Consider the following 53750-nt stretch of genomic DNA (forward strand, 5'->3'; position numbering starts at 1 on the left):
ACCAGAAGGTCGAAGGCCTGGTGCAGGGCGGGGGAGTTGGCCGCGGCGGCGAACGGGCCCTGCGCCATGCTGCTCACCCAGTGCACGGGGTCCTTCCAGGTGCCGGGGTCGTCCGGGTCGTACCCCGTCTCCTTCCACAGCAGCCGGGCGCAGCCCTCGGCGACGCGCGGCGGGAAGGCGCCCTCGATCCTCACGAACCCGTCCTCGAGGAACCGCTCCACCATCTCGTCGTCCATGGGGCCATGCTCGGGGACGCGCCGCTTCGGACGCATCAGGTTTTTCTGCCGCCGGGTTTGCCGTTTGCGCAACATCGTTGGCTGTTTCCGGGAGTCGAGGAGCACGCTGTGTACGCACCCGGACGAGAGGCGGACCACCATGGCACACGGCCACCACGACCACGAGAACGCCCAGCACGCTCATGACCACACCCACATGGACTTCGCCGAGATGATCCCCATGCTGGAGCAGGAGGCGGAGCTGTTCAGCCCGCTCTACACCGAGGCGGCGGGCTGGCTGCGGGACCAGCGGTCCGAGACCGGGCTGATCGTGGACGCGGGCAGCGGCCCCGGTGTCATCTCCTGTCTCCTCGCGGACACCTTCCCCGCGGCGCGGGTCGTGGCCGTGGACGAGGTGGAACCCCTGCTGGAGCGGGCCCGCGCCCGCGCCGACCGGCTCGGCGTCGGCGACCGCTTCAGCACCCTGCGGGCCGAACTCGGCGGCGGACTGGGTGACTTGGAGTACCCCGCGGACCTGCTGTGGGCGAGCAGGTCCCTGCATCACGTGGGCGACCAGCGCGCCGCGCTCACCGGTTTCGCACGGGCTCTCGCGCCCGGCGGCACCCTCGCCCTCATGGAGGGCGGCCTGCCCATGCGCTACGTCCCGCGCGAGATCGGCATCGGCCGCCCCGGCCTTCAGTCCCGCATCGACGCGGTCCACGAAGAGTGGTTCGGCCGGATGCGGGACGAGCTGCCCGGAGCGGTGGCCGAGACGGAGGACTGGCCCGCCCTGATGACCGCCGTCGGCCTGCGCCACACCGCGACCCGCACCTTCCTCGTCGACCTCCCCGCCCCGGTCTCGGACGAGACGCGCGCGTTCGTCGTCACCTCCCTCACCCACCGCCGCGACTTCCTCGCTCCCGGCCTCGACGCGGACGACCTCGTCACCCTCGACCGTCTCCTCGACCCGGACGACAAGGCGAGCGTGTACCACCGGCCGGACGTCTTCCTGCTGACGGCGCACACCGTGCACGTCGCGGTGAAGCCGGAGTAGTGCGCGTCCGGTCAGCATGTGCCGGGGCGCGCGTACACGGTGACCCGGGCACCCTGGACCCGGCGTGTGCCGCACTTCTCGAAGGACGTGGCCAGGACCCGCCGTTTGACGATCTCCCCCGGGGCCGCGTCGAGCGGCTGCCCCGCGGGATCGCTCACGGCGACGATACGGGTCGCCGTGAGCATGCGGGCGCGGACGGCCGGCGCCAGCACCTCGGTGCCGTACAGGGTGTGCGAGGCGGCCGGTGCGCGGTCGAGGGCCAGATCGCGCAGCCCGCTGAGGGATCCGGGGTCGGGCAGGGACCACACCCGGCGCCGCGCCGGCAGGTAGAGGACCCCGTCACCCGGCGCACCGGCCTCGGCGACGGCCCGGGCGATCGCGCCCACGTCGTCGACCCGGCTCTGCGGTGTACGCAGTTGCAGGGTGACGGGGAGCAGTGCGAGAACGGCGGCACCCGCACAGGTCAGCGCCGATGCGTGGGTCCGCCGGGCCCGGGTGAGCCGGTCCAGCGCCGCGCCGGTCAGCAGTGCGGTGCCGCTCTGGCCGTAGAGCACATAGCGGTCCACGTACAGGGGGGTGACCAGCGAGACCAGCAGAAGCAGCAGGGCGGGCAGGACGAGGAGCCCGAGCGCGAGGGCGGGCAGCCGGACGCCCCGGAGTACGCGCGAAGTGCGGTTCCGGCAGATCGCCGCGCAGGCCAGGGCGACGACGGCCGTTCCCGCGAACCCCGCGAGCGCTCCGGCGCCCGGTGTGCCGATCCACGACACCTGATCCGACTGCCGCGTACTCAGGACGGCGAGCGGCGCCACCGTGACGAGGACCAGCGCAGCCGCCCCGGCCCAGGCCCGGCGGGCGGCGCGCGGCACGGCGACCACGTGCGCGGTGAGCGCCAGTACGGCGAACTCGTGCAGCAGCCCGGCCGCCACCAGTACCGCGGCGTAGGCGACCCAGGTCCGGCCGTCCCGGCCCGCCACCGCCCGCACCAGCAGATACGTCGCCCATACGACCAGCGCGCACACGATCGCGTACGACCGGCCCTCCTGCGCGTACCGCTGGACCTGCGGCAGCAGCGCGAAGACGGATCCCGCGAGGAGACCGGCGCGGGGCCCGGCCAGCCGGTGTCCGAGGAGGGCCAGCGTTCCCGTCGCCGCGGCCGTGGCGAGGACCGACGGGAGCCGGAGCACCAGGAGCGGGTCGAGTCCGCCGGTGACCTCGAACAGCAGGTGCATGAGCAGGTAGTACAGGCCGTGTACGGCGTCGGCGTCAGCGAGTGTCGACCACAGGTCGGGCAGCGACCGGCGCGCCATGTCGTACGTCACCGCCTCGTCCCGCCACATGGTGCCGCCACGCCGTACGCCCCACAGCCCGAGGGCGAGCGAGAGCAGGGCGGGGGCGTACACCGTCAGTGGGGTACGCGGGGCGGGCGACGGCAACCGTGCGGGGGCGAGTGGCGGTCTGGAAGTGTGTGTGGCGGCGATGGCTGACTCCGGCGCGTGGGCGATGCCTCGCGGTCCCCTCCGACGGGGTCCCGAGGACGTGCACCGTCGAGTCCAGCCGCCGGACGATTGATGGGCAGCCCCGTCGCGGGGCACCTATCAATGCAGGTGGGAAGCGGTACCGACGGATCGGGTCGCCGCGGACGGGGGGAGACACCGGTGGGACGCCGAGAGAAGCCGTTGGATCCGGCGCAGGGCGCTGCGGCGCGGTTCGCCTTCGAGCTGCGGGGGCTCCGCGACGAGGCGGGCGCCCCGACCTACCGCGCGATGGCCCGTCGGGCGGGCTACTCGGGGCCCACACTGTCCGCCGCGGCGGCGGGCGAGAGACTGCCCACACTGCCGGTGCTCCTGGCGTACGTCAGCGCGTGCGGCGGGGACACCTCCGTGTGGGAGCGTCGCTGGCGCGCGGCGCTCGCGGACGAGGCGGGCACGCCCGCACCGGACGACGCCGAGGGCCCGTACCCGGGACTCGCCCGCTTCGAGCCCGCCGACCGGGACCGCTTCCACGGCCGCGACGACGTGATCGCCGAACTGCTGCGACTGGTCGCCCGCAGGCGGGTGTCGGCCGTCGTCGGCGCCTCGGGCAGCGGCAAGTCGTCCCTCTTACGGGCGGGGCTGATACCGGCGCTGCGCGCATCGGCCGGTACGAGGGAAGCGGAGCCGGCCGCCGCGGCGCGGACGCGCGCGTCGCTCCCCGGACGACGCAGGTCCCCCGTGACCGGATTCGGGACCACGGCCACCGAGCCCACTCCGTCCGCCGTCCCCTCCCCGCTGTCCGCCGAGCACGCTCCGGCCCCCGCCGCCATCCGCATCCTCACCCCCGGTGCCCACCCGGCCCGCACCCTCGGCGCACTGTTCGTCCCGCACGACGCGCCCGGCGACACCCTGCTCGTCATCGACCAGTTCGAGGAGCTCTTCGCGCTCTGCGCCGATCCCGGCGAACGGTCCCTGTTCATCGAGCGGTTGCTCACGGCGCTGGACCCGGACAGCGGACTGCGCGTGATCATCGGGGTCCGCGCCGACTTCTACGGACGGTGCGCCGAACACGGCCCGCTCGCCGAGGCGCTGCGGGACTCCACCCTGCTCGTCGGGCCGATGACCCCGCAGCGGCTGCGCGAGGCGGTCGTCCGCCCGGCCGCCGCGCGACGGGTCGTCGTCGAACGCGCCCTCACCGCGCGCATCGTGGCGGACGTGGCCGACGAGCCGGGCGGTCTGCCCCTGATGGCCCACGCGCTGCGCGAGATCTGGCGGCGCCGCAGCGCCCGTACCCTCTCGCTGGCCGCGTACGAGGCGATCGGCGGCGTCCAGGGCGCCGTCGCGCACACCGCGGAAGAGGTGTACGCGCGCTGCACCCCCGTCGAGGCGGCCGCGGTACGGGCGCTGTTGCTGCGCCTGGTGAATCCCGGTGACGGGGCCGAGGACACCCGGCGGCCCGTCCTTCGCGACGAACTCGGGGAGGCCGGCACCACGGCGCGGGTGCTCGAACAGCTGGTGAGGGCACGCCTGTTGACGGTCGACGGCGACACCGTCGACCTCGCGCACGAGGCCCTGATCAGTGCCTGGCCCCGGCTGCGCGGCTGGGTGGACGAGGACCGCGAACGGCTGCGGCTGCATCGCAGGCTCACCGAGGCGGCGCGCACCTGGCAGCAGCTGGACCGGGACGCCGGAGCCCTCTACCGGGGAGTGCGCCTGACGGCGGCGCGGGAGGAATTCGGCTCTGAAGAAGGCGAGTTGAGTCCGCTGGAACGGGACTTCCTGGCCGCGAGCGTGACGGCGTACGAGTCGGGTCGTCGTGCCGCCGCCCGCGCGGCCCGGCGTCTGCGGAGTCTGACCGTGGCCCTCGCCGTGCTGCTCTGTCTCGCCGTCGTCGCGGCTGCGACCGCCTGGCGACAGAGCGGGCTCAGCGCACGGCAAGGGGACGAGGCGCAGGCCCGTCGGGTAGCCGCCTTCGCGGACACGCTCCGGCCGACGGATCCGCGCACGGCTATGCGCCTCGCGCTCGCGGCCTGGCGCACCGCGGACCTGCCCGAGACCCGCGAGGCGGTCCGGACGGCCGCCGCCCAGAGCGACCAGGCCGCCTTCACCCCACCCGCACAGGTCCGCTCCCTCAACGCGCCGCACTGGCTCAGCGCGGACGGCCGGATCTACACAACGGTCGTACGGGACAAGGCCGTTCAGTGGGACGTACGCCGTCAGCGGCAACTGCGTGAGGTCGCGCTGCCCGGCCTTTCGGAGGGGATCACCGACGTCAGCGACGACGCGCGCTGGGTCGCGTACCGCGGCCGTGACGGCGTGACGGTCAGGAACGTGGCCGATGGCGAGAGCCACCGCGTCGCGCCGGGACCCTGGACGGACACCCACGGGGCGTTCGGGCCGAGCGGACGCACCTTCGTCGTACGGCGCGAGCGGCGGGGGGCCGGAGACGAGCGGGCCACGGTCGAGGTGTGGGACGTACGACGGGAGCGGGTCGTCTTCCGGTATCCAGGGGGCGATCCGGACGGACCGCTGCCGGTACTGAGCTCGAACGACCGGTTCCTGGCCTGGTGCACCCACGACGGTGAACAACTGCGCGTCTGGGACGTCGTCGAGCGGCGCCGGGTCCTGACCGATCCGCCCGCGCGGACGCAGCGGCTGCTGTGCCGGTCGGACGAGTTGACCTTCACCCTCGACAACCGCGCGTTGGCCGCGGGAACCGCGGACGGCGTCGTCACCTGGGATTTCCATGCCGACCGGGGGCGTCCCCTGCTGCCGATGCCCGGCGAGGGCGTCAACTCGGTGGAGTTCGACCCCACGGGCGCCTACGTCCTCAGCCGGGGTTCGTCCGGCCTGGCCCTGTGGCGTACGGACGGCCCGGCCCCGGCGGACGGCGGGCCGCGCCGACCGCTCATCACGTTCCCCGTCGAGACGACCGCCGTCACCGACTTCCGGCTCGACCCGCGCGAGGGTGTGTTGCGCTACCGCGAAGGCTCCCAGGCGGGAGTCGTACGCACCCTCTCGCTGCACGGGCTCATCAGCCCGGCGTGGCGGAGGAAGGCACGGACGGACGCCGCGTTCGACGCCGACGGGAAGCCGACCGAACCCGCGGTGCGGCCCGCGGTGCGTGCCGTCGCCGCGGACGGCACGGTGCACACCGCCGTCAGCACCCGCGACGGGATCCTCGTCACCCGCCAGGGCGCGCATCCCGTCTCCCACGTCGTCGGAAGTCGGAGCGAAGGCCCCGCCGCGATCGACCCGGCCGGGCGTACGGTCGTGACCGCCGAGGGAGTTCTGATCGACGTCGCGACGGGCCGTCGCAGGCAGGGACTCCAGGGCGAGGACCTCCTGCCGACCGCGGTCTTCAGCCCGGACGGACGCTACTTGGCCGCCGCCGACACCCAAGGGCGCCTCACTCTGTGGGACGCGGGCGGCCAGCACCGGATCGCCGTCCTGGCAGTCGCCGACTCCACCGTCGAGCGGCCCGCCCTGGCCTTCTCGGCCGACGGCTCGCTGCTGGCCGCGAGCCGGGACGACGGCTCGGTCCGAGTGTGGGAGACGGCGTCCCCGCGGCTGGCGGGAGCGACCCTGCCGACCGGTGACGGACCCGTCCTCGCGATCGGATTCACCCCGGGTGCGGGGGAGTTGCACATCGCGACAGCTCATCTGCCGCTGCGCTCGGCACAGTTGACGCCGGACCGTGCGGCGGCCGATGTGTGCGCCCGGGCGGGGGGCGGGGCGACTCGGGCCGAGTGGCGCAGGTATCTGCCCGACGTGCCCTACCGGCGGACGTGTTGAGGGAGGTCGGCGGTGCCGGCCTTGACTTCGAGGGCACTTCAAGTGATGTACTCCCGCTCGTTGTCGCACACATACGGGGGTATCCATGACCGACTCACCTGTCGCACTCATCACCGGTGGCGGAAGCGGCATCGGCGCCGCGGCCGCGCGGCGACTGCTCGACGCCGGCCACCGGGTCACGGTCACCGGCCGCGGTGCGGAGCGGCTGCGTGCCTTTGCCGAGGAACTCGGGAACCCGGAGGGCCTGTTGACGGTCGTCGGGAACGCGGCCGAGTACGACCAGGTGCGCGCCGCGGTCGAGCTGACGCTCAAGGAGTTCGGGCGACTCGACACCGTCGTCGCCAACGCGGGTTTCGCCACGCACGACACCGTCGCCGGAGGTGATCCGGCGGGCTGGTCCGAGATGGTGCTGACCAATGTGCTGGGTCCCGCGCTGCTGATCAGGGCCTCCATCGACGCCCTGAAGGAGACGCGGGGCCGGATCGTGCTGGTCGGGAGTGTGGCGGGCCACGTCCACGGCCCCGGCAACATCTACGGGGCCACCAAGTGGGCCGTGACCGGGCTCGCCGAGAACGCCCGCCGCGAGGTGACCGAGTTCGGTGTCGGCGTGACCCTGATCTCGCCGGGCCGGGTGGAGACCCCGTTCTGGGACAGCTACGGGAGTCTGCCACCCGGTCATCTGCTGACGGCGGACCAGCTCGCCGAGTCGATCGTCTGGGCGATCGGACAGCCGGCGGGCGTCGATGTGAACACCGTGGTGGTACGTCCGATCGGCCAGCCCAACTGACGTCGGACCTACGGGCGCCTCAGTTGTTCTGCAGGAACTGCTTCGCCAACGAGTCCCCGAGCGACACCGCCGCACTGTGACTCTCGATCGGCGACACCTGGGAGTTCTTGAACAGGATGTAGGTCACGCCGGAGTCGGCCCCGCCCGTGGCAGGGTCGGGGTCGATGCCGAGGGCCTTCGCCGTGGCGTACGACGCCTCGCCGATGATCTTCGTGGGCCCGGTGTCGCCGACCACCGCGTACTCGACCTTGTTGTTGTAGATCACGGCGACGACACCGCCGCCCTTGATGCCGTAACTCGTGTACTTCCAGATGCTGCTGGTGCTGGGCACGACCACATACGGCAGTGACTCGGCGCGCAGCGGCTTCCCGTCGGACTGGTGGAACGCCGTGTCGTCCTGGAACCAGGGGTCGGCGTCGCCGTTGCACTTGCCGGTGACCTGACCGTCGCAGTCGATGTCCATGTCGGCCTTCCAGAACACCGCGCCGTTCTTGCCGCACACGGGGATGGTGGCCGAGGTCTCGTCGTCGGTCTTGTACTTGCCGTTCGAAATCTGCGAGCAGGACGTCACCTTGGCGAGCAGGTCGGCCGCGCTGACCGAGCCCTCCTGGGCGGAACGGGGGGAGACGGAGCCCGACGCGCTGGCCGGGAGTGCCGCGGTGGCGAGGAGCGCGGCACCGGCGACGGCCGCGAGGGTCAGTGTTCGAGAGCGCACTGTGGGGGACCCTTCTGTTAGGAAAGTTTCCTTACCGGGTTGCCGTACAAGGTGGCCTTCTTGCATGACCGCGTCAAGCCCTCCGGCGGAGTTGGTCCGGTCCAGGGGTCGAAACCGCCGTGGAGGGTGTGGATGCGCGTCGACGCGTGCGGGGGACCACGCCGTCGGCCCGGACACGCGGTGCGTGTCCGGGCCGACGGCGTGGTCGGGGCAGCTCAGCCCATGGGGCCCGGGCTCAGCCCATGTCGAACGTCGCCGGGTCGGGACCCAGGCGACGGTCCTCGTTCAGCGCGCTGATCGCCGCGATGTCCTCGGTGTCGAGCGAGAAGTCGAAGACGTCGATGTTCTCCTTGATCCGGGACGGGGTCACGGACTTGGGGATCACGACGTTGCCCAGCTGGATGTGCCAGCGCAGCACGATCTGGGCCGGAGTGCGGTTGTGCTTCTGGGCGATGGCGACGATCGCCGGGATCTCCAGCAGGCCCTTGCCCGAGCCGAGCGGGGACCAGGCCTCGGTGGCGATGCCCTGCTGCGCGTGGTAGTCGCGGACCGCGTGCTGCTGGAGGTGTGGGTGCAGCTCGATCTGGTTGACGGCCGGGATGACGGACGTCGCCTCGATCAGCTGCTCCAGGTACTCCGGGTAGAAGTTGGAGACACCGATGGCCTTGATCCGGCCGTCCGTGTAGAGCTTCTCGAAGGCCTTGTACGTGTCGATGTACTTGCCCCGGGTCGGCAGCGGCCAGTGGATCAGATACAGGTCGAGGTAGTCCAGGCCGAGCTTCTCCAGGGAGGTGTCGAACGCGCGGAGCGTCGAGTCGTACCCCTGGTCGCTGTTCCAGAGCTTGGTGGTGACGAAGAGTTCCTCACGGGGGATGCCCGAGGTGGCGATGGCCTTGCCCGTGCCCTCCTCGTTGCCGTAGATCGCCGCGGTGTCGATGCTGCGGTATCCGGACTCCAGCGCCGTGGCGACGGCCTGCTCCGCCTCGTCGTCCGGGACCTGCCAGACACCGAAGCCCAGCTGCGGCATCTCGACGCCGTTGTTCAGGATGATCGGGGGGACCTTGCTCACGAGCTCTCGATCCTTAAGTCGTCGGGTGGTACTCCCATGGTCAACGATCACCGGCCGCTATGCATTCCTGACCGGCGGATTCGCTGTGGATTCCTGGCGAGGGCCGGAGATTGGCCGGAAATGGATCCGACCTTATCGGTCCGGACCATTGACCGAGTTCCGTCATCCGACCACTCTGTAGGGCGTCACTGAACGGGTTCATGAACCCGGTGCATGCATGTGAACACCAGCACCTGTCTGGGCTCTACACCCCCCACCCATCAGGAAAGCAGGTACGCGCACATGAACAAGAACGTCCTCGAAGGCCGCCGCGCGGAGCAGGTTGTTCGGGAAACATCGGAGGAAAGGGTCTGGGAGACCCCCGGGTATCTGGTCGTCGAGACCGCCCTGGAGGTCACCGCGTACGCCCTCGGTGACCGCCTGGGCCCGGTTGCCGAAGCGGCGACCGCCGGGCCGCACCTGGCGCGCACGGCCTAGCCCCACGGTTGTCGAACCATGACCGCGACACCGGTGTGCGACGACGGTGCCGCGGCCCCTTGGGGAACCGTCGAGTTCACCGAGCGGCTGCGTGCCGTCGCCGAGGACCGCTACCACGACCGTCATCCCTTCAACGTCCGTATGCACGAGGGCGAGTTGACCCCGGCCGAGCTGCGCCGCTGGATCATCAACCGCTTCCACTACCAACGCCACATCCCCGTCAAGGACGCCCTGATCCTGGCCAAGTTCGACGATCCCACACTGCGGCGGGTGTGGGTCCGCAGGATCCAGGACCACGACGGCACCGCCGTCGGACAGGGCGGCATCGAACGCTGGCTGCGGCTGGGCGAGGCCGCCGGCCTCGAACGGTCGGCGCTGTGGGACACCGCCCGGGTGCTGCCCGGCGTCCGGCTCGCGGTCGAGGGCTACGTCAATTTCTGCCGCCTGCGCCCCGCGCTCGACGCGGTCGCCGCCTCCCTCACGGAGCTGTCCGCACCGGGGCTGATGCGCACGCGGATCGCCGCGTTCGAGCGGTACTACCCCTGGATCGAGGCAGCGGGGCTCGCGTATTTCCGTACCCGCGTCGGGCAGGGCAGCCGTGACAGCGAGGAGGCGCTCGCCCTGGTCCAGGGCTGGGCCCGCACCCGTGAACAGCAGGAACGGGCCGTGGCGGCGCTGACGTTCAAGTGCGAGGTGCTGTGGGCGCTCCTGGACGCGGTGGACCGGGCGAGCGACTCCGTGCCGACGGGTACGTCGGACGGGGTGCCGGCGGGTACCGGTCGGGGCGACCCAGCCGCCGCACCGGGCCTGCCGCGCACACCGGGTCGCGGCCATCGGGGTGGGCCGGGGAGAGGTTCGGATCAACTGCCGGGTGCCTCGGGCGGGGCGGCGGGGGATGCCTTGCCCGTCGTGTCCGAGGGCGCGTCGGGGGATGCCTCGGCCCTCGCGTCTGGGCGTGTGCCGGGAGATGCCTTGCCGTCCGTGCCCGAGGGTGCGTCGGGAGATGCCTCGCTCTTCGTGTCCGGGGGTGTGCCGGGGGATGCCTCGGGCTTCGGGGTCGAGTGTGTACCGGGGGATGGCTTGTCCTTGGTGTCTGAGGGTGTGCCTAGAGGTGCCTCGCCTCTTGTGTCTGAGCATGCGTCGGGAGATGCCTCGCTCTTCGTGTCCGGGGGTGTGCCGGGGGATGCCTCGGGCTTCGGGGTCGAGCGCGTACCAGGGGATGTGTTGCCCTTGGTGTCTGAGGGTGTGCCCGGAGAGTCCAAGCCCCTTGTGTCTGAGCATGCGCTGGGGAATGCCTCGCCTCTTGGGTCTGAGCATGCGCCGGGAGATGCATCGCCCCTCGTGTCTGAGTCAGCGTCAGGGGAGGTCTCGCCCGGATTCGTCCCGCCGGGTCTGTCGGATTCGGTGGCGAGTCCGCGTGCGCGCGGGCCCGCGCAGCGGCGTCCCCGCGCCGCGCGGGACGTCGTCGGCGGCGACGTGGCTTCCGGGGCTTCGGACGTGGCGGCGCAGGCAGGGACCACGAGTGCGTCGATGCCGACGAAGGCCCCGGCCCGCCACCTCGGTGCACCCGTGCAGACGGACACCCCGGTGGTGCCTGGCCCCGCAGGGGGCCCGCTGTGACCTGGCGTCCCGTTCTCGCCCGCTCCGTGATGCTCCGTCATGATCCCGTCCGCGACACCGACTTACTGCTCATGCCCGAACGCGTGGTCGTCCTGCGCGGCCACGCCGGGAGTGTCGTTCGGCTCTGCGACGGCAGGCGCGAGGTGCCCGAGATCGTCACCGCGCTCGCCGAACGCTTCCCCGGCGCGCCGGTCGCCGACGAAGTACCCCGATTCCTCTCGGCGTTGCACGAGGAGGGCTGGCTGCGATGACCGCGACCGTCGATCCCCCCTGGGCCCTGCTGGCCGAACTCACCCACGGCTGCCCGCTGCGCTGCGCGTATTGCTCCAACCCCGTCGAACTGATCAGTCGGTCAAGAGAGCTGACCGCCGAACATTGGACCGACGTCTTTCGTCAAGCCGCTGACCTGGGCGTTGTCCAGACCCACCTGTCCGGCGGCGAACCCCTCCTCAGGCGCGATCTCACCCGGATCGTCGTCGCCGCCGACACCGCGGGCCTCTACACCCAGCTCGTCACCAGCGGTGTGGGCCTGCACGAGCGAAGGCTCGCGGAGCTGCTGGACGCGGGACTGCGCAGCGTCCAGCTCTCCGTGCAGCACACCGATCCCCAGGATGCCGAACTCATCGCGGGAGCCCGCGCGTTCACCGCCAAGGAGCGCGCCGCACGGCTGGTGCGGGCGACAGGGCTGCCGCTCGGTCTGAACGTCGTGCTGCACCGGGCCAACATCGACGCCGTCGACGACCTGATCACGCTCGCCCTCGCCTGGGGCGCCGACCGGATCGAGCTCGCCCACACGCAGTACTACGGCTGGGCCGCCCGCAACCGCACCGCCCTGCTGCCGACCCGGGACCAGGTCGAACGGGCCCGCGTCACCGTGCGCCGCCGACGCGAACAACTCACCGGTTCCCTGGAGTTGGTCTGGGTCGCCCCCGACCTTCTCGACGCCACCGCGAAACCCTGCATGGGCGGCTGGGGCGCCGTCTCCCTCACCGTAGCCCCGGACGGCACCGCGCTCCCGTGCCCCTCCGCCGCGACACTCCCGACACTCGACGCGCCGAACGTGCGCGCACACCGCCTCGACTGGATCTGGCGTGAGTCGAAGGCCTTCAACGCCTACCGGGGCGAGGCCTGGATGCCGGACCCCTGCCGCGGCTGCGCCCTGCGCACGACCGACTTCGGCGGCTGCCGCTGCCAGGCGTTCGCGCTCACCGGCGACGCCTCCCGCACCGACCCGGCCTGCCGCCACGCACCCGACCACCACCTCGTCCGCGCGCTCGTCGACGAGGCCCCGCTCAGGAACTCCGCCTACGCCTACCGAGAGGGAGGAACATGAGACGACGACTGCGGGCAGCGCTGATGGCGGGCGTGCTCACCACCGCCGGCCTGACCACGGTGGCCGCCACCGCACCCCCGACACCTTTGTCCTCAGCGCCCGTGGGAAGGCCCGCCGCCGCCCAGGACTGGTCCGTCGCCCTGATCGACTCGACCATGGCCCGCTACACCCCGAGCACGATCGGCGGCTGGTCGTACCCGGTCGGGCTGTATCTCTACGGCCAGTACCTCACGTACCAGCGCACGCACGACGCCCGCTATCTCACCTACATCAAGAGCTACGTCGACCGCTTCGTGTCGAGCGACGGTTCGATCGGCCAGAGCTTCAACAGCCTCGACAGCATGCAGGCGGGCCGGCTGCTGACGATCCTGCACCACGAGACGGGCCAGGACCGCTACCGCAAGGCGGCCCTGAAGATCCGGAACCGTCTGAACACCTACCCGCGCACCGCCGACGGAGGCTTCTGGCACGCCGACACCAGCAGCCGGGCCCACCAACTCTGGTCGGACGGCGTCTACATGGTGAATCCGTTCCTCGTCGAGTACGGCAAGGAGTTCGGGGACGCGACCTACGCGAACGACGAGGCCGCCAAGCAGCTCTACGTCTACGGCAACCATCTCCAGGTGGCGAACGGCCTGTTGAAGCACGCCTACGACGAGTCGAAAACGGTGAGCTGGGCCGACCCGGCGACCGGTCTCGCCCCGGAGCACTGGTGCCGGGCGGTCGGCTGGTACGCGATGGCGATCGTCAACGTGCTCGACGCGATCCCGGTCAATCACCCCAGGCGGCCCCAACTCGTGGGCATTTTCAGAAGGTTGGCCGCAGGTCTGGAGAAGTACCAGGACCCGGCCACCGGCCGCTGGTTCCAGGTGATCGACAAGGGCGCCCGCAGCGACAACTGGACCGAGACGTCCTGCTCCAGCATGTTCACCTACGCCCTCTCGCGCGGTGCTCAGCAGGGCTACCTCGACCCGCACTACGCGTCCGTTGCGCAACGCGGCTACCAGGGCGTCCTCTCCAGGCTGTCGGTCGGCTCCGACGGCCGCACCAACCTCACCGACATCTCCATCGGCACCAATGTCGGCGACTACGCGTACTACATCGCCCGCGACCGGGCCACGAACGACTTCCACGGCCTCGGCGCCTTTCTGATCATGAACGAACAGCTCACAGCCCACCCACTCAGGACGAGGTGAGTCAGCCATGAGCACCACCAGAAGGACCCTGCTCGGCGCGGCGCTCGGCGGCGCCGCCGGAGCCGCGGTCGGCATCCCGGCGACGGCCACCGCCGCCCACGCCGCCTCCTGGCAGCTGAAGTGGTCCCCGTCGGCGAGCGGCGACAAGCTCGGCGCCTTCGAGACGATCGAGGACGACCGCGCCGACTCGCACCCCGCGGGGCAGCCGCACATCTTCGCCACCGGCGACAACTGGCGCTTCAACATGCACACCGTCGACCGCGACACCTCGACGGACCGCCAGCGCCAGGAAGTCACGGGCCTGCGCAACGGCAGCGGCAGTGACTACCTCAAGTGGGCCGTGGGCCAGACCTGGCGGGTCACGTACTCGATGTACATCCCGAGCTCGCTGAAGGCGACCACCACCTTCACCCACATCATGCAGATGAAGCAGCCCGGCACCGGCACCTCGCCGATCGTCGTGCAGTCACTGCGCCGGGTGAACGGGGTGCAGACCATCGAGCTGAAGCTCGCGATCGACGACATCCTCATCGGCCGCACCGATCTGGAGCCGCTGCAGAACAAATGGATCGACGTCGACTTCCAGATCAAGGTCGGCAACGGCTCCGCGGGCACCCTCCGCTGGATCCTCAAGAACGGCTCCACCACCGTCATCGACGCGTCCAAGTCGGGCGTCGACACCTTCCTCGCCGACCGGGTGCGCCCCAAGTGGGGCATCTACCGGTCCCTCGGCGACACCTCCGGGTCCCTGCAGGACTGCTACCTGCTGCTGACCAACCTGCGCGGCTACCAACTGGTATGAGGAGCCGTTCCATGAAACCCCCCATGAGAAAACGGAGTTGGGCGGCGAGCGTCTTCCTCGCCTTCGCCGTCGTACTCGGCCTGACCCACCCCGAGGCCCTCGCGGCCCCCCGAACCGCCACCCCACCCACGTCCACCACCGCGCCCGCCGCCAAACCCCACGCCGCCGTCTTCGACGTCCACGACTACGGAGCCAAGGGCGACGGCTCCACCAACGACACCCCCGCCATCAACAAGGCCGTCACCGCCGCCAACGCGGCGGGCGGCGGCACCGTCCGCTTCCCCGCCGGCCAGTACAAGTCCAAGAACACCATCCACATGAAGAGCGAGGTCACTCTTCAAGTGGACAAGGGCGCGACGATCCAGGGCTCCAGCGCGGACACCTACGACCCGCCCGAGGCCAACCCCAACGACGCCTACCAGGACTACGGGCACAGCCACTTCCACAACGCGATGATCTACGGCGACCGACTGACACACATCGGCTTCGTCGGTGACGGCGTCATCGACGGCCTCGGCAACCTCATCACCGGCAACCCCAAGTCCGGCGAGGCAGACAAGATCCTCTCGCTGACCCGCTGCGACGGCCTGCGCCTCGGCGACGGCCTGACCCTGCGGCGCGGCGGCCACTTCGCGGCCCTCATCAACGGCTGTACGAACGTCACCTCGGACCACCTGACCATCGACACGGCGAGCGACCGCGACGGCTGGAACGTCATCAGCACGACCAACGTCACGGTCACGAACGCCAGCATCAAGGCCAACGACGACGCCCTCGTCTTCAAGAGCGACTACGCGCTCGGCGCCAAGCTCCCCAACGGCCATGTGCGGGTGAGCGATTCCTATCTGTCGGCGGTGTGCTGCAACGCCCTGATGTTCGGGTCCGAGACCTGCGGAGACTTCTCCGACTACCAGTTCGCCAAGATACGCATCGAGGGCTCCGACAAGTCCGGGCTCGGCATGGTCTCCATGGACGGCGCGAAGATCTCCGACGTCCACTACCGCGACATCACCATGACCGGTGTCCGCTCGCCGATCATGCAGAAGATCGGTACCCGAAAGCGCTGCGGCAACAGTCCCGGCATCGGCTCGATCAGCAACGTCACGTACGACAACATCACGGCGACCGGGGTGAGTCCGTCCTTCAGCCCGACGCTGTGGGGCGAGAGCGGCCACCGGATCAACGGGGTCACCTTCACCAACGTCGACATCACCGTCCCCGGCGGCAACGGCACCATGGCCACCGCCGTGCCGAGCAATGACCCGAACGACTACAACCCGAAGGCCATCGGCACGCGGCCCGCCTACGGCTGGTACGTCCACAACGCCGACAACGTGACCTTCACGGACAGCTCGGTGAAGTACGCGGCCGACGACGGACGCCCGGCCGTCATCGCGAACGCCGCGAACGGGATCAGGTTCACCCGGTTCACGGCCCAGCGGGGGAGCGGCTCACCCCACGACATGGGCTTCCAGAACGTCACCGGCTACTGTCTGATGGACAGTCACAACACCTCGGGCGGCGCCCTGCGGGTCTCCGCCGGCGGCTCCAGTGAGAACTGCGGTACGGCAGCCAAGAGCACGGCGACGGCGACCACCGCCGTGCAGCGGCCGTACACAGGTGTGAAGCCGCTCGACCTCGAGAACCCCCGCCAGGCCTTCCTGCGCGGCTCCGTCGGCGGACTCTTCCTGCACTGGGGCGAACGCACCGCCCCCGCCCACACCAGCTGCACCGCCTGGGAGAACGACGTCACGGGCGGCGGCTGGACACCCGACTACTGGGTGAACGAGGCCCAGAAACTGCACACCCAGTACCTCGTCCTCGCCACCTTCCACAGCCGCCTCGGCTACGCCCGCCCCTGGCCCTCGAAGATCCCCGGCAGCTGCTCCACCAAGCGGGACTTCCTCGGCGAACTCATCACCGCCGCCAAGGCGAAGGGCCTCAAGGTCATCCTCTACATGACCGACGACCCCCAGTGGCACGGCGAGGGCGGCCACGAGTGGCTCGACTCGGCCGCGTACTCCGCCTACAAGGGCACCGACGTCGACCTATCCACCCGCGACGGTTTCGGCCGCTTCAGCTACGACAACTTCTTCGAGGTCATGGACCGCTATCCGGACCTCGGCGGCTTCTGGATCGACAACGACAACGCGTACTGGGAGAGCCACGACCTGTACGCGCAGATCCAGCAGAAGCGCCCGAACTACACGCTGAGCAACAACAACGAAGACACGCCGATCATGGACATGATCAGCAATGAGCAGAAGACGGGCATGACCCCGTCCTACGACTACCCCCAGGCCGTCTACACGGCCGGGCCCCGCCTCACCGAAGCCGACTTCAAGCTGCCGTCGAGCGGGGCGTGGTGGTACGACGGCTCCAACCCCTCCGTCGACAAGATGCTCACCCTCGGCCGGTTGATCACCAACGCCGGCTCCTCCGTGAAGGCCCTGATGGCCGAGACCGCGCAGGTCAACGGCAAGTTCCCAACGAATCAGGAGGCCTTCAACAACTTCGCCAACTCCTATCTCGGCCCCATCTGGCAGTCACTGCACGGCACCGAGGGCGGCGGATACCTGTACGGCGGCCTCAAGCCCGGCTTCTGGAACGACGGGGCCCACGGTGTCACCACGGTCAGCAAGACCGACCCCGACCTCCAGTACATCCACGTACTGACCCCGCCCAGCACCAGCACCCTGCGCATCCGCGACAACGGCTACCGCATCGCCTCCGTCACCAACCTCCGTACGGGAGCGGCTGTTTCCTGGTCCCAGTCGGGCGGCGTGCTCACCCTGACCGGCCTGGCGAACTGGGACCCGTACGACACCGTCTTCAAGGTCACCACGGCCGGCCGCCAGGGCATCGCGTCCGGCGTCACGATGTCCGCGAGCGCCTCGGCGAGCGGTCATGGCCCGGCTGCCGCGGGCGACGGTGACTACCTCACCTACTGGGACAGCAACAAGACGCTGCCCGTCAACCTGACCTTCGACCTCGGCAGCGCGAAGAGGGTCCAGTACATCGGCCTCAACCAGCGCGAGGACTCCGTCGCCTACGCGCGCTCCGACACCGAGCAGTCCGCACGTATCAAGGACTACAAGGTGTTCCTCAGCAACGACGGGTCCACCTGGGGCAGCGCGGTCAAGACCGGTCAGCTCGCGAGCCGACGGGGCATCCAGGGGATCGACCTGACCGCCGCCAACGCCCGTTACGTACGCCTCGAAGTCGACACCACCTGGGCCGCGTCCACCGACACCACCCGCTCCAAGCGGCTGCGGATCGACGAGGCCTGGATCGGCACGTCGTACGCCACCTCGGCGGCCACCGTCCACACGTACTCGGACAACGGCCAGGCCCTCCGCCCCGCCATGGGCTGGAGCAGCTGGAGCTTCGTGCGCCGTTGGCCGACCGAGGCGAAGATCAAGGCGCAGGCCGACGCGCTCGTCGCGAGCGGGCTCAAGGACCACGGCTTCGTGTACATCAACCTCGACGACTTCTGGCAGAAGTGCGACGGAGACGGATTCGTCGTCGACTCCTACGGGCGCTGGACCGTCGACACCACCAAATTCCCCGCCGGGATCAAGGCGCTGGCCGACTACATCCACTCCAAGGGGCTGAAGTTCGGCTTCTACGTGACGCCGGGCATCGCCAAGAACGCCGTCACCAGGAACACGCCGATCGAGGGGACCTCGTACCACGCGGCCGATATCGCGGACACCTCGAAGACCGAGAAGAACTACAACTGCAAGAACATGTACTACATCGACTACGGGAAGCCGGGGGCCCAGGAGTTCGTGAACTCATGGGCCAAGCAGTTCGCCTCCTGGGGAGTCGACTACCTGAAGATCGACGGGGTGGGCAGCGCCGACATCCCCGACGTCCAGGCCTGGGACAAGGCGCTGCGGGCCACCGGCCGGCCCATCACCTTCGCCCTGTCCAACAACCTGCCGATCGCCCATGCCTCCACCTGGAAGTCACTGGCGAACAGCTGGCGCACCCAGGGCGACGTCGAGTGCTACTGCGGCTCCGGCGACAACGGCAGTGGCTATCCGCTGACCGACTGGTCGCATGTCTCCGCGCGCTTCACCTCGGCCGCCAACTGGCAGCAGTACGCCGGCCCGGGGGGCTGGAACGACCTGGACTCCCTGGAGATCGGCAACGGTGACCAGGCGGGCCTCACCGCCGACCAGCGCCGCTCGCACTTCACCCTGTGGGCGATGGCGGGCGCGCCCCTGCTGCTCGGCACGGACCTGACCAACCTCGACTCCGTCGACAGACCGATGCTGACCAACGACCGCCTCATCGGCGTCGATCAGGACGGCGTCGCCGCGAAGCGGATCGTGAGCAGTGGCGTCAAGCAGGTCTGGAGCAAGAAGGAGAGCGACGGTCGGTACGTCGTCGCCCTCTTCAACACCGGCACGTCCGGCAACTCCACGGTGAGTGTGAACTGGTCGCAGGTCGGCTTCACCGGCTCCGGTGACGTCACGGACCTGTGGTCGGGCTCCCACAAGGGCACGATCGCCGACTCGTACAGCGCGAGCCTGCGCCCGGGGGAGACGCGCCTGATCCGGGTGAAGCCGGTGAGCCCTGCCCTGAAGGCCGCCGCGGCCTCACCCGGCATGGCGGTGGCGCCCTACGAGTACCTCGGCTGGGGCAGCCCGCAGAACCCGACGTCGGTCATGTCGGCCACCGGGGTGAAGTGGTTCACGCTCGCGTTCGTTCTCTCCGACGGCTCCTGCAACCCGAAGTGGGACGGCTCGCGCCCGCTGACCGGCGGCAACGACCAGTCGAAGATCAACGCGATCCGCGCGGCCGGCGGTGACGTCGTCGTCTCCATCGGCGGCTGGAGCGGTGCCAAGCTCGGCGAGAAGTGCTCCAGCGCCTCGGCGCTCGCGGGCGCCTACCAGAAGGTCGTCAACGCCTACGGCCTCAAGGTCATCGACATCGACATCGAGAACACCGAGTGGAGCAACGCCACCGTCCGGCAACGCGTGATCGACGCGCTGAAGATCGTGAAGGCCAACAACTCCGGCCTCAAGACCATCATCACCTTCGGCACGACGACCAGCGGCCCGGACTCCACCGGCGTCGACATGATCAAGCGCGGCGCCGCCTCGGGCCTCGCGAACGACATCTGGTGCGTCATGCCGTTCGACTTCGGCGGCGGCACCACGAACATGGGCACGCTCACCACCCAGGCCATGGAGGGCCTCAAGGCACGGGTCAAGTCGGCCTATGGATACAGCGACGCGACGGCGTACGCGCACATCGGCCTGTCGTCCATGAACGGCAAGACCGACGACTCCGGCGAACTGGTGCGCGTCGCCGACTTCAAGACCATGCTCGCCTACGCCCAGCAGCACCACATCGGGCGCCTCACCTACTGGTCCGTGAACCGCGACCGGGCCTGTGGCTCCGGCTCCGACGGTGACTCCTGCAGCGGCGTGTCGCAGCAGCCGTACGACTACCTCAAGGTCTTCGCCCAGTACACGGGCTGAGGGGACGAACCCATGAAACTCAACAGAGCGCTGCCCTGGTGCCTCTCGCTCGTCCTGGCCGTGCCGCTCGTCGCACTGGCCGGCACGGCGGCGCAGGCGGCCACCGACTACCAGGCCGAGGACGCCACGATCTCGCAGGGCGCCGTCGCCACCAACCACACCGGCTACACGGGCACCGGCTTCGTCGACTACACCAACATCACCGGCTCGTACGTGGAGTTCACGGTGAGCGCTGCCACGGCCGGCACCTCCTCGCTGGCCCTGCGCTACGCCAACGGCACGAGCGTCGACCGCCCGATGGACCTGTCCGTCAACGGCACGGTCGTCGCCTCCGGGGTCTCCTTCCCGGCCACCACCGACTGGAACACCTGGGCGACGAAGAGTGTGAACGTCACGCTCGACGCCGGTTCCAACAAGATCCGCGCGACCGCCACCACGGCGAACGGCGGCCCCAACCTCGACCGCGTCGGCGTCGGTGCGGCGGCGGACACCCAGGCCCCGTCGCGACCCGGCCAGCCGAGCTGCTCGGCCATCGGCGAGGACGCCCTCACCCTCTCCTGGGGCGCCTCCACGGACAACGTCGGCGTGGCCGCGTACGACCTCTACGAGCACGGCAACAAGCTCGGCGAGGCGGCCGGCGACGCGACCTCCAAGGTGCTCACCGGCCTGAGTCCGAACACCACCTACAACCTCACCGTCATCGCCCGCGACGCCGCAGGCAACGCCTCCCAGGCCGGCCCGGTCGTCGACTGCACGACTCGGCCCAGCTCCGACACCACCCCGCCCGGCAAACCCGGCACCCTCACCTCCTCGAACGTCACGGCCACCAGCGCCGACCTGAGCTGGGGCGCCTCGACCGACGACAAGGCGGTCGTCGGCTACGACGTGCGCAGCGACACGACGGTCTACAAGAGCGTCACCGGTACGTCGACCACGCTCACCGGGCTCGCCTGCAACAGCCCGTACACGCTGAACGTGGTGGCGCGCGACGCGGCCGGCAATGTGTCGCCGCAGAGCAACACGGTCACCTTCACGACCAAGGCCTGTGCCACCGACGGCGGGGTCCCCTCGTCCATCGGGACCGTCTCCAGCGGCTGGACGATCCCGTGGGGCACATACTGGATGCCCGACGGGCAGACCGCGCTGGTCACCGAGCGGGACGACTTCCGGGTCTGGAAGGTCACCAAGGACGGCACGAGGACCCAGGTCGGAACCGTGCCGAACGCCGTGACCACGAACGGCGAGGGCGGACTGCTGGGCGTGGCCGTCGACCCGAAGTGGGCGACCAACCACTACGTGTACTTCATGCACACGGCCTCCGAGGGCAACCGCGTCGTCCGCATGACCTACGACGGCAGCTCCCTCACCGACTACACGGTTCTCCTCCAGGGCATCAAGAAGAACCGCTACCACAACGGAGGACGCCTCGCCTTCGGCCCCGACGGCTATCTGTACGTCTCCACCGGCGAGGCCCAGACACCCGAACTGGCCCAGGACAAGACCTCGTTGAACGGCAAGATCCTGCGGATGACGACGGACGGCAAGGCCGCCCCCGGCAACCCGTTCGGCAACTACGTCTACAGCTACGGGCACCGCAACCCGCAGGGCCTCGCCTTCGACCGCAACGGCCGCCTGTGGGAGGCGGAGTTCGGCAACAGCTCCAAGGACGAACTCAACCTCATCAAACCGGGCGCCAACTACGGCTGGCCGACCTGCGAGGGCAGTTGCAGCGTCTCCGGGATGACCAACCCGAAGGCGACCTGGAACGTCTCCGAGGCGTCACCGAGCGGCATCGCGATCGTCCGCAACGTCGTCTACATGGCGTCCCTGCGCGGCGAACGGCTGTGGCGCATCCCCATCACCGGCGACACGGAGAACGTCGGCACGCCGACGGCGTACTACGTCGGCACCTACGGCCGCCTGCGCACGGTCACCAAGGTGCCCGGCGCCGACCAGCTCTGGCTCTCCACCACCAACTGCGACAACAACGGAGGAGCGGCGGACGGCTCGGACAAGATCTTCAAGGTGAGCATCAACTAGCCGGACGGGGGCGTTGCAGCGGGCTCATGCCCGGTACAACGCCTCCACCTCCGTCGCATACGCGTTCTCGATCGCCTTCCGCTTCAACTTCAGCGAAGGCGTCAGCAAGCCGTGCTCCTCGGTGAACTGGTTCGCCAGTATCCGGAACGTACGGATCGACTCGGCCTGCGAGACCAGGGTGTTCGCGGCGACCACCGCCCGCCGCACCTCGGTCTCCAGGTCCGGGTCGCGCACCAGGTCGGACGGGGACAGCCGCGTCTTGCCCCGCATCTGGAGCCAGTGATCGACGGCCTCGGAGTCGAGGGTGACGAGCGCCGCGATGTACGGCCGGTCGTTGCCGACCACGATGCACTGGGCGACCAGCGGATGGTCGCGCACGCGCTCCTCCAGGACGCCCGGCGAGACGCTCTTGCCGCCGGAGGTCACCAGGATCTCCTTCTTGCGCCCGGTGATGGTGAGAAAGCCATCCTCATCGAGGGCGCCGAGGTCGCCGGTGGCGAGCCAGCCGTCGTGCAGTGCGGCGTCGGTGGCCTTGGGGTCGTTCAGATAGCCCTGGAAGATGTTGTCGCCGTGCAGCCAGATCTCGCCGTCGTCCGCGATGTGCACGGTCGTGCCCGGAATGGCCTGGCCGACCGTCCCGTACCGGGTTCGCTCGGGCGGGGTGACGACCGCGGCGGCGGTGGTCTCGGTGAGCCCGTATCCCTCGTAGATCTGGATGCCTGCGCCGGCGAAGAACAGCCCGAGCCGACGGTCCATCGCGGAGCCGCCCGAGACCGCGTGTCTGACCCGGCCACCCATGGCGGCGCGCATCTTGGTGTAGACGACCTTGTCGAAGAACTGGTGCTGCATCCGCAGGCTCGCCGACGGCCCGGCGCCGATCCCCCACGCCTTCGCCTCGATCGCGTCCGCGTAGCGGACCGCGACCTCCACGGCCTTCTCGAAGGGTCCGGACTTTCCGTCCTTCTCGGCCTTGCGGCGGGCCGCGTTGAAGACCTTCTCGAAGATGTACGGCACCGCCAGGATGAACGTCGGCTGGAACGCTGCCAGGTCGGGCAGCAGCACGGCGGCATGCATCTGCGGCTGATGGCCCAGCTTGACCTTCCCGAGCACTCCCGCGACCTGGACCATCCGCCCGAAGACATGCGCGAGCGGCAGGAACAGCAGTGTGGATGCCCCGTTGTCGCGCTTGGAGGTGAAGATCGGTTCCATGAGCCCGATGACCGTGCTCGCCTCGGCCATGAAGTTGGCGTGCGAGATGACGCAGCCCTTGGGGCGGCCCGTGGTGCCCGAGGTGTAGATGATCGTCGCGATCGACTCGGGGGTGACGGCGCGCCGGTGCCGGTGCACCACCTCGTCGTCGATGCCCGTGCCCGCCTCGTAGAGCTCCTGCACCGCGCCCGAGTCCAGTTGCCAGAGCTTGTGCAGCTGGGGCAGCCGGTCGATCACTGTGGCGATGGTCATCGCGTGGTCCTCGTGCTCGACCACCGCCGCCGACACCTGCGCGTCGTGCAGCATCCAGAAGACCTGCTCGGCCGAGGACGTCGAGTACATGGGGACGACATGGGCGCCGATCGTCCACAACGCGTAGTCGAAGAGTGTCCATTCGTAGCGGGTACGGGACATGATCGCGACCCGGTCGCCGAATCGGATTCCCTGGGCGAGCAGTCCCTTGGCCAGTGCGAGGACCTCGTCACGGAACTCGGCGGCCGTCACATCGCGCCACTGTTCGTTCTCGTCCTTGCGGCCGAACGCGGCCCGCAGCGGGTCCTCCTGGGCATGGTCGAATATGACGTCGGCCAAGCCGCCCACCGGCGGCGCCGACGCCAACGGAGGGTTGGTGAACTCGCGCAATCCCGCTCCTAGTGGCGCTCCGCACAGCGCCGTGAAAGCTACCCCACCTCGCCGTCGGGCGGGAGGGGTGCCGGAGCGGGGGTCGGCCGGGGGTGTGTGCGGCATACGCACAGGTCAGCCGAGAAAATGCCCGCACATGGGGAAGGGCCGGACAGAATCCCGTACGGTTCCGTAGGTTTCGGTCCCGTAATCTCCACGGAATCTGTACGACCCTCCTACGGAGCACGGGACGCCGGATACCGGACACGGAATTTCCGATTCCGCGCTGTGCGGCTACCGCCGGAGCCGGTCCCCGTGGCTCCGGGACCGGCTCCGCCGGTGTCATGACCGGGCCCTCACCGGTGTCATGCGCGGGACGCCGTCGCCCGCATCGCCGGTGCCTCGGCCGTGTCCGTCACAGCGCGCGGCGTCCGCACCAACACCAGTACCAGCGCACCGGCGGCCATCCCCGTCACGCCCGCCGCCACCGACGCCGAGTCGAGCCCCGAGGCGAACGCGGCCCGCAGGGTGTGTTCGGAGAGAGGGCCGCGCAGGGCCCCGGCGCCGCCGCCGGCCAGGGCGTGGGCCGCGTCGTGCGAGAGCGTGTCCCGCATGCGGGAGGTCAGCTCCGTCCCGAAGACGGCGACCCCGAGCGCGTACCCCAGCTGGCGGACCGTGTTCACCGCGCCGCCCGCCATGCCCGCCCGCTCCGGCGGTACGGCGGCGAGCGCGGCGCCCGTGATGGCGGGGGACACGAAGCCCGTGCCGATCCCGACCAGGACGAGGCCCGGCATCAGGACCGTCCAGCTCGTACCCGCGTCCAGCACGGCCTGGCAGAACGCGCCCGAGCCGACCAGGAGCAGCCCGCCGCCTATCGTCTGCCGCGCGGGCACCCCGTGCAGCAGCTTCCCGGCGAGGATCGCGACCACCATCGTCGCGCCGGTCAGCGGGAGCAGGGTGAGCCCGCCGCGCACCGGGCTCATGCCCAGCACGGTCTGCATCCAGATGGACAGGTACGGGATCACAGTGGTGACGGGATCGTTCGGGACGGCGGCGCTGGCGCTGGTCGCGTTCGTCCTCGTCGAGCGGCGGGTCGCCCACCCGCTCCTGGACCTGTCGCTGCTGCGACCCCGAGGACGAACCGCTGGTCGCCGCGCTCGAACGCGACGGACGCGCCACCTATCCGGAACTCCAGCGCGCCACCGGTCGCTCCGAGTCCGTCGTCAAGCGCCGCCTCGCCGCGCTGCTCGCCTCCGGCGCCGTGTACGTCGACGTTCGAGTACCACTCCGAGACCCTCGGCTACGGCTGCGCCGCCGTCCTGTGGATCACCGCGGCCCCGGCGGCCCTGCACTCCGTCGGAGAGGGCCTCGCCACCCACGACGAGATCGCCTTCGCCGCGGCGACGGCCGGCCCCTCCAACATCGTCGTCACCGCCGTAGCCCGTGACACGGCGGGCCTCTACGCCTACCTGAGCGGCCGCCTCGGCACCCTCGAAGGGGTCCAGCACGTCGAGACGACCCCGTTCCTGCGCCGCATCAAGCAACTCACGTACGCGAGGCCGACCCGCTAGGGCCCGTCCGGCGGATCATGCCGCAGATGCGGGGGCCGGCACGCCCATCTGCGGCGATGAGGCACCGTCATTTTCCTGCGGCCGGATCCGCCGGACGGGCCCTAGGCCCGCCGCCCCCGAGCAGCCGGTCCCCGCCTCCCAGGATCGCGGACGCGAGGGCGTCCGCCGCGCCCTGTGCGGACGTACGCCGCTGCCCGTGCACCAGGACGAAGTCGACCTCGCCCAGTTCCGGGAGGCCCGCGCGGTCGGGTACGCGGACGAGGCCCGGGGGGATCAGTCCGCGTGAGTGGGCCATCACGCCGAGGCCCGCGCGGGCCGCCGCGACGAGGGCGTTCAGACTGCCGCTGGTGCAGGCGATGCGCCACGCGCGGCCCTGGCGCTCCAGGGCTTCGAAGGCGAGGGCGCGGGTGATGCCCGGGGGCGGGTAGACGATCAGGGGGACCGGGCGGTCGGGGTCGAGCCGCAGGCGTTCCGCGCCGATCCACACCAGGCGGTCGTGCCAGACCAGCTCGCCGCGCGGGTCCTCGGGCCGCCGCTTCGCCAGCACCAGGTCCAGCCTGCCCGCCGTGAGCTGTTCGTGCAGCGTGCCGGACAGCTCGACCGTCAGCTCCAGGTCCACCTCCGGATGGTCGTACCGGAAGCCCTCCAGGATCTCCGGGAGCCGGGTCAGTACGAAGTCCTCGGAGGCGCCGAAGCGCAGCCGGCCGCGCAGCCGGGTGCCCGTGAAGAAGGCGGTCGCCTGCTCGTGAACCGCCAGGATGCGGCGCGCGAAGCCGAGCATCGCCTCGCCGTCCTCGGTGAGCTCCACGGAGTGCGTGTCCCGCGAGAACAGCTGCCGTCCCACCGCGTCCTCCAGGCGGCGTACGTGCTGGCTGACGGTCGACTGGCGCAGCCCGAGCCGCCGGGCGGCCTGCGTGAAGCTCAGGGTCTGGGCCACCGCCAGAAAGGTACGCAGCTGGGAGGGGTCGTACACACCTCCACGTTATCGCGAATCGCGATGACAGTCAGAACGGTATGACGGATTCCCGATCGCGGACCGGAAGAGGACGATGGAGAGGGCACGACCCGCCCCGGGACCACCCTTGCCCCGGGGCCGCACCGTACGACGTCTGAGCAGTGGAGCACCGTGAAACGCCTGCAGTGGCCGAGTTGGATGCCGATCGACCCCTACATCCTGCTGTTGCTCGGGACAGTGGGCCTGGCGGCCCTGCTCCCGGCACGGGGTACGGGCGCCGACGTCGCGTCGGGCGCCTCCACGGCCGCCATCGCCTTCCTCTTCTTCCTCTACGGGGCCCGGCTCTCCACCCGCGAGGCGGTCGAGGGCCTCAAGCACTGGCGGCTCCACGTCACCGTGCTGGCCTGCACCTTCGTCGTCTTCCCGCTGCTCGGCCTGGCCGCCCGCGGCCTCGAACCGGTGCTCCTGACCCACAACCTCTACACCGGTCTGCTCTTCCTCACGCTCGTCCCCTCGACCATCCAGTCGTCGATCGCCTTCACCTCCATGGCCCGCGGCAACGTGCCCGCCGCGATCTGCGCCGGCTCCTTCTCCTCCCTCGCGGGCATCGTCGTCACCCCACTGCTCGCCGCGGCACTGCTGGGCAGCAGCGGCGGCGGATTCTCCGCGGACTCGCTGGTCAAGATCGTGCTCCAACTGCTGGTGCCGTTCCTCGCCGGGCAGGTGCTGCGCCGCTGGATCGGCCAGTTCATCACGCGCCACAAGAAGGTTCTCGGGTACGTCGACCGCGGCTCGATCCTGCTCGTCGTCTACACCGCGTTCAGCGAGGGCATGGTGCAGGGCATATGGCACCAGGTGAGCGCGGTGCGACTGGCGGGACTGCTCGCGGTCGAGGCCGTGCTGCTCGCGGTGATGCTGACGCTCACCTGGTACGGCGGGAAGGCGCTGGGCTTCCACCGTGAGGACCGCATCGCGATCCAGTTCGCCGGGTCGAAGAAGTCCCTCGCCTCGGGGCTTCCCATGGCCAGCGTCCTGTTCGGCGCGCACGCCTCGCTCGCCGTGCTGCCGCTGATGCTCTTCCACCAGATGCAGCTGATGGTGTGCGCGGTGATCGCCAAGCGCCGCGCCCACGACCCCGAGGCGGCTACGACCCCGGTGCCCCCAGTCGCAGCGTCACGAATCGCGGTCGGTACAGCGCCACGTTCCGACTGAGGTTCGCCTGCGCCGAGACACCGCCCGTCGTGTCCAGCCAGTTCACGTCATAGCTCAGGACGAGCCGGTCGCCGTCGCTCAGCGCCGCGTGCGCCTGCGGGTTGTACGCGGCCACCTGCCCCTGCGGCAGGGACGGACCGAAGCTCCGGGTGGGCCCGTGCCAGGGGCCGGTCGGCGCGCACGCCCAGTACGAGGTGATCGTCGTCAGGCCCGCGGTGCCCGCCGCCATCGTAAACAGGACGTATGTCCCGCCGTCCCGCACCACCGTGAACGCGCTGCCGACCCCCGTGCGCCGCTCGTCCCCGAGCACCGGCCCCGGGCGTGCCCGCACCGCCCATCCGCCGCCGTCCCAGTACTCCCAGGCCGCCGGCTGCCCGAGCCGGCCGCGCGGCACCCGCGCCACGTACGCCTGCGAGGCGGGGCGCGAGGCGGCCTGGCCGTCGTCGCCGCCGAAGACGTACGTCCACGCGCCCGCGTCGACCGTCGAGGTGCCGAACAGCACCCGCCGGGAGGGATCCGTCACGGAACTCTGGTCCAGGACCGTGGTGACGCCTTCCAGCCGCAGGTCGGGCAGCGAGAGCGTGGCGACCTCGGTGGACGTGGGCACGCCGTAGATCCAGGGAGCCTGGCCGGCGGTACGGGTCCACAGCAGGACGCGGACGACCTGCTCGGCGGAGCCGGGGGAGCGGGGCTCGACACGGGCCGCGACCGGCCACCGCCACCGCCCCGGCCCGGGGTCGAGGAACACCGGCGTGGGCAGCGTCGTCTCCAGCCGCCCGTCCTTCGACATCACCACGGCCGAGTTCCGCACCAGGGGCGCACTCGTGTCGCGCCACGCGTACGACTCGCCGACCGGGTTCGGAGGCCCGTGCACCTGGCCCAGATACGTGTCCGAGAACAGCCACAGCAGCCGCCCGTCCGGCAGCCGCACCGAGTGCGTGCCGTCGCCGCCGGTCCAGTCGTCGACACGGCTCGCGTCGTCGCCGTACCGCGCGAACTCGCCCGTGAGCCGCGCGTCCGCGCTCCAGGACCGCAGCGTACGGGCCGTGCACGCGTCGCCGCCCTCCCGGTCGTGGTCGGGGAGGGCGGTGAGCAGCACGGCCGCGCAGACCAGGGCGAGCAGGACACCGAGGCCGGCCCCGGTCCGTCGTCGTCGTGCTCGTGCGTCGTCGGGCACGGACGGGACGTTAGTGGCCGCCGCGCACCCGGTCCATGGGCAGATACAGGACGGTGTCCCGGGTCACTTCCGCGGAGGGCGGCGCGGACAACTCGTCGTCGCTCAACGCACGGTCGTAGAGGCGTACTTCGTCGATCGCTCCCGTGAAGTACGCCCGGCTGTCCATCCGTTGCCCGACATGGACCCCGAACGGCGAGTTGCGGCTGACCGAACCGGGCACGTCCGAGGCGCCGACCGCCGTACCGTCGACGGAGAGCGTGAGCAGTCCGCCGCCCCGGCGCAGGGCCAGATGATGCCACTGCCCGTCGTTGTAGGCGCTCGCGGTGCGCACGGAGGCGGAGGTCGGGGCCGCGGCTCCGTTCCTCGTGGTGATCAGCGCGGTGATCCGGTGGGACGCGGGCTCGGCGCGCATCCACACCTGTGGCTGCGTCGTCCCGATCCCGCCCATCCACAGCAGCGGCTGCTCCCCGCCGGTGGCGGTGTAGCGGAACCACAGCGACGCGGTGAAGTCCTTCGTCCCGAGCGGGAGTCGGTCCTGATACGGCAGGCGTACGGCGTCGTCGGCGCCGTCGAACTCCAGCGCGCCACCGCGCACGCCCGCCGTCTCCCCGGCGCCGCCGAGGACCGCGGCCGGTTGGGCGTGCCGGGCGAGGTCGGCGGTCGTCGGGTCGGGGCCGCGGCGCGGGGTGAGCCAGTCCTCGGTGAAGCGGGCGAAGCGGACCTCGTCGCGTGCGTCGACCGCGCCGCCCTCGTACAGCAGCCCCACGGCGCCGCCGCCGATCCCGACCAGGTCGGAGTAGCCCGACCAGTCGGTGGTCACGACCGTGCCGCGGTCCACGCTGTCCCAGGTGCGCCCGCCGTCGTACGAGGAGCGGATCATCATGGTCCTGCGGCGGTCGGGGTCGCCGGGACAGGCCAGCAGGATGCGGTCGCCGAGGCGGAGTACGGAGCCCTGGACCTGGGGCGCGTAGAGGCCGGGGAGGTCGCGGAAGGGCGCCGTGAAGCTGTCGCCGCCGTCGCGGCTGACGGTCTGGGTGCGGTGGCCGAGGTCGGTGCCGTCCTGCTCGCGCCCGCTGACGAGGACGGACCCGTCGCCGCGTTCCGTGAGCGTCAGTTCGGACGGCTTCTGACGGAAGGTGCCGTCGTCCGCGATCGGCCAGGAGTCGCTCGCGCCGATCCGCCAGTGGTCGCCGCCGTCGTCGCTGGTGATGAGGGCGGCGTTGTTGGCGGTGACCCGACTGCCGTTCCAGGTTTCGGTGTTGACGCCGAAGACGAGCCGCCCGGCGTGCCTGCCACGGGTCAGCTGGATGCCGTGCACAGGGCCGGTGGCGTACCAGGAGTTCCAGTTCGGTGGGAGGATCTCGGCGCTCAGGTCGCGCGGCGCGGACCAGCTGAGGCCGTCGTCGTCGCTGTACTGGAGATGCGGGGTGCGGTCGCAGGGGACGTCGCAACCGCGCCCGTCCGTGCGGCCCGTGTTGTACGTCTCCGCCAGCACGATACGACCGGTCTCGCGGTCCACGATCGGGGCGGGGTTGCCGTGGGTGTCGCCCGCCCCCTCGTTGACGACCTGGAGCGGTCCCCAGGTCCGGCCGCCGTCGGTCGACCGTTTGACGACGATGTCGATGTCACCCGCGTCGCCGCAGTCGTGCACGCGCCCCTCGGCGAACGCCAGCAGGGTGCCGTGGGTGCTCCGCACGACGGCCGGGATGCGGAAGCAGGCGTAGCCGGGATCCTGGGAGGCCCGGAAGAGCACCTGTTGCTCGAACGACGCACCGGCCGCACCGGACGCGTCGGCCGCGGAGGCCCTCGCGGGGCTCGGCAGCGCGAGCACGCACAGTGCGGCGGCCGCGAGGACGGCGGTCAGGGTCGATCTGAGACGTGCGCGCAGACGTGCCGACATGGTGCGACCTGCCCTTCGTGTGTCTGGGCAACCAGGGTGATCTGGACATCCGACATCCGACATCCGACGTCCAATGTGTGTGCCGCAGACGCTACTTGGGCCCTCAGCGGCCCCACAAGAAGCGAGCACAGGTCGTGTTCACGCCAAATCTGAACTCGTCCGTCAGGGGCGCAGTACCACCTTCCCCAGGTTGGTCCGTGACTCGATCGCCGCGTGCGCCCTCGCCGCGTCCTCCAGGGCGAACTCCCCGTGCACGGCGGGCCGCAGGGCTCCCTCCGCGAACAGTCGCCACAGTTCTTCGCGCCACCGCTCGTACCGCCCCGGCTCGTTCCGGGCGATCCGGGCCATCTGGAAGCCGATCACGGACTTGGCGCCCACCAACAGGTCGTACGCCCGCACGCTCCCGCCACCCGAGCTGTACGGGACGAGCCGCCCGCCCGGGGCGAGGGCGGCGACGGCCGGGGTGAGCAGGTCGCCGCCGACCGCGTCGAGAACGTAGTCGACGGGCTCGCCCCAGTCCTCTGAGTCGTACGCGATCACCTCGTCCGCGCCGAGCCCTCGCACGAACTCCGCCTTGCCGAGGGTGAGTGCGGACACGGCCCCGACGACACGTGACGCGCCCCGTAGTCGGGCGAGTTGGACGGCGAGATGGCCGACCCCGCTCGCCGCGCCGGTGATCAGCGCCGCCTCGCCGGGTGCGGGGCGCGCCGTCCTCAGGGCGCCGAGCGCGACCAGCCCGCCGCGGACGAGGGTGACGGCGTCGACCGCGCTCGCAGCGGCCGGGACGGGGGAGGCCATGGTCTCGTTCAGCAGGGCGTGGTCGGCGTACCCGTGCCCGAAGCAGAGTCCGGTGACGCGGTCGCCCGCCGAGAAACGGGTGACGCCCGCGCCGACGGCGACGACCTCGCCCGCGATCTCGCCGCCCAGCGGGATCGGCTCCGCGGCCTCGGTGACCTTGCGGACGACGGGGAGGGTGACGCCGATCGCCTCGGTGCGCACCAGCAGTTCGCCGGGCCCGGCGGTGGGTACGGGGACGTCCTCCAGGAACAGGGGGCCACCGGTGCGCTCGTATCGGACGCGACGCATCGCACCTCCAGGGGCGAGGGGTGAGGAGTGAGGAGTGAGCGGGTGAGGAGGCGAGGGGGTGAGTCCTCAGGTCGTTGGGAGTCCCAACGGTAGCGGACATTCATTGGGGTGCCCAACGGTTTTTCGCTAGGCTGGCTCCATGTCCGCCCCCCTGTCCGCCATCCGCGCCCTCCCCAGCTGGCTCCTCGGCCGCACCGCCGCCCGCGCCCGTGCCCTCGTCGCCGAGGCGCTGGCGGCCGAGGGTCTGAAGATGTGGGATCACGTGGTGCTCTCCGCCGTCTCCGACCTCGGCCCCGTCGCCCAGGCCGAACTGGGCCGCAGCATCCAGCTCGACCCCAAGGACCTGGTCGGTGTTCTCAACGACCTCCAGGGTGCGGGCCTGGTCCTGCGTGAACCCGACCCCAGGGACCGGCGCAAGAACGCGGTGTCCATCACCGAGGAGGGCGCACGCCTTCTCGCGCGCTGCGAGCGGGCGGCGCGCGAGGCCAACGACGCCCTCCTCTCGCCGCTCTCGGGGGCCGAGCGGAAGCAGTTCATGGGCCTGTTGATCCGGATTTCCGGTACGGACGGCTGATGAAGGCTAACGTTCCGTCATGACCGCACCCGAAACCGAACCCCGACTCGCCCTCGACCCCGCGCGCACCGCCCTGGTGCTCGTGGATCTGATGGAGCGCATCGTCGGACTGCCCGTGGAACCCCGCAAGGGCACCGAAGTCCTCGCCGCCGCCGAGGAGTTGGCGGCCACCTTCCGCAAGGCGGGCGCGCTCGTCGTGCTCGTCCGGGGTGAACGGCCCGGGCTGCCCGAGCAGCCGCCCGGCAGCGGACTCGTCGCCGGGCTCGCGGTGGAGGGCGACCTCGAGGTCGTGAAGCGGACCATCGGCGGGTTCCAGGGCAGCGGTCTCGACGAGCGGCTGCGGGAGCGCGGCATCTCCACCCTGGTGTTCGGCGGGATCGCCACCAACCTCGGCGTCGAGTCCACCGCCCGAGCCGCCGGCGACCTCGGCTACGACCTCGTGTTCGCCGAGGACGCGATGGCGGCCCTCACCGCGCCCGAACACGAGGCGTCGGTCCGCCTCGACTTCCCACGCCTGGGCACGGTCGTGACCGCCGCGCAGGTGCACTTCAGCGCGGGCTGAGGCGCGGCGCGGGGCAGGGTTCGGAGGAGGCATGCCTCCGCCACGTCCTCGGGCTCCCTGCCCCGCCCGACCGGCAGCGACTGCGCGGCGGACGCGAACAGGCCCTCGCGGTCGGCCTCCGGCAGCTCCCGCCACATTTCGGTGCGGACCACGCCGGGGGAGACCACGTCGACCCGGATCGGCGCCGGCTCCAGTGTCAGCGCGCGAGGGAACCGCCCTTCCTGATCGACGGTGCGCCGTACCCGACCGCCCCGTACGCGCCCCCGAACGGGGTGTCCCGGATTCTCGCAGACTCATCCCCTTTCGCCAGGCGCGATACCCTGAAGGCATCGCCACCGGGACGACGGAAGAGGCGGCCATGGACCTCGACCTGCGGAAGATCCGCTACTTCGTGGCGGTCGCCGAGCTGCTCCACTTCGGCCGCGCGGCGGAGCGACTGCACATCGCTCAGCCGGTCCTGAGCCGTCAGATTCGCGCCCTGGAGAATGACCTGGGCGCACTGCTCTTCGAACGCGACAGCCATGGTGTGACCCTGACGGCAGCCGGGCGTCAACTGCTCGACGACGCACGGCAGTTGCTCGCCATCGCGGACGCCACCAGGCTCCGGGTGCGCCGGGCCGTCGGCGGACCACGCCGGCTGGTCGTCGGCTTCCGGGCCGGCGTCGTCGTGACCCGCGCCCTGCGCGCCTTCGGGGCCGCCCACCCGGACGTAGAGGCGCTCGCCCGACGCGTCGAATGGGACGACCAGGAGCGGCTGATCCTCGACGGAACCGTCGACCTCGCCTACGTACGCCGCCCGATCCGCGAGCAGGGCCTCACACTGCTGTCGCTGTTCAGCGAGGCGCGCGTGGCGATGCTCCCCGCCGACCACCGGCTCGCGGGCAAACCGGAACTCGCCCTGGCCGACCTGGCGGACGAACCGCGCCTGAGGTACGCCGACCCCCGTCCCGGCGAGCTGCCGATCCGCACCATCGAAGAGAAGTTCGAGTCCGTGGCGAGCGGGGCCGGCATCACGCTCGTACCGGAGTCCGTCGCCGAGCAGTACTCGCGCCCGGACATCACCTACGTACCGGTGCCGGACGCGGAGCGCGACGAGGTGCTGCTCGCCTGGGAGGCGAGCCGGCGCTCGTCCCTGATCACCGCCTTCGCCCCGCTCGCGCCCCTCGCCGACCCGGCGCGGGCCGAGGAGCCGTGAGCCCGGTCGCGGCGGGCTGAGGCGGGGCCCCTACGGCGCAGGGGGCGCTCCCCGCCGGTCGGGGCCCCGCCGCCGTGCCGCGGGGAGCCGGTCAGCCCTGGGCGGCCGCGGCCCGCAGGGCGATGCGGTGCTCGCCCGCGTACACGTTCATGGAGGGGCCGCGCAGGAAGCCCACCAGGGTCAGCCCGGTCTCGGCGGCCAGGTCCACCGCCAGCGAGGACGGTGCGGAGACCGCCGCCAGTACGGGGAGGCCCGCCATGACCGCCTTCTGCGCCAGCTCGAAGGAGGCCCGGCCCGACACCAGCAGGATCGTGCGGGAGAGCGGGAGGTCGCCGCGTTGCAGGGCGCGCCCGACCAGCTTGTCGACCGCGTTGTGCCGGCCCACGTCCTCCCGTACGTCGAGCAGCTCCCCGTCCTCCGTGAACAGGGCCGCGGCGTGCAGACCCCCGGTCCGGTCGAAGACCCGCTGGGCCGCGCGCAGCCGGTCGGGGAGGCCGGCGAGGAGAGCGGGCTCCAGCCGGACCGGGGGAGCGTCGGCGCCGTCGTCGATGGCCCAGCGGGCCGTCGTACGGACCGCGTCCAGGCTCGCCTTGCCGCACAGGCCGCAGGACGAGGTCGTGTAGACGTTGCGCTCCAGTGTGATGTCGGGCAGCACGACGCCCGGCGCGGTCCGGACGTCCACGACGTTGTACGTGTTGGAACCGTCGGCGGTGGCGCCCGCGCAGTAGACGATGTTCTGCACCTCGTCGGCCCGGCCGAAGACCCCCTCGCTGACGAGGAAGCCCGCGGCGAGCGCGAAGTCGTCGCCCGGGGTGCGCATGGTGATCGCGAGCGGTTTCCCGTTGAGGCGGATCTCCAGTGGCTCCTCGGCGACGAGCGTGTCGGGGCGGGAGGAGATGACCCCGTCCCGGATGCGGATCACCTTGCGTCGTTCCGTGACTCGTCCCATGTCCTGATCAGTCCCGGTTCTGTACGTGCTGGTAGCCGAAGCGGCCCTTGATGCAGAGATTGCCGTGGGTCACCGGGTTGTCGTGCGGGGAGGTGACCTTCACGATCTCATTGTCCTGCACGTGCAGGGTGAGGTTGCAGCCCACTCCGCAGTACGCGCACACCGTCGTCGTCTCGGTCTGCGCCGACTCGTCCCATGTACCCGCCGCCCGCATGTCGAACTCCGACTTGAAGGACAGCGCCCCCGTCGGGCACACCTCGATGCAGTTGCCGCAGTACACGCACGCCGAGTCCGTCAGCGGGGCGTCGTGCTCGACGGCGATCCGGGCGTCGAAACCGCGCCCGGAGACCGAGATCGCGAAGGTGTTCTGCCACTGGTCGCCACACGCGTCGACGCACTTGTAGCAGAGGATGCACTTGTCGTAGTCGCGGACGTAGAGGCCGTTGTCGATCTTCGGCTCCTCGTCGAGGCGCGCCGCGTCGGGGCCGAAGCGGTCCGGTTTCGCCTCGTACTCCTTGATCCACCCGGCCACCTCCGGAGTGGTCGACAAGTCGACCGAGGAGGCGAGGAGCTCGATGACGACCTTGCGGCTGTGGCGGGCGCGCTCGGTGTCCGTCCGTACCTCCATGCCCGCCTCCGCCTTGCGGGAGCAGGCCGGGACGAGGGTCCGGGCGCCCTCCAGCTCGACGACACAGACCCGGCAGGCGTTCTTGGGGGTGAGCGTGTCGCCCTGACAGAGGGTGGGGACCTCCTTGCCCGCCGCCCGGCAGGCGTCGAGGATCGTCGAGCCCTCCGGAACCCTGGCCTCCTGCCCGTCGAGGGTGAACTCGACGAGCCGACGCGGCACTCCCAGCGGTATCGCGGTCATTCGTAGGCCCCCAAGCGGTCGATCGCGGATTCCACGGCGTTCCACGCGGTCTGCCCGAGACCGCAGATCGAGGCGTCCCGCATCGCGCGACCCACCTCCCTGAGCAGGGCGAGGTCGTCGGCCGCCGCGGCGCCCCTCCGCTCGACGATCCGGTGCAGTGCCTCCTCCTGCCGTACGGTCCCGACCCGGCACGGCACGCACTGCCCGCACGACTCGTCGCGGAAGAACTCGGCGATGCGCAGCAGGAGGCGGGGGAGCGGGACCGTGTCGTCGAAGGCCATGACCACACCCGAGCCGAGGGTCGTGCCCGCTGCCCGGGTGCCCTCGAAAGTGAGCGGGATGTCGAGTTCGTCGGGCCGTACGAAACCGCCCGCCGCGCCGCCGAGCAGCACCGCGCGCAGCCGCTCGCGCAGGCCCGCCAGTTCCAGCAGCTCCCCCAGCGTCGCCCCGAACGGCAGTTCGTAGATTCCGGGCCGGTCCACGCTGCCCGACACGCAGTACAGCTTCGGGCCGGTGGAGCCCGGGGTGCCCATCGCCGCGTAGGCCTCGGCTCCCCTCGTCAGGATCGGCAGGACGTTCACCAGGGTCTCTACGTTGTTCTCGGCAGTGGGTTTGCCGAACAAACCCTTCTCCACAGGGAAGGGCGGTTTGGAACGCGGCTCTCCTCTGTACCCCTCGATCGAGTTGAACAGGGCGGTCTCCTCGCCGCAGATGTACGCGCCCGCGCCCCGCCGGATCTCGATGTCGAAGGCGTACCCCTGGCCGAGGACGTCCTCGCCGAGCAGACCACGCGCGCGTGCCTGCCCGAGGGCGTGCTCCATGCGGTGCAGGGCGCGCGGGTACTCGCCGCGCAGATAGAGGTAACCCTTGTGCGCCCCGACGGCGTACGCCGCGATGGTCATCGCCTCGACGAGGGCGTACGGGTCGCCCTCCATGACGACCCGGTCCTTGAAGGTGCCCGGCTCGGACTCGTCGGCGTTGCACACCAGGTAGTGCGGATGGTCGGGCTGGGACGCCGTGGCCTGCCATTTGCGGCCGGTGGGGAAGGCGGCGCCGCCGCGCCCGACCAGGCCCGCGTCGGTGACCTCGCGGATGACTCCGGCCGGCCCGAGGGCGAAGGCCCGCCGCAGCGCGGCGTACCCGCCGTGTGCCCGGTAGTCGTCGAGCGAGGCGGGGTCGACCACACCGACACGGCTCAGCAGCACGAGGGAGGGATCGCCCGCCTGGGGTACCGCGAAGGCCGCGGGCGGCTCCTCGGGCGCCGAGTCGGGGGCGCTCGCCGCCTCCGCCGCCCGCGCGACGGTGGTGGGCGCCGACACGGCCGTACGCACCGGATCGCCCGCCCTGACCGCGAGGGCCGCCGGAGCGCGCTCGCACAACCCCAGGCAGGGGCTGCGCTCGACGCCGACGCCGCTGCCGGGCCCGAGGAGGGCCTCGACCCCGGCGCACAGCTCCGCCGCGCCCGCCGCCGCGCACGCGAGATCCGTGCAGACGTGGAGTACGGTCGCGGGGCGCGGTTTCACCGAGAACATCGCGTAGAAGGTCGCGACCCCGTAGGCCTCCGCAGGCGGTACGGTCAGCCGGCGGCACAGGTAGTCGAGCGCGCCCTCGCTGATCCAGCCGATCCGGTCGTTGACGGCGTGCAGCCCCGGCAACAGCAGGTCGCGGCGTTCGCGGGCCTCCCGGCCGCCGCGCGCCCACCTGAGGTCGGCGGCCCTCATCTCATCGCGGGCGGCGCCCTCCCACGAGGACTCCGGAGGACCGAGCAGCGCGTCGATCGCCGCCCGCTCCTCGTCCGTCGGCTTGCTGTCACCGAAGTGCAGATCCACCACATCACCTCACTTGAGTCGCGACCGGCAGCTTCTCGATCCGGATGGCCGACGCCTTGAACTCCGCCGTCCCCGCGATCGGGCAGTTCGCCTCGATCGTCAGCTGGTTGGTGTCCACCTCGTCGGGAAAGTGCATGGTCATGAACGCAAGGCCGGGCCGCAGCGCGGTGTCGATCCACACGGGTGCCAGGACGGATCCCCGGCGCGAGGAGACCTGGACCTCCTCGCCCACCACGACCCCGTAGTGCTCGGCGTCCTCCGGACAGAGCTCGACATATTCGCCGCGCCGCAACGGCGAGGCGAAACCACCGCTCTGCACCCCGGTGTTGTACGAGTCGAGCCGCCGCCCGGTGGTGAGCCGGATCGGATACTCCTCGTCCGTCAGATCCACGGGCGGGTCGTGCTGGACGATCCCGAACGGCGCGAGCCGACCGCGCTCGGCGGGGTCCGAGGCCCACAACCGGCCGTGCAGATAGGTGGGTTCGAGCCGCCCGATGTCGGGGCAGGGCCACTGGATGCCCTGGTGCTCCGCCAGCCGTTCGTACGTCATCCCGTAGTGGTCCGGCGACACCGACCGCAGCTCGTTCCAGACGGCCTCGGCGTCGGCGTACTTCCAGTCGTGCCCGAGGCGCGCGGCGAGGTCGCAGAGGATGTCGATGTCCTCGCGGGCCTCACCGGGCGGTGTGACCGCCGCGCGCACCCGCTGCACACGCCGCTCGCTGTTGGTGGTGGTGCCCTCGGTCTCCGCCCACCCGGCGGTCGCGGGCAGCACGACGTCCGCCAACTGGGCGGTCTTCGTGAGGAAGATGTCCTGCACGACGAGGAAGTCGAGGGCGCCCAGCCGCCGTACCGCCTGTTCGCTGTCCGCCTCCGACTGCGCCGGGTTCTCGCCGATGCAGTAGACGGCCTTGAGCGTGCCCTCCTCCATGGCCTCGAACATCTCCGTCAGGTTCAGGCCGTAGTGCGGCTGGATGACGGTGTTCCAGGCGGACTCGAACTTCAGCCGCGCCTCGGGGTCGAGGATGTCCTGGAAGCCGGGGAGGCGGTTGGGGATGGCGCCCATGTCGCCGCCGCCCTGCACGTTGTTCTGTCCGCGCAGGGGCTGGAGCCCGGAGCCGTGGCGGCCCACGTGCCCGGTCAGCAGGGACAGGTTGATCAGCGCGCGGACGTTGTCGGTGCCGTTGTGGTGCTCGGTGATGCCGAGGGTCCAGCACAGCTGGGCGCGCTCGGCGCGGGCGTACGCGTGCGCCAACTGCCGTATGGCCGCCGCCGGTACGCCCGTCACCTTCTCGGCGAGCGACAGCGTCCAGGGCTCGACGAGCGCCTTGTACTCCTCGAAGCCGCTGGTGGCCCGCTCGATGAAGGCGTGGTTGGCGAGGCCCGCGTGGATGATCTCGCGGCCGATCGCGTGCGTCATCGGGATGTCGGTGCCGACGTTCAGACCGAGCCAGCTCTCCGCCCACTCGGCCGTGGACGTACGGCGCGGGTCGACCGCGTACATCCGGGCGCCGTTCCTGATCCCCTTCAGCACGTGCTGGAAGAAGATCGGGTGGGCGAAGCGGGCGTTGGAGCCCCACATCACGATGAGGTCGGTCTCCTCGACCTCCGCGTACGAGGAGGTGCCGCCGCCGGAACCGAAGGCGGCGCTCAGGCCCGCGACGCTCGGGGCGTGGCAGGTGCGGTTGCAGGAGTCGACGTTGTTCGTGCCCATCACGACCCGGGCGAACTTCTGGGCCACGTAGTTCATCTCGTTGGTCGCGCGGGCGCAGGAGAACAGGCCGAAGGCGCCGCGGGCGGCACTGAGTCCGGACGCCGCGCGGGTCAGGGCCTCGTCCCAGGTGGCCCGCCGGAACGGCTCGTCGCGCGCGTCACGGACCAGGGGGTGCGTGAGCCGGGCGTAGACCTTCGATTCACGTTTCCTCATGCGGCGCTCCTCAGCGCGAGCAGGTCCGAGATGGCGTGGACGGTGCGCAGGGTGGGCACCTCGACGCCGGTGATGTCCGCCAACTCGACGACCGCCGCCAGCAGTACGTCCAGTTCGAGCGGCTTGCCGCGCTCCAGGTCCTGGAGAGTGGAGGTGCGGTGGTCGCCGACGCGCTCGGCGCCGGCCAGCCGCCGTTCGATGGAGACGCCCACCTCGCAGCCGAGCGCCTCGGCGACCGCCAGCGTCTCGGTCATCATGATCTCGATGACCTTGCGGGTGCCGCCGTGCAGACACATCTGCCGCATCGTCGCGCGGGCCAGCGCGCTGATCGGGTTGAAGGAGATGTTGCCGAGCAGCTTGAGCCAGATGTCGTTGCGCAGGTCCCGTTCGACCGGGCACTTGAGGCCGCCGGCCGTCATGGCCTCGCTGAACGCCGTGCACCGCGCGGAGAGGGTGCGGTCGGGCTCGCCGACGGAGAACCGGGTGCCTTCCAAGTGCCGTACGACGCCCGGTCCTTCCAGCTCGGTCGCGGCGTACACGACACACCCGATGGCCCGCTCGGGCGCGAGCACCGCACTGACCGCGCCGTCCGGGTCCACGCTCTCCACCCGGTGGCCGTCGTGCGGGCCGCCGTGCCGGTGGAAGTACCACCAGGGGATGCCGTTCTGGGCGGCGATCACCGCCGTGGTGTCGTGCAGCAAAGGCTCGATCAGCGGCCCGCACACCGCGTACGAGTTGGCCTTCAGGCCGAGCAGGACATAGTCGACCGGGCCGACCTCGGCCGGGTCGTGGGTGGCATGGGCGCGCGCGGTGAAGTCGCCACGCGGACTCAGGACTTGGACTCCGTGCTGCCTCATGGCCGCGAGATGCGGTCCACGGGCGATGAGGTGCACATCGGCGCCTGCGCGGTGCAGCGCGGCGCCGACGTAGGCGCCGATCGCACCGGCGCCGAGAACGGCGACTTTCACTGTGGCTCGCTCCGTTCGGTCGAGGGTACCGAGGAACTGCCGAACTCTGTCGACGAAATATTGTCTACAGTATGGAACTTGAGGCGGCAAGGCTTCGCACAACACCTCGACGGACCACTGTGACCACGAGCGGTAGGTGGCGGTTCCGATCGTTGGTCGGCGAGCGGTAGCGGCGTGCTGGTCTGATCGCGCTTGGTTGTGATCGGTTGGGGAGATTGGTGTACGCCGCGTACGACGTGGTGCGGTCCTGAGGCGGTGGCAGCTGAAACCGGACGCCCTCCGACCCTTCCCGGGACGGGGCGTGATCTTCCGCCGCTTCGCCGCGGTCCAGCTCATCCAGAGGGCCACGGGCATGCTGTTCGAGGAAGCCGCGCTTACTTCCTCGGCATCCCGACTGCGGTTCAGCGACTGGACACTCAGCCTTGAGGAGTGGAGAGAACTCCGGGCTGGCCTCCGCCGTTCCCGACGCAACCCACCACGAGGTGCCTGCCGGCGTGGGAGAGGCACATGTCACGTCGTGTGTCGGCCGGCACATAGAGCATCGCCGGTGCTCCTCGGGGGTGCCGGCATGGGGTCAAGTCGGAGCTCGAACCGGCGGCGCACCCTCATCTTGACTCTGAAAAAGTGCGTTGCCGTTCCTGGAGTGGTGGGAAATCATCGCTGGTCATGCTTCAAAGTGAGATTTGGGATGACCAGGCCGCTCAGAGCTATGACTCCCCTGGGACCGGTATGTTCGCGCCGACGGTGCTGAGGCCGACCGTGGACCGACTCGTGGAGCTCACCGACGGCGGGCGGGCGCTGGAGTTCGCCATCGGGACCGGGCGGGTGGCAGTGCCCCTCGCGGAGCGCGGAGTCCCGGTCAGTGGCATCGAGCTGTCGAAGCCGATGATCGATCAGCTCCGCACCAAGGCAGACGACGCGGCCGTCCCGGTCGTCGTCGGCGACATGGCCACTGCACGAGTTCCGGGCGAGTTCCAGCTCGTCTATCTCGTCTACAACACCCTCTCCAACCTGCTCACGCAGGCCGAGCAGGTTGCCTGTTTTCGAAACGCCGCACGCCACCTCGCGCCGGGCGGGCGGTTCGTCGTCGAGCTGTGGGTCCCCGAACTTCGCAAGCTGCCGCCAGGTCAGCAGGCCGTGGTCTGGGAGTCGGTGACGGGCTACATCGGGCTCGACACCTACGATGTCCTTCGCCAGCAGGTCGTCTCGCACCACTTCCGGTTCGACACCGAGGCCGGCCGCGAGGCCCGGTTGTTCCGCAGCCCGCACCGATACATCTGGCCGGCTGAACTTGACCTGATGGCCGAGCTGGCCGGAATGACACGGGAGTCCAGGCATGCCGACTGGACGGGAAAGGAATTCACTGCGGAGTCGCGCTCTCATGTCTCGGTCTACAGGATGGCCGGCCCGCTCTGACCGGGCGAGTCTCCGAGGCCGGCGGCTCGTGATTGCCAGGACGCCGGCGCGTACCGGGCTGTGCTCACTGGGCGGTGCGGGTGAGGTCTTTGATCCAGATCATTCAAGCGCGCAGGTGGAGGCCAGTGAGGTAGCTGTCCGGGCTCTTGTCGTACCGGGCGGCGATGCCTCGCCAGGCCTTCAGCTTGTTGATCAGGCGCTCGACGGTGTTCCTCTCCTTGTAGAGGGCGGCGTCGTGGCTGACCGGACGGCCGCCCCTGCGCCCCTTCTTTCTCCGGTCGGCGGCCTGGTCCCTCTTCTCCGGGATGACCGCCTTGATGCCGCGTTGCCGCAGGTGAGCCCGATTGCTTCGGGACGGATAGGCCTTGTCCCCGGCCACCGTGTCGGGTCGAATTCGGGGGCGGCCGACGGGGCCGAGGACACGTGTCTTCCCCAGCACCGGGCTGTCCGCCGCCTGGCCTGCGGTCAGGACGAACGCCGGCGGGCGGCACTTGCGGTCGGAGGCGACGTGGACCTTGCTGGTCTGCCCGCCTCTGGAGCGACCGAGGAGAGCGGCCTTCAGTCGCACTTTTCGCCGCGCCGGATGCGTCGTCGCTCTTCCCGCGTCCCGCCACTGCCGGAAGCGGTTGTAGACACTCGGCCAGGCGCCGAACTCCTTCGGCATCTCCGGCCACTGCCCACCCGTCCTGAATCGTTAGATCCCCCCTCGAACTGCACCGCCACGAGGGTAAAACCCGCAGTTTGATCACGACTCGATGCGCGCCCTGGGACGCCTCCGTCCTGAAGGCGGCGCGACTGGCGGCGTCGGAGGCGCCATTGTGGTACTCCAGGCGTGAGCCGAAGCGGCAGAGAGGTACTGGCGGCAGAGCACAGATCTTGTCGTGCTCCCCTCTTCGGGTCTCGCGCCTGTGATGCGGGAAGCCCTCGGGTTGATTTCTGGGGCCATCGAGGTCCGCGCCCCAGCCCTGTCGGCTGTCTCTGGTCGAAGGGCAAGGCCGTTTGACTCTCCGTGGGGCCAGCGCCGCTCACGAGTGACAGCCGGGCCAGACGTCGACGTCCACGGCTGACGGCTTTCGTTCTTGGTCCCCGATGATGCGGTGTGCCCTCCCCGCCAGGCAGGGATGCTTGGCGGGGAGGGCACAGCGATGGTGAATGACCTGCCCAGCCCCCGAGGCGGTGCAGATCCAGCTCTACGGGCGGGCCCCCGTACCGTCCGTACAGCTGCATGCGGTGTTGCTGAACGTGCCCGACAGGCGGGCAGAGGTGAACAGCACCGTGACCAAGGTGCTGCCTGCTCGGCTCGGCTGTGGGCTGACGAGTGCGCCGGGAGGCTTCATCGGCGGCCCGTCACCAGACGATCGAGCCGGTGTGCAGTCCGGTCTCGTTCCGCGTCACCGATTCGTCCCCGCTGACGCCTGCTTCGGCCTGGTCCGCGGCATCCGACAGCGCGCGATACACCACGTCCCAGCCGGGTGCCCCGTGTGGGGAGTTCTCGACGAGCCGCTCTCCCTCCCGCAAGTAGGCCAGCATCCTCTCGTGAGGAGAGGAGCGCTTCTCGTGCTCCATTTGCATCCCCTTTTCCGTGTCCCGTTTCTTCGTCTGTGGGAAGCAGCTCGCTCCCTTCGTGTCGGGAGCGGTAGGTCCCGAGTCGGGACCACGGGTTTCGCCTCTCGCGACCACCGTGGCCCCGAGAGGCGAGCTACTGCTCTGCGTGCGGTTCGGATATGCGCTTGGCCTTGGTCTCTGCCTTCTCCAAATCCCTGGACACGGTCGCGGATGAGACCTTCAGCAACGCTGCGATCTCAATGCCCTTCAGGCCCCAGACGTGGGTCAGTTCCCAGACCGTCGCCTGCCTCTCGTCACGGATCGCGGCCTTCACCGCGGCCAGCAGTTCGAGGTATTCCAAGCCCGCGGTGATGTCGTACGGAGCTGTGGTGTCCGGCCACGGCCTGCCGCCCTCCGGGAGCTCGCCCGAGGGCCGTTCCAGCTGTGCCCGCATCCGTCCCAGTTCCGAGAGGACCTTGTTGCGGGCCACGACGGTGGCGTACACGATGACCGGCTTCCTGAACACGGTGCCCCTGCGGAATTCCTGGATCACCGCGAGACAGGCTTCCTGGGTGACGTCGTGGGCCAGGTGGTAGTCACGCGTCATCCGCATCACCACCGTCAGAAGCCGCGGATGGACCTCTTTCAGTACCTCGCTCAGCTTCGCCTCCTGTTCACGGGACAGCCGGTCTCGTGGCCGCGCGGGACCCGCTCCTCCTGAGTTGGTTGCCATGGGCCGTCCTTCCACCGGACTCAGGCGGGGATGGACCCCGCAGAGGTTGGTTGGTAGTAGGACGCGCAAGAGGCCAACTTCTTTCATCCGCCGCAACGTTGGCGGCGTAAAATTTCCCGCGGCACGGCAGTCCTGACAGGCATGGACACTCGAACCGCGCTTGCGCTGGCGCTCGGCGCGCTGGCCGTCTACGCCGCATACCGCAATCCTGAACTCGGCACTGCCATCGGCATCGGCGTCATCGTCGTGACCCTGCTCTTGGCGTTCTTGAAGTAGCGCGGCCGGCCGCCCCAGGTCCGCTTTGCCGAGACGGCGTGGACGGCCGTTGCTGATGGCAGATGGACGCGAGTGGTGCGGCGAGTGCCTCTGCCTGGATGAAAACCACTGGTGCGCGCCGCCACGCGAAGGAATCATGAGCTGCCGCCGTCCTCGCCCGGGATGGCGGTCGTTCATGGGCCGCCCCGGGAGGGACTCTGCATGACCCCATTGCCGATGGTCCGACGCGTGCTCGGCGACGGGCCCTTCGCTGAAATCGGAGAGCCCGCTCTGGCCGTCGTCGACGATCGCTCGCGGATGGTCGCTGTGGGCGGGGACGTCGGGGCAGTTCAGTGGAACGGCAGTGGGACCGCGGACTGCAGATGGACGGGGCACCGGATCGGTGTCTATGAGCGGGACGGATTGCGGTGCCGGCATCTGGTGAGGTCCTGGTACCCCGTACGATCTCTCGCCTTCCACCCCGTTCTTCCCCTGTTGGCCGTCGGCACGGGACGCTACGACGGCGGCTACTCCTTCGAAGGCGAGCTGCTGCTGATACACCTCGGTTCCGGCAACGTGGTGTCCGCGTTGCAGCATCCGCGGGAGGTGCTCAGCGTCGAATGGCGCAGTGAGACAGCACTGCGTCTGGTCCTGGCCCCGTGCGATGACTGGGACAACGCGCACGCACACAAGCAGGGACATACGGTCCTTGTCACTCGCGCAGACTGGGGCGCGGTCGAACAACGGGCGATCGGTGCTGAAGAAATGGCAGCCCCCGCGGAGCCGGCCGTTCAGTCAGATCACAGCGCGGAGACCCGCCGACTTCTCGCGGGCCTCGCGGCCGCCGCCGGTCGGCAGTGGTCTGTACGTCTACGGGTGTGGGCTGTCGAAGGCATGGAGGACGGTCGCGTGCTGGCCGCTCTGGACGGGGTCCTGGCGGAGTCGTGGCTGCCGTCAGGAGACCGGGAGTGGGCGGTGGAGGACGAGGAAGGCGGCCGCCAGCTGGTTCTGGCTTCCGACGGAATATCGGTCTGGGCCAACGCCGAACGTCGCAGTCGCCGGAAGGAAGGACGCTGGGAGACGTCCGCGCCTCGGCTCGCCAGGATCGCCGTCGACGCAGGGCAGGTGCTGGAGACCCTGAGCCCGGGCGGGTGCGTGGTTCTCGTCACAGGCGGCCAGCGGACGATCCTGAGGCCGTTGGACGGCCGCAGCAAGCGTCCCGCGCGGCTGATGATGTACGACCTCGAAAGTCCGGTGGACGGTCCCGAGGTAGGCCGCTTCGACCTGTTCAATCACGGGTTTGCAGTCCGGTGCGCGAGTCGCCCGTATGTCCTGGTAGGCACTGACCTGGATAAACCGCACAAGGACAAGTGGATCGCGGCCGTGGGCGCCGACGGGACATTGCGGTGGCTCTTCCCGCACTCCTGGGTGCCGCAGGAGCATCACTTCGGGGGTCCGGCGGTCGAGATCGGGCAGTCCCTGGTGTATGCCGGCGCCGTCCACCATGGGCATGGGCTCCAACCTGGTGGCGCCTACGTCGTACGGCGATCCTTGAACGGCGCGGTGCAGTGGCGGTACCGGACCGATCATCCCGCCACCGCCCTTGATGCTGACGCAGATACGGTCTACGTGGCCTACAACTCCGGAGCCCTGACAGCACTGGACGCCGGCAGCGGCTCGGTGCGATGGCACACCGAGCTTGAGGTCGGCGGAGCACCGACCACCGCACTTTCTCTCGCTGTAGCGTCCCAAGGGCATTTGCTCGTCGGGACCGTCGACGGCCGCATCCTGGAGTGTTCAGTTCGCGGGTGACGCAGCGGGAGCAATCACTCGGAGCTGGCGATGCGGCTCAGAATGGGCTGGTGAGCCGGCCGGAGCGCGCCGTTTGGCCCGCGTCGCCTCACATCAGGGATCTCAGCACGTCGACCTCACAGCCCGGCGCGAACGGGTCGAAGCCGTGCTCGATCAGCCAGCGAACTGCCAGCAGGCTTCGCAACGACCACCACGCGTGGATCACGTCGAGGTCGATGTCGGTGCCATAGCCGGCGACAACGTCGTCGAGGTGCTCTTCGTGTCCGAGCGTAAAGGTGGCGAGGTCGTACAGGGCATCACCCTGGCCCGCCTCGGACCAGTCGATGATGCCCGTGACCTCGTCGCCGTCGACGAAGACGTGCGCGATCTGCAGGTCGCCGTGCGTGAACGCCGGAGTCCACGGCCGGAGCGCGGCCTCGGCGACCTGGCGGTTGCGGGTGACCAGGCAGCGGGCAGGACACCGTTCGTCACGAGCAACTCGCACTCGTCGTCGAGTTCCGCCGCCAGCGCGACGATGCTCCGGCCGGCCCGCCCTGGCAGGGGCGGCAGGGGCGCTTCGTGCAGCTTCCGGATGGCGGCGCCCGCCGCGGCCCACGCCGCCGGCGACCCGGTCGACGGCCCGCCGAGGCGCCCGAGCGTCGTCCCCGGGAGTGCGGCGATCGCGAGCACGGGCGGCTTGCGCCACAGGACCTTCGGGGTCGGGACCGGCGCGAGGGACATCGCCTCGACCTCGACGTCGATGCGCGCCTGATCGGCGTCCACCTTCAGGAACACGTCACCGACGCGCAGGGTCGCGCGCTCGGAATGGGCGACGACGACTTTGACCTCTTCCATGGGCGACCAGTATCCCGGGGATGATCGCCGACGTCGCCGGGTTTATCGCGTGCGATTACGCGGCTGACCGCGTCCCGATACCCGGCGGCCTTGTGCGCGACACCGACCTCTGACCAGGTCAAGCCCACCACTTTTGTTAGGAGTTCTTAGAGGTCGTCCTTGGCTGTACCTGGCGCAGGGCCCGGACGGCTTCGAGGGTTCACCCGTCGTTGCCGGTGACGGGCTGCACCGTCGTCATTTGTGGTCGCGCAGGAAGGTAGGGATCTCGTCGCGGGTCGGGTAGTTCGGCAGGGGTGCTGGCTTGTCCTGAAGGAACGCGGTGATGACGGCGGCGGCTCGGTCGTTGTTGTCGTCGAGGCCGTTCCACATGTGGTGTCCGACTCCGGGCATGTACTGCGCGCGTTGGATGGCGGGGTCATTGGCAAGGGTGGCGGTCGCCCATTGACGGACCTGGGAGGAGCACTCGGCGATCATCAGCATCGCGGGGGCCCGGGACTGGCGCAGATGCGGTGCGATGGAGGGCGAGTCCTTGACCGTCTGCTGGATACGGAGGCTGGCGGCTGGGCTGAAGGAGAAGTTCTGTGCGGTGTCCTCGGCGGGGATGCGGTGCGCGTCGCGCGCGCAGTAGGCGGATGCGGTGTCGCTGCCGAGGTCGGCGGCGGTGAAGGCGTTGTCGCCTTCGGCCTGTCCGATCAGTTTGGTGTCGGGGGTGAGGAGCCCGAGTCGCATGAGGCCGAACGCCACGGCATACCGGGGGACGTGCGTCGATCGCGGTCCGGTCATGGCCGGCGCGAGGCCGCGCGCGGATTTTCGGCCCTTGTGCCCGGTGATGTGAGCGGTGGGGCCGTCCATGGGGCCGGGCTCGGCGATGATCGCCCGGTGCAGGCGTGCGGCGACGCTCGGGTCGGCCAGGGCTCGGGTGAGCACGGCCCCGCCTGAGGAGAATCCGAGGATGTCGACCTTGCCCTTGTTCAGGCGGTCGACGAAGGCGGCGAGGTCGCGGACCGACCTGGAGATCGTGTACTGGCCCATGGGGAGCAGGTCGCTTCGTCCGCCACCGGCCTGTTCGTAGGCGTAGACGTCGTAGCCCTGGTGTGCCAGGAGTTGCAGGAACCGGTGGTCGAGCACCGAGATGCCACGGACCGGTCCGCCGTTGAGGTACACGAACGGGATGGGATGCCGGGGGCCGGGGTTCGCGGGCGGGTAGTGATACACCGCGACCCGGCTGCCGGTGGACAGGCTCAAGTGCTGCGTGGTCACGAACGGCAGGGCGGGCGGGTACCGCCGGGCCGTCGGTACGGTCGAGATACAGACCGACGCCGTCAATGCCGCCGCGACAACCACCGGCAGGAACGGCACGAGCCGCGCCGGCCAAGTGCGGCGCCGACCCAGCCACATCGCGAGGACAGCTCCGACTCCAAGGGTCGTCAACCATGCGGCGAGCCCCGAGCCTGCCCCATCTGTGAGGGCGATCAGTGCGAGAAAGACGACGACCAGCATCGTGACGGCGGCCAGGGCCAGCAGTAAGCGTCCGGTGAAGCGGACGAGACGTATGGCGGATGTGGGCACGGCGTACCTCCGACAGTTTCAGAACGCTGTTTCAAAACGACGTTATCAGAGGGGGTAGGCTGCTGGCCGTGGGTAGGCCGAGAACAAACGACGAGGCCGTCAAAGAGCGGCTTGTGGAGTGCGCGACCGAGATGCTCGCTACCCGTCCGCGGGAGTCGCTCACGGTCCGCGCCGTGGCCGCTGCCGCCGAGGCGTCGACGACGGCGGTGTACTCCCTGTTCGGCGGTAAGGACGGGCTGATCGGTGCGGTGCGCGACAGAGCCGTCGCCGGCCTGTTCCAGGACCTGTCGGCGGCGCAGACCTCCGCGGACCCTCTCGCCGACCTCTACGCGCTGGCCGTCGCCTACCGTCGCTGGGGGCGCGGACACAGCCACCTGTACACGGTGCTGTTCGGTGGTGTGCAATCCTTCGACCCGTCGGGGGAAGTCGGTGCCAGTGACCCGATCCTTCCGCTCCTCGCGGCGATCGATCGCGCGGTGGCGGCGTCCGTCCTCGTCGGCGAAGCAACGTCGATCGCCCTGTCGATCTGGGCCACCCTGCACGGGCTCGTGACTCTCGAACTGGCCGGGGCCCTCGACACCGCCACGGCCGAGGCCGCCTTCCGATCGGCGATTCACGCCACGTTGCGCGGATGGACGACCCCGGCGGTGTTCCGCAGCCTTCGCCAAGCCGAACTCGCTCCTTGACTGGATCAGGGCCGGTATCCGGGCCCTCCCGGTCCCTGCTGGGGCGGGGGTGCGTGGTCGGTGAAGACCGGCATGCCAAGGTCAACCAGTTGCGGCCGACCATCGGCCGGAGCCCGTTTGAGGCTGTTGAGCTTCGCCATCGCAGCGTCGAAGCCGGCCTGGAGCCCCTCGACCTCACCGAGCCAGCCGTCGGCGCGGACCTCGCGGATGCGTTCTCGGAGGTTCTGGATGATTTCGTACGAGGCGTGGCCCCTGATAGGGATCCATCTGAGGGACGGGGCATCGGATGCAGGCGTGCTCGTGCTTGCAGGGGGTTCCGTAGGGTCGCCCGCAGGTGCCCAATGACACCTTGCGGAGCTCGAAGTGCTGCTGGAAGTGGTGCCACTCCTGCTCGGTGGGCTCGCGGTACTCGTCCTGCGGTCGATCAGCCCGGCGCCGGTCGAGGCAGCCCCGGTAGGTCCGCACAAGCTGGTAGCGGGCGCCGTCGATGGCCGGCTCGGTGCCCAGGGCGCGCGCTCAGGCGGTGATGCCGTCGGTGTCGTGTTCACCGACGCGCAGGATCAGGCTGTGCAGGGGGCGGCCCGGCTCGGGGCAGATGCTGCGGGAGATCGAAGCCGGTCAGCGGCAGGTCGGGGTGGTCCTGCAGGAGGCGTCGGCCGACGGCGAGCTGCTCGTTCTCGCGGGATCCGTACCGCTCCAGCTGCGCCAGCAGCTGCTGGGCTCGCGCCGGTGCCGGTGGGCTGAGGGGCATCTGTGGCTACTTGGTGAAAAGGGGAGCGCCGCGCCCGCAGTGGTGGCGCGCGGCGCTCCGGGTTGTGTGGCTGGTGGTGTCGGCGGAGTGTGTTCAGACGGTCGTGCTGGTGCGGGCGATGGTGTCGGCGACGTGCAGCAGCGCCGCGGTGTTGCCGTGGATGGCGTTCGCGATCTCTTCGGCGTGGGCGTTGTTGAGTCGGTCGGTGTTGAGGCTGTCCATCGTGCGAATCGCCTCAAGGCGGTAGTCGCGGCGCGGCGCAGTCCCGGCGCATGCGGGCCTGGTCGGCGATACGGGCGTCGTAGGACGGTACGGGTCGCGAGGGTCAGTCCCGGCGGGCCACCAGCCGGTAGGCGTTGGAAAGGCCCAGGGGCCGGGCCACGCGTTTGACGACGAGGCGGTCCAGCAGCCTGCCCAGGAGCAAGGCCGGGATGCCGGCGATCACGGTCATGGCGCGCAGTGTGCGCCGAAGGCGGGACGGCGGGACCGGCAGCCAGGGCAGGTCGTCGCGCGGTGCGACCGCGTCCAGGGCAAACCAGACGGCGGCCAGCAGGTCGACGGGGTCGTGGGGTTCGGCGTGTTGCTCCGCGACCACCGTGAAGCCGAGGTCCGTGAGACGAGCACGCAGGTTCTCGACCGGGACGAAGTGCAGGTGCTGCGGCTGCAGCCAGGGCAGCCACCAGCGGCCGAGAAGGCGGGCATAGCGGCTGTCGGGGTCCGGGACCTCGATCAGCAGGTGGCCGCCGGGTCGGACGGCCCGGTACGCCGCCTGAAGTTCGCGGGCCGGTTCCGTGCTGTGCTCCAGATAGTGGAACATGCTGACGACGTCGTAGCCGTCGGCGAGTTGCTCAGCCAGCTCGGGAAAGCTGCCCCGGTGGCCCTGGTCCACGCGTCCGGCGCGCTCGGCGAGTTCGGCGCCGTCGGTGAAGTCGAGGCCGTCGAAGCTTGTGTCCGGGAAGACAGTGCGGGCCGCCTCACAGAAGTGGCCGTGACCGGTGCCGACGTCCAGCCAGTCCTTGGGCGTGGGGGCGAAGGGGACCAGGGACTCGGCACGCTGCACGTACATTTTCGTCCGGCTTGCGAAGGTCATGGCGAGCTGCTTCTCGCCCAGGCCGTCATAGAAATCGCGGTAATAGAACTCCAGGCCGGCCTCGCTGAGTCGCGGATTCTGGAAGGTGTGCCGACATCCCTCGCACCGGTCGAGGACGAAGCGGCCTGGCTTGTGCTGGATCAGGTCCGTGGTGCGCAGCCGCGTCGCCAACCGGGTCGAGCCGCACCACGGGCAGGTGTCGCGCCGGGGTTCGAAGAAGCGGTCCAGGCCTTCGGCGAGGTCGGCCCGGTAGACCGGGCGCAGCGCGGCGACCTGCTCGGCTCGGCCCGGGGACACGGGCTCGTACTCGTGGGTGCGGTTCTTGTGGTCGTTGCTCACTGGTCCTCCTTGGCCGAACCGGACCCTGACGCCCGCGCCCGCGTCGGTCACCTGTCCGGCCACGACCGGCTGGTCATCGCGGATGGGAGCCACGACGAGGGGGACGGCGTGCCAGAGGGCCTCGCACATGCTGTTGTTGTGACTGGCGTGGCAGGTTACCGCGTCCACCCGTTCCAGGAGCGGGAGTTGAGGACTGAGGCGGAGAACGAGGACGTCCTTGTCGTGGATGTCGGCGCCGAGCGCGCGGCCCGGGTCGACGATCACCTCTGCCGGGCAGGACCAGGCTGTCGTGGGTGGTGGCCGCGGTGGTGGCCACGTCCGTGATTATGTTGGGGCCGTCGGGAGCACAGGTCTCGGTCAGGTGAACGGAGAACCCCTTCCAGCAGGACCGGACGTGCGGTCTACTCCGTGCCGGTAGAGGTGTTCCAGGAGCCGGACGGCGTCGTTTCCAGTGGCAAGGATCCTGGTCTTGGGCTTGGTGGGGTTCTTGCCCAGGCGAACTCGCTTACGCGGTCGTTACCACTCCGTCCGGACCACCAGTTGATCACGACTCGATACGCGCCCTAGCGCCAAGTCCGCCGCAGAAAAACCTGGTTGAGTGAGCTGTGCCGTCTCATGAGGTTGGTGCCACGGCCACGGCCACGGCCTCGGTCACCGGCTCTCCGGCCGGACTTCGATGGCCGGCCCGCTCGGCGATGAGCCGCCGGTAGTTCGGGCACTGGGTGACGTCCTCGTACTCGCAGTTCAGGCCGCCCTCGATGAGCTCCAACGAGGCCTGGGCCGCTGCGATTCTCGACCGGAGTTCCTCAGCCGCCGGATGCAGGATCTCGTGCCGGGTGGTGCGGTCGACGGTTGCGGACAGGCTCCTGATGGTGCTCAGACCAAGGCCGGCCTCCTTCAAGATGAGGATCGTCGCCACGCGGGTGAGGTCGTCCGCACCGTAACGGCGGCGCCCGCCGGCGTCCCGTCCGGGGTGCAGCAGGCCCATCGCCTCCCAATGTCGCAGCACGTGCGTGGCCAGGCCGAACCGTGCCGCGAGGGCGCCGATGCTCAACGTGCCGGCGCCGCCGTCTCCGCTTGACTTCATGCCGACATTAAGTCGCAGCATGACGTCCATGTCCAAGAATCAGGAAGCGGTGGAAGAGCACCGCGACACCGAAGCCCTGCTGGCCGTCCTCGACGCTGCGGACCAGATGCCGAGCGCCACTCGGCTGCGGGCCCGTTCCTACGAACTGCTGTCTCTCGTCCCGGACTCGACCGTAGTGGACGTCGGCTGCGGCGCCGGACGAGCCGTCGCCGAGCTGGCCGAACGCGGCATCCACGCGGTGGGCGTGGACCCCAGCCCGTGGATGCTGGCCGCGGCCCAGGAGCGGTGGCCGGAGGCCGAGTTCCTGGAGGCGGGGGCGGAGGATCTGCCGTTCGCCGACGGAAGTGTGCGCGGCTACCGTGCCGACAAGGTCTTCCACGTACTTCAGGAGCCAGGGCGCGCGGTGGCGGAGGCACGACGGATCCTCTGCCCGGGCGGCAGAATCGTCCTGATCGGTCAGGACTGGGACGCCATCATGATCGACTCGGATGACGCGGCGCTCACCCGCACGATCGTGCACGCCCGCGCCGACCTCCTGGGCACGCCCCGCGCCGGCCGTCAGTACCGCAGCCTGCTCCTGGCCGGCGGCTTCGACGATGCCACGGTCGAGGTGCACACCAGCGTGTTCACCGACCCCGCGACGCTGTCGCTGCTCGCGAGGCTCGCCGAGTCGGCCTGCGCCGGCGGCGCCGTCGGCCGTGACCAGGCGAATCAGTGGCTTGCCGAACAGCGCCGACGCGCCGAGGCCGGCCGCTTCCTCGTCGCCATTCCGTTCTTCGTGGCCTCCGCCTCCGCCTGAAGTGCCGTCCGGCCGCCTGCATCGGAAGCCGTTCGAGAACTTCGTGGAACCAACGTCTTGAGACACCACAGGTGTATTGACCTGTGAGGTTGGGGACGCGGCTGGCGGGTGGTTGACCTTTCAGCGCGGTGTGTCCGCGGTGGTGATTGTAGGTGTGCAGCCAC

The 53750-nt window shown here is 70.2% G+C and carries 40 protein-coding genes and 6 pseudogenes (1 of these 46 only partly in view); 21 read left to right on the forward strand and 25 right to left on the reverse strand.

Annotation, left to right across the window (positions count from 1 at the left end):
* A protein-coding gene (locus tag ACZ7M3_RS46020; protein ID WP_472071883.1) for a phytanoyl-CoA dioxygenase family protein crosses the window boundary here: on the reverse strand, positions 1 to 236 show its 5' end (the start). 535 nt of this gene lie to the left of the window's left edge; the window shows 236 of its 771 coding nt (coding positions 1-236); the start codon lies at positions 234 to 236; its stop codon lies beyond the left edge, outside the window.
* A 139-nt stretch (positions 237 to 375) separates the two neighbouring features.
* On the opposite strand from ACZ7M3_RS46020, the gene ACZ7M3_RS46025 reads away from it, so the two are divergent.
* Positions 376 to 1269, forward strand: coding sequence for a class I SAM-dependent methyltransferase (locus ACZ7M3_RS46025; protein WP_472071885.1), 894 nt, complete (start codon positions 376 to 378; stop codon positions 1267 to 1269).
* Positions 1270 to 1280: 11 nt separating this feature from the next.
* On the opposite strand, the gene ACZ7M3_RS46030 is transcribed toward ACZ7M3_RS46025, so the two are convergent.
* Complete coding sequence (locus ACZ7M3_RS46030) at positions 1281 to 2669, reverse strand: glycosyltransferase family 39 protein (RefSeq protein ID WP_472071887.1); 1389 nt, start codon at positions 2667 to 2669, stop codon at positions 1281 to 1283.
* Positions 2670 to 2924: 255 nt separating this feature from the next.
* On the opposite strand from ACZ7M3_RS46030, the gene ACZ7M3_RS46035 reads away from it, so the two are divergent.
* Complete coding sequence (locus ACZ7M3_RS46035) at positions 2925 to 6536, forward strand: nSTAND1 domain-containing NTPase (RefSeq protein ID WP_472071889.1); 3612 nt, start codon at positions 2925 to 2927, stop codon at positions 6534 to 6536.
* Positions 6537 to 6621: 85 nt separating this feature from the next.
* On the forward strand, positions 6622 to 7323 hold the full coding sequence (locus ACZ7M3_RS46040) for an SDR family oxidoreductase (RefSeq protein WP_452965123.1): 702 nt from the start codon (positions 6622 to 6624) through the stop codon (positions 7321 to 7323).
* A gap of 19 nt (positions 7324 to 7342) precedes the next feature.
* Here ACZ7M3_RS46040 and ACZ7M3_RS46045 read toward each other — a convergent pair whose 3' ends face one another.
* Together ACZ7M3_RS46045 and ACZ7M3_RS46050 are read right to left on the reverse strand one after the other, a co-directional pair.
* Positions 7343 to 8038, reverse strand: coding sequence for a glycoside hydrolase family 75 protein (locus tag ACZ7M3_RS46045; protein WP_472071891.1), 696 nt, complete (start codon positions 8036 to 8038; stop codon positions 7343 to 7345).
* A 235-nt stretch (positions 8039 to 8273) separates the two neighbouring features.
* Positions 8274 to 9065, reverse strand: coding sequence for an aldo/keto reductase (locus tag ACZ7M3_RS46050; RefSeq protein ID WP_472071957.1), 792 nt, complete (start codon positions 9063 to 9065; stop codon positions 8274 to 8276).
* Positions 9066 to 9434: 369 nt separating this feature from the next.
* Between ACZ7M3_RS46050 and pqqA the strand changes: the two are divergent.
* The 8 genes and pseudogenes from pqqA to ACZ7M3_RS46090 all read left to right on the forward strand — a co-directional run.
* Positions 9435 to 9527, forward strand: a pseudogene (gene pqqA, locus ACZ7M3_RS46055) (pyrroloquinoline quinone precursor peptide PqqA); the annotation flags it as partial.
* Between the two features lie 75 nt (positions 9528 to 9602).
* Positions 9603 to 10313 (forward strand): annotated as a pseudogene (gene pqqC / locus ACZ7M3_RS46060) (pyrroloquinoline-quinone synthase PqqC); the annotation flags it as partial.
* 887 nt (positions 10314 to 11200) lie between these two features.
* Complete coding sequence (gene pqqD / locus ACZ7M3_RS46065) at positions 11201 to 11455, forward strand: pyrroloquinoline quinone biosynthesis peptide chaperone PqqD (protein ID WP_472071893.1); 255 nt, start codon at positions 11201 to 11203, stop codon at positions 11453 to 11455.
* Positions 11452 to 12537, forward strand: a complete 1086-nt coding sequence (pqqE, locus tag ACZ7M3_RS46070) for a pyrroloquinoline quinone biosynthesis protein PqqE (RefSeq protein ID WP_472071895.1) — start codon at positions 11452 to 11454, stop codon at positions 12535 to 12537. Before pqqD ends, pqqE begins: the two co-directional genes overlap by 4 nt.
* Positions 12534 to 13733 carry a glycoside hydrolase family 88/105 protein gene (locus ACZ7M3_RS46075; protein ID WP_472071897.1) on the forward strand — a complete coding sequence of 400 codons (1200 nt, stop codon included), beginning with the start codon at positions 12534 to 12536 and terminating at the stop codon, positions 13731 to 13733. The genes pqqE and ACZ7M3_RS46075 overlap by 4 nt, the downstream gene beginning before the upstream one ends.
* Before the next feature lie 7 nt (positions 13734 to 13740).
* Positions 13741 to 14535 carry a Tat pathway signal sequence domain protein gene (locus ACZ7M3_RS46080; RefSeq protein ID WP_472071899.1) on the forward strand — a complete coding sequence of 265 codons (795 nt, stop codon included), beginning with the start codon at positions 13741 to 13743 and terminating at the stop codon, positions 14533 to 14535.
* A gap of 11 nt (positions 14536 to 14546) precedes the next feature.
* Complete coding sequence (locus ACZ7M3_RS46085) at positions 14547 to 20030, forward strand: glycosyl hydrolase family 28 protein (RefSeq protein WP_472071901.1); 5484 nt, start codon at positions 14547 to 14549, stop codon at positions 20028 to 20030.
* Positions 20031 to 20042: 12 nt separating this feature from the next.
* Positions 20043 to 22070 (forward strand): PQQ-dependent sugar dehydrogenase, encoded by a 2028-nt coding sequence (locus tag ACZ7M3_RS46090; protein WP_472071903.1) that lies wholly within the window; start codon positions 20043 to 20045, stop codon positions 22068 to 22070.
* 24 nt (positions 22071 to 22094) lie between these two features.
* On the opposite strand, the gene ACZ7M3_RS46095 is transcribed toward ACZ7M3_RS46090, so the two are convergent.
* Both ACZ7M3_RS46095 and ACZ7M3_RS46100 read right to left on the reverse strand, forming a co-directional pair.
* Positions 22095 to 23921 (reverse strand): AMP-dependent synthetase/ligase, encoded by a 1827-nt coding sequence (locus tag ACZ7M3_RS46095; RefSeq protein ID WP_472071905.1) that lies wholly within the window; start codon positions 23919 to 23921, stop codon positions 22095 to 22097.
* A gap of 344 nt (positions 23922 to 24265) precedes the next feature.
* Positions 24266 to 24991, reverse strand: a pseudogene (locus ACZ7M3_RS46100) (MFS transporter); the annotation flags it as partial.
* A 32-nt stretch (positions 24992 to 25023) separates the two neighbouring features.
* Here ACZ7M3_RS46100 and ACZ7M3_RS46105 point away from each other — a divergent pair.
* A pseudogene (locus ACZ7M3_RS46105) lies at positions 25024 to 25471 on the forward strand (Lrp/AsnC family transcriptional regulator); the annotation flags it as partial.
* 67 nt (positions 25472 to 25538) lie between these two features.
* Here ACZ7M3_RS46105 and ACZ7M3_RS46110 read toward each other — a convergent pair.
* The gene (locus ACZ7M3_RS46110) at positions 25539 to 26444 is read right to left on the reverse strand and encodes a LysR substrate-binding domain-containing protein (protein WP_472071907.1); all 906 of its coding nucleotides are present in this window, start codon (positions 26442 to 26444) and stop codon (positions 25539 to 25541) included.
* A 153-nt stretch (positions 26445 to 26597) separates the two neighbouring features.
* On the opposite strand from ACZ7M3_RS46110, the gene ACZ7M3_RS46115 reads away from it, so the two are divergent.
* The gene (locus ACZ7M3_RS46115) at positions 26598 to 27638 is read left to right on the forward strand and encodes a bile acid:sodium symporter family protein (RefSeq protein ID WP_472071909.1); all 1041 of its coding nucleotides are present in this window, start codon (positions 26598 to 26600) and stop codon (positions 27636 to 27638) included.
* Here ACZ7M3_RS46115 and ACZ7M3_RS46120 read toward each other — a convergent pair.
* The 3 genes from ACZ7M3_RS46120 to ACZ7M3_RS46130 all read right to left on the reverse strand — a co-directional run bounded on the left by ACZ7M3_RS46120 (position 27571) and on the right by ACZ7M3_RS46130 (position 31801).
* Positions 27571 to 28815 carry a hypothetical protein gene (locus ACZ7M3_RS46120; RefSeq protein WP_472071911.1) on the reverse strand — a complete coding sequence of 415 codons (1245 nt, stop codon included), beginning with the start codon at positions 28813 to 28815 and terminating at the stop codon, positions 27571 to 27573. The two genes, ACZ7M3_RS46115 and ACZ7M3_RS46120, sit on opposite strands and share 68 nt — an antisense overlap.
* A gap of 10 nt (positions 28816 to 28825) precedes the next feature.
* On the reverse strand, positions 28826 to 30715 hold the full coding sequence (locus tag ACZ7M3_RS46125) for an exo-alpha-sialidase (protein WP_472071913.1): 1890 nt from the start codon (positions 30713 to 30715) through the stop codon (positions 28826 to 28828).
* Between the two features lie 162 nt (positions 30716 to 30877).
* Positions 30878 to 31801 carry a quinone oxidoreductase family protein gene (locus ACZ7M3_RS46130; RefSeq protein WP_472071915.1) on the reverse strand — a complete coding sequence of 308 codons (924 nt, stop codon included), beginning with the start codon at positions 31799 to 31801 and terminating at the stop codon, positions 30878 to 30880.
* 139 nt (positions 31802 to 31940) lie between these two features.
* Here ACZ7M3_RS46130 and ACZ7M3_RS46135 point away from each other — a divergent pair, with 139 nt between their 5' ends.
* The gene (locus ACZ7M3_RS46135) at positions 31941 to 32375 is read left to right on the forward strand and encodes a MarR family winged helix-turn-helix transcriptional regulator (RefSeq protein ID WP_472071917.1); all 435 of its coding nucleotides are present in this window, start codon (positions 31941 to 31943) and stop codon (positions 32373 to 32375) included.
* A 19-nt stretch (positions 32376 to 32394) separates the two neighbouring features.
* Positions 32395 to 32937 carry an isochorismatase family protein gene (locus ACZ7M3_RS46140; RefSeq protein ID WP_168497537.1) on the forward strand — a complete coding sequence of 181 codons (543 nt, stop codon included), beginning with the start codon at positions 32395 to 32397 and terminating at the stop codon, positions 32935 to 32937.
* A gap of 86 nt (positions 32938 to 33023) precedes the next feature.
* Here the strand turns inward: ACZ7M3_RS46140 and ACZ7M3_RS46145 are convergent.
* Positions 33024 to 33104 (reverse strand): annotated as a pseudogene (locus ACZ7M3_RS46145) (SDR family oxidoreductase); the annotation flags it as partial.
* 191 nt (positions 33105 to 33295) lie between these two features.
* Here ACZ7M3_RS46145 and ACZ7M3_RS46150 point away from each other — a divergent pair.
* Complete coding sequence (locus ACZ7M3_RS46150) at positions 33296 to 34132, forward strand: LysR family transcriptional regulator (RefSeq protein WP_472071919.1); 837 nt, start codon at positions 33296 to 33298, stop codon at positions 34130 to 34132.
* 91 nt (positions 34133 to 34223) lie between these two features.
* On the opposite strand, the gene fdhD is transcribed toward ACZ7M3_RS46150, so the two are convergent.
* From fdhD to ACZ7M3_RS46175, 5 genes are read right to left on the reverse strand one after another with little or no spacing between them, the layout of a single operon-like run.
* Entirely contained in the window at positions 34224 to 35081 is an 858-nt protein-coding gene (gene fdhD, locus ACZ7M3_RS46155) for a formate dehydrogenase accessory sulfurtransferase FdhD (RefSeq protein WP_472071921.1), read from the reverse strand.
* A gap of 7 nt (positions 35082 to 35088) precedes the next feature.
* Positions 35089 to 35949 carry a 2Fe-2S iron-sulfur cluster-binding protein gene (locus ACZ7M3_RS46160; RefSeq protein ID WP_121414451.1) on the reverse strand — a complete coding sequence of 287 codons (861 nt, stop codon included), beginning with the start codon at positions 35947 to 35949 and terminating at the stop codon, positions 35089 to 35091.
* Positions 35946 to 37778: an NADH-ubiquinone oxidoreductase-F iron-sulfur binding region domain-containing protein gene (locus tag ACZ7M3_RS46165; RefSeq protein WP_472071923.1), complete on the reverse strand. Its 1833-nt coding sequence runs from the start codon at positions 37776 to 37778 to the stop codon at positions 35946 to 35948. Before ACZ7M3_RS46165 ends, ACZ7M3_RS46160 begins: the two co-directional genes overlap by 4 nt.
* Before the next feature lie 4 nt (positions 37779 to 37782).
* On the reverse strand, positions 37783 to 39702 hold the full coding sequence (locus ACZ7M3_RS46170) for a molybdopterin oxidoreductase family protein (RefSeq protein ID WP_472071925.1): 1920 nt from the start codon (positions 39700 to 39702) through the stop codon (positions 37783 to 37785).
* The gene (locus tag ACZ7M3_RS46175) at positions 39699 to 40670 is read right to left on the reverse strand and encodes a 2-dehydropantoate 2-reductase (RefSeq protein ID WP_472071927.1); all 972 of its coding nucleotides are present in this window, start codon (positions 40668 to 40670) and stop codon (positions 39699 to 39701) included. Before ACZ7M3_RS46175 ends, ACZ7M3_RS46170 begins: the two co-directional genes overlap by 4 nt.
* A 666-nt stretch (positions 40671 to 41336) precedes the next feature.
* Here ACZ7M3_RS46175 and ACZ7M3_RS46180 point away from each other — a divergent pair.
* Entirely contained in the window at positions 41337 to 42086 is a 750-nt protein-coding gene (locus ACZ7M3_RS46180) for a class I SAM-dependent methyltransferase (protein ID WP_472071959.1), read from the forward strand.
* Positions 42087 to 42189: 103 nt separating this feature from the next.
* Here ACZ7M3_RS46180 and ACZ7M3_RS46185 read toward each other — a convergent pair.
* From ACZ7M3_RS46185 to ACZ7M3_RS46195, 3 genes and pseudogenes are all read right to left on the reverse strand, one after another.
* A pseudogene (locus ACZ7M3_RS46185) lies at positions 42190 to 42780 on the reverse strand (IS5 family transposase); the annotation flags it as partial.
* A 653-nt stretch (positions 42781 to 43433) separates the two neighbouring features.
* Entirely contained in the window at positions 43434 to 43652 is a 219-nt protein-coding gene (locus ACZ7M3_RS46190) for a hypothetical protein (protein ID WP_472071929.1), read from the reverse strand.
* 133 nt (positions 43653 to 43785) lie between these two features.
* Positions 43786 to 44364, reverse strand: coding sequence for an RNA polymerase sigma factor (locus tag ACZ7M3_RS46195; protein WP_472071931.1), 579 nt, complete (start codon positions 44362 to 44364; stop codon positions 43786 to 43788).
* A 141-nt stretch (positions 44365 to 44505) separates the two neighbouring features.
* On the opposite strand from ACZ7M3_RS46195, the gene ACZ7M3_RS46200 reads away from it, so the two are divergent.
* Entirely contained in the window at positions 44506 to 44640 is a 135-nt protein-coding gene (locus tag ACZ7M3_RS46200) for a hypothetical protein (protein WP_268256109.1), read from the forward strand.
* Between the two features lie 474 nt (positions 44641 to 45114).
* Positions 45115 to 46431, forward strand: a complete 1317-nt coding sequence (locus ACZ7M3_RS46205) for an outer membrane protein assembly factor BamB family protein (RefSeq protein WP_472071933.1) — start codon at positions 45115 to 45117, stop codon at positions 46429 to 46431.
* An 88-nt stretch (positions 46432 to 46519) separates the two neighbouring features.
* On the opposite strand, the gene ACZ7M3_RS46210 is transcribed toward ACZ7M3_RS46205, so the two are convergent.
* Both ACZ7M3_RS46210 and ACZ7M3_RS46215 read right to left on the reverse strand, forming a co-directional pair.
* Positions 46520 to 47116, reverse strand: a complete 597-nt coding sequence (locus tag ACZ7M3_RS46210; protein WP_472071935.1) for a phosphotransferase — start codon at positions 47114 to 47116, stop codon at positions 46520 to 46522.
* A gap of 383 nt (positions 47117 to 47499) precedes the next feature.
* Positions 47500 to 48834, reverse strand: coding sequence for an alpha/beta fold hydrolase (locus ACZ7M3_RS46215; protein WP_472071937.1), 1335 nt, complete (start codon positions 48832 to 48834; stop codon positions 47500 to 47502).
* A gap of 68 nt (positions 48835 to 48902) precedes the next feature.
* Between ACZ7M3_RS46215 and ACZ7M3_RS46220 the strand changes: the two genes are divergently transcribed.
* A complete protein-coding gene (locus ACZ7M3_RS46220; RefSeq protein WP_472071939.1) occupies positions 48903 to 49520 on the forward strand; it encodes a TetR/AcrR family transcriptional regulator in 618 nt (205 codons plus the stop codon).
* Between the two features lie 544 nt (positions 49521 to 50064).
* Here the strand turns inward: ACZ7M3_RS46220 and ACZ7M3_RS46225 are convergent.
* From ACZ7M3_RS46225 to ACZ7M3_RS46240, 4 genes are all read right to left on the reverse strand, one after another.
* A complete protein-coding gene (locus ACZ7M3_RS46225) occupies positions 50065 to 50271 on the reverse strand; it encodes a hypothetical protein (RefSeq protein WP_472071941.1) in 207 nt (68 codons plus the stop codon).
* Positions 50272 to 50364: 93 nt separating this feature from the next.
* Positions 50365 to 50493: a hypothetical protein gene (locus tag ACZ7M3_RS46230; RefSeq protein ID WP_472071943.1), complete on the reverse strand. Its 129-nt coding sequence runs from the start codon at positions 50491 to 50493 to the stop codon at positions 50365 to 50367.
* A gap of 103 nt (positions 50494 to 50596) precedes the next feature.
* Positions 50597 to 51700 (reverse strand): class I SAM-dependent methyltransferase, encoded by a 1104-nt coding sequence (locus ACZ7M3_RS46235; RefSeq protein ID WP_472071961.1) that lies wholly within the window; start codon positions 51698 to 51700, stop codon positions 50597 to 50599.
* A 613-nt stretch (positions 51701 to 52313) separates the two neighbouring features.
* Entirely contained in the window at positions 52314 to 52787 is a 474-nt protein-coding gene (locus ACZ7M3_RS46240; RefSeq protein ID WP_472071945.1) for a MerR family transcriptional regulator, read from the reverse strand.
* Between the two features lie 28 nt (positions 52788 to 52815).
* On the opposite strand from ACZ7M3_RS46240, the gene ACZ7M3_RS46245 reads away from it, so the two are divergent.
* On the forward strand, positions 52816 to 53586 hold the full coding sequence (locus tag ACZ7M3_RS46245) for a methyltransferase domain-containing protein (protein WP_472071947.1): 771 nt from the start codon (positions 52816 to 52818) through the stop codon (positions 53584 to 53586).
* The last annotated feature ends 164 nt before the right edge of the window (positions 53587 to 53750 follow it).

This window comes from Streptomyces sp. NPDC111656 (assembly GCF_055656965.1).

Bases quoted from the DNA above. Each gene is read 5' to 3' on its own strand.
- ACZ7M3_RS46025 (WP_472071885.1), top strand. From the start codon at position 376: ATGGCACACGGCCACCACGACCACGAGAACGCCCAGCACGCTCATGAC.
- ACZ7M3_RS46040 (WP_452965123.1), top strand. From the start codon at position 6,622: ATGACCGACTCACCTGTCGCACTCATCACCGGTGGCGGAAGCGGCATC.
- ACZ7M3_RS46050 (WP_472071957.1), bottom strand. From the start codon at position 9,065: ATGCCGCAGCTGGGCTTCGGTGTCTGGCAGGTCCCGGACGACGAGGCG.
- pqqE (WP_472071895.1), top strand. From the start codon at position 11,452: ATGACCGCGACCGTCGATCCCCCCTGGGCCCTGCTGGCCGAACTCACC.
- ACZ7M3_RS46075 (WP_472071897.1), top strand. From the start codon at position 12,534: ATGAGACGACGACTGCGGGCAGCGCTGATGGCGGGCGTGCTCACCACC.
- ACZ7M3_RS46080 (WP_472071899.1), top strand. From the start codon at position 13,741: ATGAGCACCACCAGAAGGACCCTGCTCGGCGCGGCGCTCGGCGGCGCC.
- ACZ7M3_RS46085 (WP_472071901.1), top strand. From the start codon at position 14,547: ATGAAACCCCCCATGAGAAAACGGAGTTGGGCGGCGAGCGTCTTCCTC.
- ACZ7M3_RS46090 (WP_472071903.1), top strand. From the start codon at position 20,043: ATGAAACTCAACAGAGCGCTGCCCTGGTGCCTCTCGCTCGTCCTGGCC.
- ACZ7M3_RS46125 (WP_472071913.1), bottom strand. From the start codon at position 30,715: ATGTCGGCACGTCTGCGCGCACGTCTCAGATCGACCCTGACCGCCGTC.
- ACZ7M3_RS46130 (WP_472071915.1), bottom strand. From the start codon at position 31,801: ATGCGTCGCGTCCGATACGAGCGCACCGGTGGCCCCCTGTTCCTGGAG.
- ACZ7M3_RS46135 (WP_472071917.1), top strand. From the start codon at position 31,941: ATGTCCGCCCCCCTGTCCGCCATCCGCGCCCTCCCCAGCTGGCTCCTC.
- ACZ7M3_RS46140 (WP_168497537.1), top strand. From the start codon at position 32,395: ATGACCGCACCCGAAACCGAACCCCGACTCGCCCTCGACCCCGCGCGC.
- ACZ7M3_RS46150 (WP_472071919.1), top strand. From the start codon at position 33,296: ATGGACCTCGACCTGCGGAAGATCCGCTACTTCGTGGCGGTCGCCGAG.
- fdhD (WP_472071921.1), bottom strand. From the start codon at position 35,081: ATGGGACGAGTCACGGAACGACGCAAGGTGATCCGCATCCGGGACGGG.
- ACZ7M3_RS46160 (WP_121414451.1), bottom strand. From the start codon at position 35,949: ATGACCGCGATACCGCTGGGAGTGCCGCGTCGGCTCGTCGAGTTCACC.
- ACZ7M3_RS46170 (WP_472071925.1), bottom strand. From the start codon at position 39,702: ATGAGGAAACGTGAATCGAAGGTCTACGCCCGGCTCACGCACCCCCTG.
- ACZ7M3_RS46180 (WP_472071959.1), top strand. From the start codon at position 41,337: ATGCTTCAAAGTGAGATTTGGGATGACCAGGCCGCTCAGAGCTATGAC.
- ACZ7M3_RS46190 (WP_472071929.1), bottom strand. From the start codon at position 43,652: ATGGAGCACGAGAAGCGCTCCTCTCCTCACGAGAGGATGCTGGCCTAC.
- ACZ7M3_RS46195 (WP_472071931.1), bottom strand. From the start codon at position 44,364: ATGGCAACCAACTCAGGAGGAGCGGGTCCCGCGCGGCCACGAGACCGG.
- ACZ7M3_RS46200 (WP_268256109.1), top strand. From the start codon at position 44,506: ATGGACACTCGAACCGCGCTTGCGCTGGCGCTCGGCGCGCTGGCCGTC.
- ACZ7M3_RS46225 (WP_472071941.1), bottom strand. From the start codon at position 50,271: ATGCCCCTCAGCCCACCGGCACCGGCGCGAGCCCAGCAGCTGCTGGCG.
- ACZ7M3_RS46230 (WP_472071943.1), bottom strand. From the start codon at position 50,493: ATGGACAGCCTCAACACCGACCGACTCAACAACGCCCACGCCGAAGAG.
- ACZ7M3_RS46240 (WP_472071945.1), bottom strand. From the start codon at position 52,787: ATGAAGTCAAGCGGAGACGGCGGCGCCGGCACGTTGAGCATCGGCGCC.
- ACZ7M3_RS46245 (WP_472071947.1), top strand. From the start codon at position 52,816: ATGTCCAAGAATCAGGAAGCGGTGGAAGAGCACCGCGACACCGAAGCC.